The organism is Shinella sp. SUS2 (assembly GCF_001262505.1).
Lineage (GTDB): Bacteria > Pseudomonadota > Alphaproteobacteria > Rhizobiales > Rhizobiaceae > Shinella.
Genome location: NZ_KQ410728.1, coordinates 109,734 through 165,045, shown reverse-complemented (window position 1 = coordinate 165,045; position 55,312 = coordinate 109,734). Strand labels below are relative to the sequence as shown.

The 55,312-nt window shown below is 65.2% G+C and carries 53 protein-coding genes (2 of these 53 only partly in view); 29 read left to right on the top strand and 24 right to left on the bottom strand.

The window, feature by feature from the left end; genetic code table 11:
• Together purB and AKG11_RS11125 are read left to right on the top strand one after the other, a co-directional pair.
• Nucleotides 1–584 carry the 3' end of an adenylosuccinate lyase gene (gene purB / locus AKG11_RS11130; protein WP_050743926.1) on the top strand. 724 nt of this gene lie to the left of the window's left edge, so the window shows 584 of its 1,308 coding nt (coding positions 725–1,308); its start codon lies off the left edge, out of view; the stop codon is at nt 582–584.
• Between the two features lie 100 nt (nt 585–684).
• Nucleotides 685–921, top strand: coding sequence for a hypothetical protein (locus tag AKG11_RS11125; protein ID WP_023516394.1), 237 nt, complete (start codon nt 685–687; stop codon nt 919–921).
• A 96-nt stretch (nt 922–1,017) separates the two neighbouring features.
• Here the strand turns inward: AKG11_RS11125 and AKG11_RS11120 are convergent, their stop codons facing one another.
• Entirely contained in the window at nt 1,018–1,821 is an 804-nt protein-coding gene (locus AKG11_RS11120) for a DUF2189 domain-containing protein (protein ID WP_050743925.1), read from the bottom strand.
• A 169-nt stretch (nt 1,822–1,990) separates the two neighbouring features.
• On the opposite strand from AKG11_RS11120, the gene AKG11_RS11115 reads away from it, so the two are divergent.
• Both AKG11_RS11115 and AKG11_RS11110 read left to right on the top strand, forming a co-directional pair.
• On the top strand, nt 1,991–2,551 hold the full coding sequence (locus AKG11_RS11115) for an RBBP9/YdeN family alpha/beta hydrolase (protein WP_050743924.1): 561 nt from the start codon (nt 1,991–1,993) through the stop codon (nt 2,549–2,551).
• Nucleotides 2,552–2,669: 118 nt separating this feature from the next.
• Nucleotides 2,670–5,258: a sensor domain-containing protein gene (locus AKG11_RS11110; RefSeq protein ID WP_088016515.1), complete on the top strand. Its 2,589-nt coding sequence runs from the start codon at nt 2,670–2,672 to the stop codon at nt 5,256–5,258.
• 67 nt (nt 5,259–5,325) lie between these two features.
• On the opposite strand, the gene AKG11_RS11105 is transcribed toward AKG11_RS11110, so the two are convergent.
• The gene (locus AKG11_RS11105; protein WP_023516477.1) at nt 5,326–5,646 is read right to left on the bottom strand and encodes a DUF1476 domain-containing protein; all 321 of its coding nucleotides are present in this window, start codon (nt 5,644–5,646) and stop codon (nt 5,326–5,328) included.
• A 226-nt stretch (nt 5,647–5,872) separates the two neighbouring features.
• On the opposite strand from AKG11_RS11105, the gene purC reads away from it, so the two are divergent.
• The 5 genes from purC to AKG11_RS11080 all read left to right on the top strand — a co-directional run bounded on the left by purC (nt 5,873) and on the right by AKG11_RS11080 (nt 8,420).
• Nucleotides 5,873–6,637 carry a phosphoribosylaminoimidazolesuccinocarboxamide synthase gene (gene purC / locus AKG11_RS11100; RefSeq protein WP_024271230.1) on the top strand — a complete coding sequence of 255 codons (765 nt, stop codon included), beginning with the start codon at nt 5,873–5,875 and terminating at the stop codon, nt 6,635–6,637.
• 28 nt (nt 6,638–6,665) lie between these two features.
• Complete coding sequence (gene purS, locus AKG11_RS11095) at nt 6,666–6,908, top strand: phosphoribosylformylglycinamidine synthase subunit PurS (RefSeq protein WP_023517061.1); 243 nt, start codon at nt 6,666–6,668, stop codon at nt 6,906–6,908.
• Nucleotides 6,909–6,923: 15 nt separating this feature from the next.
• Complete coding sequence (locus AKG11_RS11090; protein ID WP_245290198.1) at nt 6,924–7,184, top strand: hypothetical protein; 261 nt, start codon at nt 6,924–6,926, stop codon at nt 7,182–7,184.
• Nucleotides 7,181–7,852 carry a phosphoribosylformylglycinamidine synthase subunit PurQ gene (gene purQ / locus AKG11_RS11085; protein ID WP_050743923.1) on the top strand — a complete coding sequence of 224 codons (672 nt, stop codon included), beginning with the start codon at nt 7,181–7,183 and terminating at the stop codon, nt 7,850–7,852. Before AKG11_RS11090 ends, purQ begins: the two co-directional genes overlap by 4 nt.
• Before the next feature lie 175 nt (nt 7,853–8,027).
• The gene (locus AKG11_RS11080; RefSeq protein ID WP_050743922.1) at nt 8,028–8,420 is read left to right on the top strand and encodes a hypothetical protein; all 393 of its coding nucleotides are present in this window, start codon (nt 8,028–8,030) and stop codon (nt 8,418–8,420) included.
• A gap of 13 nt (nt 8,421–8,433) precedes the next feature.
• Here AKG11_RS11080 and AKG11_RS11075 read toward each other — a convergent pair whose 3' ends face one another.
• The gene (locus tag AKG11_RS11075) at nt 8,434–8,649 is read right to left on the bottom strand and encodes a DUF1127 domain-containing protein (protein WP_023516238.1); all 216 of its coding nucleotides are present in this window, start codon (nt 8,647–8,649) and stop codon (nt 8,434–8,436) included.
• A 95-nt stretch (nt 8,650–8,744) separates the two neighbouring features.
• Here AKG11_RS11075 and AKG11_RS11070 point away from each other — a divergent pair, with 95 nt between their 5' ends.
• The 6 genes from AKG11_RS11070 (at nt 8,745) to AKG11_RS11045 (ending at nt 14,862) form a co-directional block, all read left to right on the top strand.
• Entirely contained in the window at nt 8,745–10,163 is a 1,419-nt protein-coding gene (locus AKG11_RS11070) for an aminotransferase-like domain-containing protein (RefSeq protein WP_050743921.1), read from the top strand.
• Between the two features lie 105 nt (nt 10,164–10,268).
• Nucleotides 10,269–12,506 (top strand): phosphoribosylformylglycinamidine synthase subunit PurL, encoded by a 2,238-nt coding sequence (gene purL, locus AKG11_RS11065; RefSeq protein ID WP_050743920.1) that lies wholly within the window; start codon nt 10,269–10,271, stop codon nt 12,504–12,506.
• Between the two features lie 18 nt (nt 12,507–12,524).
• The gene (locus tag AKG11_RS11060; RefSeq protein ID WP_023516235.1) at nt 12,525–12,758 is read left to right on the top strand and encodes a BolA/IbaG family iron-sulfur metabolism protein; all 234 of its coding nucleotides are present in this window, start codon (nt 12,525–12,527) and stop codon (nt 12,756–12,758) included.
• Between the two features lie 9 nt (nt 12,759–12,767).
• Nucleotides 12,768–13,028, top strand: a complete 261-nt coding sequence (locus tag AKG11_RS11055) for a hypothetical protein (RefSeq protein ID WP_023516234.1) — start codon at nt 12,768–12,770, stop codon at nt 13,026–13,028.
• A 163-nt stretch (nt 13,029–13,191) separates the two neighbouring features.
• Nucleotides 13,192–13,527 carry a Grx4 family monothiol glutaredoxin gene (grxD, locus tag AKG11_RS11050; protein WP_023516233.1) on the top strand — a complete coding sequence of 112 codons (336 nt, stop codon included), beginning with the start codon at nt 13,192–13,194 and terminating at the stop codon, nt 13,525–13,527.
• A 129-nt stretch (nt 13,528–13,656) separates the two neighbouring features.
• Entirely contained in the window at nt 13,657–14,862 is a 1,206-nt protein-coding gene (locus AKG11_RS11045) for a multidrug effflux MFS transporter (RefSeq protein WP_050743919.1), read from the top strand.
• 129 nt (nt 14,863–14,991) lie between these two features.
• Here the strand turns inward: AKG11_RS11045 and AKG11_RS11040 are convergent, their stop codons facing one another.
• The 4 genes from AKG11_RS11040 to rpsD form a co-directional block, all read right to left on the bottom strand.
• Nucleotides 14,992–15,813 (bottom strand): inositol monophosphatase family protein, encoded by an 822-nt coding sequence (locus AKG11_RS11040; RefSeq protein WP_023516781.1) that lies wholly within the window; start codon nt 15,811–15,813, stop codon nt 14,992–14,994.
• A complete protein-coding gene (gene ttcA, locus AKG11_RS11035; RefSeq protein WP_023516780.1) occupies nt 15,800–16,681 on the bottom strand; it encodes a tRNA 2-thiocytidine(32) synthetase TtcA in 882 nt (293 codons plus the stop codon). The genes AKG11_RS11040 and ttcA overlap by 14 nt, the downstream gene beginning before the upstream one ends.
• A gap of 31 nt (nt 16,682–16,712) precedes the next feature.
• Entirely contained in the window at nt 16,713–17,642 is a 930-nt protein-coding gene (locus AKG11_RS11030; protein ID WP_023516779.1) for a glutaminase, read from the bottom strand.
• 73 nt (nt 17,643–17,715) lie between these two features.
• A complete protein-coding gene (rpsD, locus tag AKG11_RS11025; protein ID WP_023516778.1) occupies nt 17,716–18,333 on the bottom strand; it encodes a 30S ribosomal protein S4 in 618 nt (205 codons plus the stop codon).
• A gap of 334 nt (nt 18,334–18,667) precedes the next feature.
• Between rpsD and AKG11_RS11020 the strand changes: the two genes are divergently transcribed.
• The gene (locus tag AKG11_RS11020; protein ID WP_050743918.1) at nt 18,668–19,660 is read left to right on the top strand and encodes a TerC family protein; all 993 of its coding nucleotides are present in this window, start codon (nt 18,668–18,670) and stop codon (nt 19,658–19,660) included.
• Nucleotides 19,661–19,663: 3 nt separating this feature from the next.
• Here AKG11_RS11020 and AKG11_RS11015 read toward each other — a convergent pair whose 3' ends face one another.
• The 4 genes from AKG11_RS11015 to AKG11_RS11000 form a co-directional block, all read right to left on the bottom strand.
• Nucleotides 19,664–21,175 carry a helicase HerA domain-containing protein gene (locus AKG11_RS11015; RefSeq protein WP_050743917.1) on the bottom strand — a complete coding sequence of 504 codons (1,512 nt, stop codon included), beginning with the start codon at nt 21,173–21,175 and terminating at the stop codon, nt 19,664–19,666.
• Between the two features lie 120 nt (nt 21,176–21,295).
• Entirely contained in the window at nt 21,296–22,057 is a 762-nt protein-coding gene (murI, locus tag AKG11_RS11010; RefSeq protein WP_050744038.1) for a glutamate racemase, read from the bottom strand.
• Nucleotides 22,058–22,130: 73 nt separating this feature from the next.
• Nucleotides 22,131–22,964, bottom strand: coding sequence for an RNA methyltransferase (locus AKG11_RS11005; protein ID WP_050743916.1), 834 nt, complete (start codon nt 22,962–22,964; stop codon nt 22,131–22,133).
• 174 nt (nt 22,965–23,138) lie between these two features.
• Complete coding sequence (locus AKG11_RS11000) at nt 23,139–23,714, bottom strand: hypothetical protein (protein WP_156334084.1); 576 nt, start codon at nt 23,712–23,714, stop codon at nt 23,139–23,141.
• A 214-nt stretch (nt 23,715–23,928) separates the two neighbouring features.
• Here AKG11_RS11000 and AKG11_RS10995 point away from each other — a divergent pair, with 214 nt between their 5' ends.
• Nucleotides 23,929–25,143 carry an NADP-dependent isocitrate dehydrogenase gene (locus tag AKG11_RS10995; protein ID WP_023514528.1) on the top strand — a complete coding sequence of 405 codons (1,215 nt, stop codon included), beginning with the start codon at nt 23,929–23,931 and terminating at the stop codon, nt 25,141–25,143.
• A gap of 111 nt (nt 25,144–25,254) precedes the next feature.
• Nucleotides 25,255–25,893, top strand: coding sequence for a glutathione S-transferase family protein (locus tag AKG11_RS10990; protein ID WP_023514527.1), 639 nt, complete (start codon nt 25,255–25,257; stop codon nt 25,891–25,893).
• Between the two features lie 159 nt (nt 25,894–26,052).
• Here the strand turns inward: AKG11_RS10990 and AKG11_RS10985 are convergent, their stop codons facing one another.
• Complete coding sequence (locus tag AKG11_RS10985; protein WP_050743914.1) at nt 26,053–26,922, bottom strand: AraC family transcriptional regulator; 870 nt, start codon at nt 26,920–26,922, stop codon at nt 26,053–26,055.
• A 180-nt stretch (nt 26,923–27,102) separates the two neighbouring features.
• Here AKG11_RS10985 and AKG11_RS10980 point away from each other — a divergent pair, with 180 nt between their 5' ends.
• Nucleotides 27,103–28,782: a SulP family inorganic anion transporter gene (locus tag AKG11_RS10980; RefSeq protein WP_050744037.1), complete on the top strand. Its 1,680-nt coding sequence runs from the start codon at nt 27,103–27,105 to the stop codon at nt 28,780–28,782.
• Between the two features lie 41 nt (nt 28,783–28,823).
• Here the strand turns inward: AKG11_RS10980 and AKG11_RS10975 are convergent, their stop codons facing one another.
• The 3 genes from AKG11_RS10975 to recA form a co-directional block, all read right to left on the bottom strand.
• The gene (locus AKG11_RS10975; RefSeq protein WP_157255835.1) at nt 28,824–30,050 is read right to left on the bottom strand and encodes a GGDEF domain-containing protein; all 1,227 of its coding nucleotides are present in this window, start codon (nt 30,048–30,050) and stop codon (nt 28,824–28,826) included.
• Nucleotides 30,051–30,162: 112 nt separating this feature from the next.
• Nucleotides 30,163–32,823 carry an alanine--tRNA ligase gene (gene alaS, locus AKG11_RS10970; RefSeq protein ID WP_050743912.1) on the bottom strand — a complete coding sequence of 887 codons (2,661 nt, stop codon included), beginning with the start codon at nt 32,821–32,823 and terminating at the stop codon, nt 30,163–30,165.
• Between the two features lie 314 nt (nt 32,824–33,137).
• Nucleotides 33,138–34,226 carry a recombinase RecA gene (gene recA / locus AKG11_RS10965; RefSeq protein ID WP_023516798.1) on the bottom strand — a complete coding sequence of 363 codons (1,089 nt, stop codon included), beginning with the start codon at nt 34,224–34,226 and terminating at the stop codon, nt 33,138–33,140.
• Between the two features lie 234 nt (nt 34,227–34,460).
• Between recA and AKG11_RS10960 the strand changes: the two genes are divergently transcribed.
• Together AKG11_RS10960 and AKG11_RS10955 are read left to right on the top strand one after the other, a co-directional pair.
• Nucleotides 34,461–35,408 (top strand): carbohydrate kinase family protein, encoded by a 948-nt coding sequence (locus tag AKG11_RS10960; protein WP_050743911.1) that lies wholly within the window; start codon nt 34,461–34,463, stop codon nt 35,406–35,408.
• Nucleotides 35,409–35,442: 34 nt separating this feature from the next.
• Nucleotides 35,443–36,369 (top strand): pseudouridine-5'-phosphate glycosidase, encoded by a 927-nt coding sequence (locus tag AKG11_RS10955; protein WP_050743910.1) that lies wholly within the window; start codon nt 35,443–35,445, stop codon nt 36,367–36,369.
• A gap of 264 nt (nt 36,370–36,633) precedes the next feature.
• On the opposite strand, the gene eno is transcribed toward AKG11_RS10955, so the two are convergent.
• The 3 genes from eno to AKG11_RS10940 form a co-directional block, all read right to left on the bottom strand.
• On the bottom strand, nt 36,634–37,908 hold the full coding sequence (gene eno / locus AKG11_RS10950; RefSeq protein ID WP_023517438.1) for a phosphopyruvate hydratase: 1,275 nt from the start codon (nt 37,906–37,908) through the stop codon (nt 36,634–36,636).
• 130 nt (nt 37,909–38,038) lie between these two features.
• Nucleotides 38,039–38,878 (bottom strand): 3-deoxy-8-phosphooctulonate synthase, encoded by an 840-nt coding sequence (kdsA, locus tag AKG11_RS10945; protein WP_050743909.1) that lies wholly within the window; start codon nt 38,876–38,878, stop codon nt 38,039–38,041.
• Nucleotide 38,879: 1 nt separating this feature from the next.
• Entirely contained in the window at nt 38,880–39,773 is an 894-nt protein-coding gene (locus AKG11_RS10940) for a VOC family protein (RefSeq protein ID WP_050743908.1), read from the bottom strand.
• A 147-nt stretch (nt 39,774–39,920) separates the two neighbouring features.
• On the opposite strand from AKG11_RS10940, the gene AKG11_RS10935 reads away from it, so the two are divergent.
• The 3 genes from AKG11_RS10935 to AKG11_RS10925 all read left to right on the top strand — a co-directional run bounded on the left by AKG11_RS10935 (nt 39,921) and on the right by AKG11_RS10925 (nt 43,405).
• Nucleotides 39,921–41,162, top strand: coding sequence for an NAD(P)/FAD-dependent oxidoreductase (locus AKG11_RS10935; RefSeq protein ID WP_050744036.1), 1,242 nt, complete (start codon nt 39,921–39,923; stop codon nt 41,160–41,162).
• Between the two features lie 99 nt (nt 41,163–41,261).
• Nucleotides 41,262–42,002 carry a metallophosphoesterase family protein gene (locus AKG11_RS10930; RefSeq protein WP_050743907.1) on the top strand — a complete coding sequence of 247 codons (741 nt, stop codon included), beginning with the start codon at nt 41,262–41,264 and terminating at the stop codon, nt 42,000–42,002.
• Nucleotides 42,002–43,405, top strand: coding sequence for a serine/threonine protein kinase (locus AKG11_RS10925; protein WP_050743906.1), 1,404 nt, complete (start codon nt 42,002–42,004; stop codon nt 43,403–43,405). Before AKG11_RS10930 ends, AKG11_RS10925 begins: the two co-directional genes overlap by 1 nt.
• Before the next feature lies 1 nt (nt 43,406).
• Here AKG11_RS10925 and AKG11_RS10920 read toward each other — a convergent pair whose 3' ends face one another.
• A complete protein-coding gene (locus tag AKG11_RS10920; protein ID WP_050743905.1) occupies nt 43,407–44,366 on the bottom strand; it encodes a GlxA family transcriptional regulator in 960 nt (319 codons plus the stop codon).
• 101 nt (nt 44,367–44,467) lie between these two features.
• Between AKG11_RS10920 and AKG11_RS10915 the strand changes: the two genes are divergently transcribed.
• The gene (locus AKG11_RS10915) at nt 44,468–45,013 is read left to right on the top strand and encodes a cysteine hydrolase family protein (protein WP_050743904.1); all 546 of its coding nucleotides are present in this window, start codon (nt 44,468–44,470) and stop codon (nt 45,011–45,013) included.
• A 279-nt stretch (nt 45,014–45,292) separates the two neighbouring features.
• Nucleotides 45,293–46,444 carry a ceramide glucosyltransferase gene (locus tag AKG11_RS10910; RefSeq protein ID WP_050743903.1) on the top strand — a complete coding sequence of 384 codons (1,152 nt, stop codon included), beginning with the start codon at nt 45,293–45,295 and terminating at the stop codon, nt 46,442–46,444.
• A gap of 7 nt (nt 46,445–46,451) precedes the next feature.
• Here AKG11_RS10910 and AKG11_RS10905 read toward each other — a convergent pair whose 3' ends face one another.
• Entirely contained in the window at nt 46,452–47,042 is a 591-nt protein-coding gene (locus AKG11_RS10905) for a TetR/AcrR family transcriptional regulator (RefSeq protein ID WP_050743902.1), read from the bottom strand.
• Between the two features lie 119 nt (nt 47,043–47,161).
• Here AKG11_RS10905 and AKG11_RS10900 point away from each other — a divergent pair, with 119 nt between their 5' ends.
• Complete coding sequence (locus AKG11_RS10900) at nt 47,162–48,385, top strand: MFS transporter (protein ID WP_050743901.1); 1,224 nt, start codon at nt 47,162–47,164, stop codon at nt 48,383–48,385.
• Nucleotides 48,386–48,494: 109 nt separating this feature from the next.
• Here AKG11_RS10900 and AKG11_RS10895 read toward each other — a convergent pair whose 3' ends face one another.
• The 4 genes from AKG11_RS10895 to AKG11_RS10880 all read right to left on the bottom strand — a co-directional run bounded on the left by AKG11_RS10895 (nt 48,495) and on the right by AKG11_RS10880 (nt 52,579).
• Complete coding sequence (locus tag AKG11_RS10895) at nt 48,495–50,123, bottom strand: CTP synthase (RefSeq protein ID WP_037407662.1); 1,629 nt, start codon at nt 50,121–50,123, stop codon at nt 48,495–48,497.
• Between the two features lie 147 nt (nt 50,124–50,270).
• Nucleotides 50,271–50,750 (bottom strand): preprotein translocase subunit SecG, encoded by a 480-nt coding sequence (secG, locus tag AKG11_RS10890; RefSeq protein ID WP_023514369.1) that lies wholly within the window; start codon nt 50,748–50,750, stop codon nt 50,271–50,273.
• Between the two features lie 120 nt (nt 50,751–50,870).
• Nucleotides 50,871–51,641, bottom strand: a complete 771-nt coding sequence (gene tpiA / locus AKG11_RS10885; RefSeq protein ID WP_023514370.1) for a triose-phosphate isomerase — start codon at nt 51,639–51,641, stop codon at nt 50,871–50,873.
• Nucleotides 51,642–51,694: 53 nt separating this feature from the next.
• A complete protein-coding gene (locus AKG11_RS10880; protein ID WP_050744035.1) occupies nt 51,695–52,579 on the bottom strand; it encodes a phospholipase in 885 nt (294 codons plus the stop codon).
• Between the two features lie 288 nt (nt 52,580–52,867).
• Here AKG11_RS10880 and parE point away from each other — a divergent pair, with 288 nt between their 5' ends.
• Both parE and AKG11_RS10870 read left to right on the top strand, forming a co-directional pair.
• Nucleotides 52,868–54,925 (top strand): DNA topoisomerase IV subunit B, encoded by a 2,058-nt coding sequence (parE, locus tag AKG11_RS10875; protein ID WP_024270690.1) that lies wholly within the window; start codon nt 52,868–52,870, stop codon nt 54,923–54,925.
• A gap of 70 nt (nt 54,926–54,995) precedes the next feature.
• Nucleotides 54,996–55,312: the 5' portion of a hypothetical protein gene (locus AKG11_RS10870; RefSeq protein ID WP_050743900.1), read on the top strand. Its footprint extends 109 nt past the window's final position; 317 of the gene's 426 nt are visible here — the first part of the coding sequence; it begins with the start codon at nt 54,996–54,998; its stop codon lies off the right edge, out of view.

Genomic DNA, 55,312 nt, shown 5'->3' with positions numbered 1-55,312 from the left:
AGATCCGCCACATGCAGCGCACGGAAGTGCTGGAGGCGGAAGAGTTCTTCTCGCCGGGCCAGAAGGGCTCGTCCGCCATGCCGCACAAGCGCAACCCGGTGCTGACGGAAAACCTGACGGGCCTTGCCCGTCTCGTGCGCATGGCCGTCACCCCCGCCATGGAGAATGTGGCGCTCTGGCACGAGCGCGACATTTCCCACTCCAGCGTCGAGCGCGGCATCGGCCCCGATACGACGATCACCTTGGACTTCGCGCTGAACCGGCTTGCCGGCGTCATCGAGAAGCTGGTGATCTACCCGGACAACATGCTGAAGAATCTCAACAAGTTCCGTGGCCTCGTTCACTCGCAGCGCGTTCTGCTTGCCCTTACGCAAGCCGGCGTTTCGCGCGAAGATTCCTATCGCCTCGTGCAGCGCAATGCGATGAAGGTCTGGGAACAGGGCAAGGATTTCCTGGAGGAGCTTCTGGCCGATGCCGAGGTGCGCGCCGCGCTCTCGGAGGAGCAGATCCGCGAAAAATTCGATCTCGGTTACCACACGAAGCACGTCGACACGATCTTCCGCCGCGTTTTCGGCACCGTGTAACCGTTTGCCGAAGTCGGCCGGCGAAGCCTCTTCGCCGGCCGGTCCCTCTGTATTAGACTTCCCTTGCGTGCAATGACGCACGCCATCCTGGGGGCTGAACATGAGGTTTCCTGCTGCCGCGCTTCTCGCCACGGCCTTGTTTGCCGGAACGGCGCAAGCACAAACACCGCAATCCGTCATCGACCTTCTGACCGCCGGCTACGACATCATCAACGTATCGCCGATCGCCGAAAGTTATGCGGTCTTTCTGGAGAAGGACGACACGGTCGTCATTTGCCAGATCGGCTTCAAGGACGGCGCGTTTTCCACCGACAAATGCTATCCGCTGACCAAATGACCGCCGGAAACAGCGATGGCGCCAATGGCGCCATCGCTCCCCTCTGACGGGCGGCCTTGCACTCTCCTCCCGGCGCGTGCCGCCCGCAAAACCGCGTCAGCGTCGCTCGTCGACGACGATCTTGCGATAGAGATGCCAGGTGGCATGGCCGAGGATCGGCATGATCACGGCGAGGCCGACGAAGACCGGGATGGAGCCGACGATCAGCAGCGCGGCAACGATCAGGCCCCAGCAGGCGATCGGCACCGGGTTCACCAATGTGGCGCGCAGCGAGGTCTCGATCGCTGCCACGGCGCCGACGTCCCGGTCGAGCAGCATGGGAAAGGCGATCACGGTCGTCGCCAGCACCACGAGCGCGAAGCAGAAACCGATGGCATTGCCGGCGAGCATCAGCAGCAACCCGTTCTCCGAGCCGAAGACCGAGGCAAGGAACAGGGCCAGCGACTGCGGCGGTTCCGGCCCGAACAGGCTGGTATAGAGCACCTGCGCAAAGACCAGCCAGGCGATGAACAGCGACATCAGCATGGCGCCGACGGCGAGGATGGATGGCAGGGCCGGCGAGTTGCGCACCTCCAGCGCATGGCGCCAGGAGGTGTCCATGCACCGCTCGCGCCGCCGGCTGATCTCATAGAGGCCGATCGCGAAGAACGGGCCGAGCAGTGCGAAACCGGCCACCAGCGGAAAGATCAGCGGCAGCATGTTGGCGCCGGAACTCCAGGTGACGAGCACAACGCCCGCGATCGGATAGATGAGGCTGAGAAAGACGTAGTGGGACGGCTTGGCGCGAAAATCGTCGAAGCCGAGGCGAAGCGCATCCATCACATCGGACATGCCGATCCGCCGGATCGCCGGGTGCGCCACCATCGCGTCGTGGCCTGCCATCACATGAAATGTCGTCATGACAATTCCTCCTTGCCGGTTCGAGACCGTCTCGGCACGCGCGTGGAGGGCAATCGTCCGCCAGCACGACGGGCCGTGATTGGCATTGAAGGGGTGGAATCATACACCCGCAGCGATGATTTGTCCCTCCCCCTTGACTTCAGCACTTCGTGAACGCACATGCCGGCGCATGAAAGCCTCAGAAGCAGAAATCCTCATCGTCCCCGGATATACCAATTCCGGACCCGAGCACTGGCAGAGCCGCTGGCAGTCCAAGCTCGGCTCGGCGCGGCGCGTCGAGCAGGCCGAATGGTCCAAGCCCGTGCGCGAGGACTGGGTGCAGCGCGTGATCGACGAGGTCGCGGCCGCCAGCAAGCCCGTCGTGCTCGTCGCCCATTCGCTGGGCGTGGCGGCGGCGATCCATGCCGCTCCGCATCTTGGCAACAAGGTCGCCGGCGCCTTTCTCGTGGCGCCGCCCGATGTCGCCAATGACAGTATCCGGCCGAAACACCTGATGACCTTCGGCCCCTATCCACGCGAGCCGCTCGTCTTCCCCTCGCTCGTCGTGGCGAGCCGGAACGATCCCTTCGGCACCTACGAGCATGCCGACGACATCGCTGCCGCCTGGGGCTCGATGCTGCTCGATGCGGGCGAGGCCGGGCATATCAACACGGAGTCCGGGCATGGCCCCTGGCCGGAAGGCACGATGGTGTTCGCCCAGTTCCTGAGCCGCCTCAGGGCGCCCGAATAATGAGCGCCCAAGTGGCGTACACCTCCGCGTGGTGTGTGCCTCCGGTACACCATTAAGAGGAATTTCATAGAAATCCGGCACGCTGATCCTGTTGAGTTCCAAGCAGGCGCCGCGTTTCATGGCCAAACCATCCGGTTCGACCTCCATTGCCGTGCATGAAACGGAGCGCGAGCCGTTTTATCGCCGGCTTTTCGCACGATCCGGATTCGGCTTTGCCGCGCTCGATTCCGAAGGACGCATCCTCGACGCAAACGGGACGTTCTTGCGAGCCTTCGGCGTCTCTTCTCCCTCCCGGCTACCGCCCTTCCCCGACTGCGTCTCGCCAAGGGACCGCGCCGTCATCACCTTTGCGATGCGCCCGAGCCTTGCCGAGCAGACACCGTGGGAGATCCGGTTGCAGCGGCCGGATGGCGCCGAATTCTGGGTCCTCGCGTCCTTCGCCGAAGCGCCTGTTCTGCCCGGCGAGCCGCTGGCGCCCGCCCTCATCGTCCAGACCACTGATATCGACGAGCGCAAGCGCAATGCGCTCGAGTTGGCGGAGCGCGAAAGCCGCTGGAACCATGCGCTCGAATCCGCCGGTCAGGGCGTCTGGGACCACGATTTCGCCCGCGGCGACCTCTTCTATTCCCGCCAATGGCGGGCGATCCGTGGCCTCCGGCCGGATGAACCCATCGATGCCTCGCTGGAGGGATGGCTCCAGTGCGTGCATCCCGACGACCGGGCGCATGTCCTGGAGGAAATCCACAAGCAGGAGACCGGCGAGACGCCGTTCAACATGTTCTCCTATCGCGAGCGCCACAAGAACGGCCATTGGGTCTGGATCGAAAGCCGCGGCGCCGTCGTCGACTACGGGGCTGACGGCAAGCCGACCCGCATCGCCGGCACGGACACGGACATAACCGAGCGCAAGGAAGCCGAAGAACGCCTCGCCCAGATGTCGCGGCGCCTGGAGCTGGCGCTCGGCGTCTCGCGCATTGGCGTCTTCGACGTCAACCTGCAGACCGGCGAGGTCCGCTGGGACGACCGCATGATCGAGATGTACGGCGTTACGGAAAAGCCGGACGCCGGCACGTGGGAACGGACGCTTCATCCGCAGGATCAGTCGAAAGCAAAGGCAAAGGTCAACGACAATCTCACCCGCAGCCAGGATTTCGCCAACGAGTTCCGCATCATCCGCGGCGACGGCGAAATCCGTCACATCCGCAGCCGTGCGGCCCCCTATGTCGACATCGCCGGCGCACCACGCCTCATCGGCGTGAACTGGGACGTCACGGACGACATGCGGCTGCAGGAGGAGCTGCAACATGCCAAGGACCTGGCAGAGGCGCGCAACGCGGAACTGGAAGCCGCCCGGGCACGCATCGAATACACCGCCCTGCACGATCACCTGACCGGTCTGCCGAACCGCCGCTATCTCGATACCACCATCGAGGCTGCCGCGCGGCAGGCACAGCAGACCGGCAGCCGCCTTGCCGTGCTGCATATCGATCTCGACCGCTTCAAGGAAATCAACGATACGCTGGGGCACCTTGCCGGCGACCAGATGCTCGTGCACGCCGCCGGCGTGCTGAATGAACTGAAAGGCCCCGATGACTTCGTCGCCCGCATCGGCGGCGACGAGTTCGTCTTCCTGTCCGCTGGCTCTGCCGGGCGCAACCTTGCCATGCTCGCCGAGGCGATCGTCGCGGCGATGCGCAAGCCCGTCACCTTCAACGGCCACATCTGCCGCTTCGGTGCCAGCGTCGGCATCGCCAGCCAGTCGGGCGCCGGCATCGACGCCAAACAGCTTCTCGTCAATGCCGACCTCGCGCTCTATCGCGCCAAGAACCGCGGACGCAGCCGGCACGAGTTCTTCACCAGCGACTTCCAGGCGCAGATCATCGTCAACAAGCAGACGGCCGACGAAATTCTCACCGGCATCGAGCAGCAGCGTTTCCTGCCCTATTACCAGCCGCAGTTCTGCGCCCGTACGCTCGACGTCGTCGGTGTCGAGACGCTGGCGCGCTGGGACCACCCGACCCGCGGCATCCTCGCACCCGACACCTTCCTGAAGATCGCCGAGGATCTCGATTGCGTGGCGATGATCGACCGGATCGTGCTGGAAAAGTCGCTTGGCGACTATGCCGACTGGCAAGCGCTCGACCTCGGCATCGAAAAGATCTCGGTCAATGTCTCCTCCAAGCGCCTGCACGACCCGGAACTCGCACGCTCGCTGCATACGCTCGCCATTCGCCCGAAGTCCCTTTCCTTCGAACTCCTGGAATCGATCTTCCTCGACGATTGCGACCGCACCGTGCTGGAAAACCTCGCCGAGATGCGCAAACTCGGCATCGACATCGAGATCGACGATTTCGGCACCGGCCACGCCTCGATCATCAGCCTGATGAAGCTCTCGCCGCGCCGGCTGAAGATCGACCGGCAGCTCGTCAAGCCGGTCAGCCGCTCCCCCGGCCAGCGCAAGCTCGTCGGCACCATCGTCGAGATCGGCCGCTCGCTGAACATCGAAGTCGTCGCCGAAGGCGTGGAGACGCCGGCCCATGTCGCCATTATGCGCGATCTCGGCTGCGACATCCTGCAGGGCTATGCGCTCGCCAGACCCATGCCGGCCGCGGCCATTCCCGATTTCGTGCGCCGCCAGGAATGGCGCAACCAGGGCGGCACCGTACGCGACCTCCAGAGCGAGGTCCGCAGGGCCGTCACCCGCTAGAATCGAAAAAAGCCGCCCGGCAGTACCGGACGGCTTTTCGAAACATGGTATCACGGCAGAGCGCCGATCAGCCAACTTCGAGCTGCGCGATGGCGACGGCCAGGAGTTCGATCATCTGGACGCGGATTTCGTCTTCGCTGCGGGCAATGCCAGCAGCATCGAAATCGGCCTTGACCTTGCGCACGACGTCCTCGTGGCCGACTTCCTCGAAATCGGCGGCAACGACTTCCTTGGCATAGGCGTCCGCCTCGCCGTCGGTCTTGCCAAGCAGGCCCGCGGCCCACAGGCCGACCAGCTTGTTGCGGCGCGCTTCGGCCCTGAAGCGCAGCTCCTCGTCCAGCGCGAACTTGGCCTCGAAGGCCTTTTCCCGATCCTGCATGTTCGTCATCGATGACTCCCGTAGATTCTTTAACCCGTTAGGCTCCCCGCCCATAAATCAAAACGACGGCAAAAGTGCAATGCGAACTTTCGTGACCGCGCCGGCTTCCCGCAAAGGCCGGAAAACGGGGGATCGACAGCGACAGCGATTGTTAAAGTGCGGCATTTCGTTTATGGGAGCGCAAACGAACGACACCTGCGCGGGCCCAAACGCGCCAACAACAGAGACAAAATCCATGAACCGTCGCCGCCGTATCTACGAGGGCAAGGCCAAGATCCTGTACGAGGGTCCCGAGCCGGGCACGCTGATCCAGTTTTTCAAGGATGATGCGACCGCCTTCAACAAGAAGAAGCACGATATTATCGACGGAAAGGGTGTGCTGAACAACCGGATTTCCGAGTACATCTTCACCCAGCTCAACAAGATGGGCATCCCGACGCACTTCATCCGCCGGCTCAACATGCGCGAGCAGCTGATCAAGGAAGTCGAGATCATCCCGCTCGAAGTGGTCGTGCGCAACGTCGCCGCCGGCTCGCTGTCCAAGCGCCTCGGCATCGAGGAAGGCACCGTGCTGCCGCGCTCGATCATCGAGTTCTATTTCAAGGCCGATGCGCTCGAAGACCCGATGGTCTCCGAGGAGCACATCACCGCTTTCGGCTGGGCAAGCCCCCAGGAACTCGACGACATCATGGCGCTCGCCATTCGCGTCAACGACTTCCTCTCCGGCCTCTTCCTCGGTGTCGGCATTCAGCTCGTCGATTTCAAGATCGAGTGCGGCCGTCTCTATGAAGGCGACATGATGCGCATCATCATCGCCGACGAGATCTCGCCCGACAGCTGCCGCCTCTGGGACATCGCCACCCAGGAGAAGATGGACAAGGACCGCTTCCGCCGCGACATGGGCGGCCTGGTCGAAGCCTATCAGGAAGTGGCCCGCCGCCTCGGCATCATCAACGAGAACGAGCCCGTGCGCGGCACCGGCCCGGTTCTGGTGAAGTAACACGCCTCCCAAGGATGGACAGACAGACATGATCAAGGCACGCGTAACGGTTACGCTCAAGAATGGTGTTTTGGACCCGCAGGGCAAGGCGATCGAAGGCGCCCTCGGCAGCCTCGGCTTCGACGGCGTCGGCCAGGTCCGCCAGGGCAAGGTCTTCGACCTGGAGCTCGCGACCGCCGACCGCGCCAAGGCCGAGGCCGACCTCAAGGCCATGTGCGACAAGCTGCTGGCCAACACGGTAATCGAGAACTATACTATCGCCCTCGCCTGACGGTTGAAGGAGACGATGGTGACGGATATCTCTCAGGGACTGATGTACGAGCTTATGAACCGTATCCAGTCCGACCTTGTCACGCTCAAGGACGGCCAGAGAGATATGCGGCAGGATATCGTAAGTCTGCGAAATCACATGCATGTCATGCAAGGGGACATCAACAACCTGCACGGCAGCATGGCACAGGTATTGACACGCCTCGACCGTATCGAAAACCGCCTCGAACTGCGTGAACTCGCCGAGGCCCAGGCAAGGTTTGAACCACACCCATGAAGTCCGCCGTCGTCCAACTTCCCGGCCTCAATCGTGACCGCGACATGATCGCGGCGCTGACCAAGATCTCCGGCCAGGCGCCGGTCACCGTCTGGCAGACGGAAACGGAACTGCCGGATGTCGACCTGATCGTCATCCCGGGGGGCTTCTCCTACGGCGACTATCTGCGCTGCGGCGCGATCGCCGCCCGCATGCCCGTCATGCAGGCGATCAAGGCCAAGGCCGAGGCCGGCGTGAAGGTGCTGGGCGTCTGCAACGGCTTCCAGATCCTGCTCGAATCCGGCCTGCTGCCCGGCGCGCTGATGCGCAATGCCTCGCTGAAATTCGTCTGCCGCGAAGTGAAGCTGGAAGTGGTGAACGCCGAGACCGACTTCACCCGCGCCTACGACAAGGGTCAGGTCATCCGCTGCCCGGTCGCCCATCACGACGGCAACTATTTCGCCGACGCCGAGACGCTCGCCGCCGTCGAAGGCAATGGCCAGGTCGTGTTCCGCTATGCGGAAGGCACCAATCCGAACGGCTCGATCAACGACATTGCCGGCGTGATGAACACGAAGGGCAACGTGCTCGGCCTGATGCCGCACCCGGAAAACCTCATCGAAGTCGCCCATGGCGGTTCCGACGGCCGCGGCCTCTTCGCCTCGGTGCTCGACGTCATCGCGGCTTGAGACGCCTCGAAAAACCTTTGGGCCGGGAGTGATTGCGATCTGCCGGCCCGCGGGTTCATGCCGAAGCCAGGGATTGGCTCGGATGACGCGTTCCCGGTGCTTCCGACCATTTCGTCAGGCTCTCTTAACGCCCTGTTGCTATCAAGGGCGCGTGTCCATCCCCGAAAGGCCTTCCATGCGCTCTCTCCTCGCCGCAAAGCTCCTCCTGCCGCTTCTCGCCGCCGCAGGTCTTGTGGCCTGCCAGGCGAAGGCACCCGCACCGAAGGTCAACGGCGCGGCCTTGCCGACCATGGAGCGTGTCGCGCTCGGCGCCAACAGCTGCTGGTTCAAGTCGGGCGACCCCGCCTTCAAGGCCTATCGCCTTGCGCCGGAGCTGAACTCCTTTTCCGGTCGCCCGCGCATCCTCGTCGTCCATCGCAATTCGCCGGAAGCGCGCCCGTTGCTCGTCGTGCAGGCGGAGGGCAATCCGGCGAAGCTCGACGCTTTCGGCCCGCTGATGGGCGAGGCTGCCGGCGCCCGCATCGCCACCGACGTCAAGCGCTGGGCCGGCGGCGGCAAGGGCTGCTGACCGCAGCCTCCCTTCAATCCCAATAGATCGACTTGCGGATTTCCCGCGTTGCTTCGGCACGGCTGACGCCGATGTCGCGAAGCTGTTCGTCCGTCATCTCGACCAGCGCGTGGCGCGTGCGCCGCGTGATGCTCCAGGCATGGCAAGCGCACCAGGCGTGATGCAGCAATGCGCGCAGGCCGGCGGGTCGATTGCACGCCTCCTCGACGAAGATTGTATCAATTGCCATAATCATTTCTCCTGAGGCTTCACAAGCCTTCACAGCAAGCGGTGCATTCAGGAAATAATTGACTCTCCGCGCGGTGCAATCTAAGAATTGGCACCATGACAAATTGGCTTCCCGACCTGCAGGCCTCCGATGGCCCGCTCTATGTGCGCATTGCCGACCAGATCGAGCAGGCGATCAGCACCGGCATGCTCGCCTCCGGCAGCAAGCTGCCGCCGCAGCGCAACCTCGCCTATGACATCGGCGTCACCATCGGCACCGTCAGCCGTGCCTATACCATGGTGCGCGAGCGCGGCCTCGTCAGTGGCGAGGTCGGGCGCGGCACCTATGTGCTGGGCTCGGCGCAGGACAACGACCCGGCCGCCGTCGATCCGGTCAGCGCGAAGCTGGTGGGCACCCGCGCGGCGAATGCACCGCCCGGCAAGCTGCGCTTCGACACGACGGCCGCCACCGATGTCGGCCAGTCGGGCGTCGTCACCGACATGCTCACAGACATCTGCCGGGAGCAGCCGAACGAGATCGCCAGCTACACCCGCAATTTTCCGGTGCAATGGCTGGAGGCCGGGAAGCGCTGGCTGAAGCGGGACGACTGGCAGCCGGCGATCGAAAGCATCGTGCCGACGCTCGGCGCCCACGCTGCCGTCATCGCCGCCGTCTCGGTCATCACCGCCCCCGGCGACCGCATCGTCTTCGAGCACGTCACCTATTCGCAGGTGAGCCGCGGCACCGCCCTCATCGGCCGCCAGACGGTGCTGGTCGAATCGGATGCCCATGGCGTGATCCCGGAGGATTTCGAGCGGGTCTGTGTGCAGCAGCACCCGAAACTCGCCTTCCTCATGACATCCGGCCAGAACCCGACGCTGAGCATCATGCCGGAGGAGCGCCGCCGCGCCATCGCCGCCATCGCCCGTCGGCACAATGTCTTCCTCATCGAGGACAATCTTTATGGCGGCACGGTCGACGCCGGCATTCCGCTTCTGGCGGAAATTGCCCCCGACCGGACCTTCCTCGTCGGCGGCCTGTCGAAGAGCGTTGCGGCCGGGGTGCGCGGCGGCTGGATCGCCTGCCCGCCGCACCTTGCCCAGCGCGTGCGCATCGCCCACAAGATGGTCAGCGGCGGCCTGCCCTACCTGCTTGCCGAACTCGGCGCCCGTCTGGTGCTTTCAGGCATGGCGGATGCCATCCGCACGAAGGTTTCCGCTGAGGTCGAGGCCCGAGAGGCGCATGCGCGAGAAATCTTCGCGGGGCTCGATTTCAATTCGCATCCGCGCGTTCCCTTCCTCTGGCTGAAGCTGCCGGACCCGTGGCTGTCGGGCACGTTCCGCCAGGCGGCATTCGCCGAGGACATCCTCATCGACGACGAGGACGAGTTCAAGGCCGGCCGCTCGGAGAGGACGTTCTACCGGGTACGCATCGGCCTCTCCTCGCCGGACAGCCGCGCGGATGTCGTTGCCGGCCTCCAGCGGCTGCGCCGGCTCATCGCCCATGGCCCGACGGGCTATGACAGTCCGGCCTGAAAACGCGCCGTTTCGGCTGTGATCGGGGTCATTTTCCTGTCGCGCTGCAAGGCAGCATAGGTTAAAGAGACCGCAATCCTGCCCTCCACGACAAGACGAGCGACGATGACCATTTCGAACACCCGCCCGATCACCCCGGAGCTGATTGCCGCCCACGGGCTGAAGCCGGATGAATACGACCGCATCCTCTCGCTGATCGGCCGCGAGCCGACCTTCACCGAACTCGGCATCTTCTCGGCCATGTGGAACGAGCACTGCTCGTACAAGTCCTCCAAGCGCTGGCTGCGCACGCTGCCGACCAAGGGGCCACGCGTCATCCAGGGGCCGGGCGAAAATGCTGGCGTGGTCGATATCGACGACGGCGACTGCGTCGTCTTCAAGATGGAGAGCCACAACCACCCGTCCTATATCGAGCCCTACCAGGGCGCGGCGACGGGCGTCGGCGGCATTCTGCGCGACGTCTTCACCATGGGCGCGCGGCCGGTCGCGGCGATGAACGCGCTGCGCTTCGGCGCGCCGGATCATCCGAAGACCCGCCACCTCGTTTCCGGCGTCGTCGCCGGCGTCGGCGGCTACGGCAATTCCTTCGGCGTGCCGACCGTCGGCGGCGAAGTGGAATTCGATCCGCGCTACAACGGCAACATCCTCGTCAATGCCTTTGCCGCCGGCCTTGCCAAGTCCAACGCGATCTTCCTTTCGGAAGCCAAGGGCGTCGGCCTGCCCGTCGTCTATCTCGGCGCCAAGACCGGCCGTGACGGCGTCGGCGGCGCGACCATGGCATCGGCCGAATTCGACGAGTCGATCGAGGAGAAGCGCCCAACCGTGCAGGTCGGCGACCCCTTCACCGAAAAGTGCCTGCTGGAGGCCTGCCTCGAACTGATGCAGACCGGCGCCGTTATCGCCATCCAGGACATGGGGGCCGCCGGCCTCACCTGCTCCGCCGTCGAAATGGGCGCCAAGGGCGACCTCGGCATCGAGTTGAACCTCGATCTCGTGCCGGTGCGCGAAGAGCAGATGACCGCCTACGAGATGATGCTGTCGGAAAGCCAGGAGCGCATGCTCATGGTTCTCGAACCCGCCAAGGAGGAGGTCGCCAAGGCGATCTTCGTCAAGTGGGGCCTCGACTTCGCCATCGTCGGCTACACGACGGACGACCTGCGCTTCCGCATCCTGCACCAGGGCGAGGAAGTCGCCAACCTGCCGATCAAGGATCTCGGCGACCAGGCCCCGGAATACGACCGCCCCTGGCGCGAGCCGGGCAAGCCCGCGCCGCTGCCGGCGAACCTCGTCGCCGAACCCGCCAACTATGGCGAGGCGGTCTTGAAGCTCGTCGGTTCGCCGAACCAGTCGAGCCGCCGCTGGGTCTACGAGCAGTACGATACGCTGATCCAGGGCAATTCGCTGCAGATCCCCGGCGGCGATGCCGGCGTCGTGCGCGTGGAAGGCCATGCCAGCAAGGCCCTCGCCTTCTCCTCCGACGTCACCCCGCGCTATGTCGAGGCCGATCCGTTCGAGGGCGGCAAGCAGGCCGTCGCGGAATGCTGGCGCAACATCACGGCGACCGGCGCCGAGCCGCTCGCCTCCACCGACAACCTGAACTTCGGCAATCCGGAAAAGCCCGAGATCATGGGCCAGTTCGTCAAGGCCATCCAGGGCATCGGCGAAGCCTGCCGGGCGCTGGACTTCCCGATCGTCTCCGGCAACGTCTCGCTCTACAACGAGACGAACGGCGTCGCGATCCTGCCGACCCCGACCATCGCCGGCGTCGGCCTCCTGCCCGACTGGTCGGTCATGGCCAAGATCGGTGGCGCGAAGGACGGCGACCAGCTCGTTCTGATCGGTATCGACGGCAGCCATCTCGGCCAGTCCGTCTATCTGCGCGACGTAGCCGGCCTCGTCGACGGCCCGGCACCTGAAGTCGATCTCCACGCCGAGCGCCGCAACGGCGATTTCGTGCGCTCGGCCATCCGCAACGGCCAGGTCACCGCCTGCCACGACATCTCCTCCGGCGGCCTCGCTGTCGCGCTTGCAGAGATGGCGATGGCCTCCGGCAAGGGCGCAACGGTCGATCTTTCCGCGGCGAACGGCCCGGCCCATGCGCTGCTCTTCGGCGAAGACCAGGCACGCTACGTGCTCGCCGTCCCGGCCGATCTCGCGGGCTTCCTGTGCGCCAATGCGGAAGGTGCCGGCGTACCGTTCCGTCGTCTCGGCACGGTCGGTGGCGATGCACTCGTGGTGGACGGCCTCCTGTCGCTGCCGATTGAGCAATTGCGCGACACCCATGAATCGTGGTTCCCTGACTTCATGGATGGCAACGGCAACGCCGCTGCTGCCGCAGAATAACAGTAAGGGGAAGCGCACATGCCTATGTCACCCGGCGATATCGAAGACATGATCAAATCCGGCATTCCCGGAGCAAAGGTGGTCATCCGCGATCTTGCTGGCGACGGCGATCACTACGCCGCCGAAGTCGTCGCGGAAGCCTTCCGCGGAAAGACCCGCGTGCAGCAGCACCAGATGGTCTACGATGCGCTGAAGGGCAATATGGGCGGCATCCTGCACGCCCTCGCCCTCCAGACCTCGATCCCGGAGTAAAATCCGCCCATGGCCGATCTCATCAAGGAACTCGTCAGCGGCGTGGTCGATGCAGCCCTCAAGGAGGTGCTGAAGAAGACCGGCGTGCGCAAGGCCTCGACCCGGCGCACGCGCCGCAAGACGACGACGCGCAAGAAGGCGTCCGGCGGGCTCCTCGGTGACATCATCGAAGCCGCGCTGAAACCGGAAAAGAAGCCGGCCAGGCGCCCGCGCAAACAGGTGAGCCGCCGTCGCACGGCGGCAAGCCGCAGCCGCCAGCGCAGCCGCTGACCGGACGACCGGGCGCGGCGAACGCGCAACACCGTAGAAATGCTAAGGGAGCCCCGCACGTTTTTTGTGGCGGGGCTTCTGGCATTTGTCACACGAGATTGTTATCTAGGGCGAATGGTTCATCGCATCGGCCCTTGAAGCCGATTTGCTAGGGAATACGGCTATGAGTGGCATCCACGATTTCATCGAAAACGAAGTGAAGACGAACGACGTCGTCCTGTTCCTGAAGGGCACGCCGGAATTCCCGCAGTGTGGGTTCTCCGGTCAGGTCGTGCAGATCCTCGACTACGTGGGCGTGGGCTACAAGGGCATCAACGTGCTTGCCGACGCCGACATCCGCCAGGGCATCAAGGACTATTCCAACTGGCCGACCATCCCGCAGCTCTATGTGAAGGGTGAGTTCATCGGCGGTTGCGACATCGTGCGCGAAATGTTCCAGTCGGGCGAGCTGCAGTCTCACCTTCAGGAACAGGGTATTTCGATCAAGGGCGCTGCCTGACGCTTTACGGTCTTTCCGAAGACCCCGAGCTTTTCAAAGGCGCCGCACCCCAGCGGCGCCTTATCTCTTTCATGGATTAATGTGATTATGTCTGGACTTTCCCCCGAAGCTTCCCAGCGCCTGAATGGCATGGGCAAGATAGAATTCATTGCGCTCATGGCGCTTCTCATGGCGCTCAACGCGCTCGCCATCGACATCATGCTGCCCGGTCTGCAGGAGATCGGCGCCAGCCTCGGCGTAGAGAATGAGAACCACCGGCAATATGTCATTTCCGCCTACCTGATCGGCTTCGCCTTCGCGCAGCTGGTCTACGGGCCGATCTCCGACCGGTTCGGCCGGCGCATTCCCATGTTCATCGGTCTGGCCATCTACATCGTCTCGTCGCTCGCCGCGATTCTCGTACCGAGCTTTGCCGCGCTTCTGGCGCTGCGCGTCATCCAGGGCATCGGTTCGGCCGCCATGCGCGTCATCACCATCTCGATCGTCCGCGACATTTTCGGCGGGCGCGCGATGGCGGAGGTCATGTCGCTGATCATGATGGTGTTCATGGTCGTTCCGGTGCTGGCGCCGGGCACCGGTCAGGTCGTCATGCTGTTCGGCGAATGGCACCTCATCTTCGTCTTCATGGCGGTCATGGCGGCCGTCATCTGGGCATGGATGTATTTCCGCCTGCCGGAAACCCTGCATCCCGAAGATGTGCGTCCCTTCACGGTGCGTTCGGTCCTCGACGGTTTCCGCATCGTTCTGACGAACCGCGTCGCACTCTGCTACACGCTCGCCAGCACCTTCATCTTCGGCGCCCTGTTCGGCTTCATCAACTCGGCGCAGCAGATCTATGTCGGCATCTACGGGCTCGGCGTCTGGTTCCCGGTCGCCTTTGCCGGCGTCGCCGCCTTCATGGCGCTGTCGTCCTTCGTCAATGCGCGGCTCGTCGGCAAGTTCGGCATGCGGCGCCTGTCGCATGGTGCGCTGGTGGGCTTCCTCGGCGTCAACACGCTGTGGCTGCTCCTGACGCTCGTCTGGACACCGCACCTGCCGTTCGCCATCTTCATCGTGCTCTTCGCACTGTCGATGTTCCAGTTCGGCTGGATCGGCTCCAACTTCAACTCGCTCGCCATGGAACCCCTCGGCCACGTCGCCGGCACGGCCTCCTCGGTGCTCGGCTTCATGGGCACCGCCGGCGGCACGATTTTGGGCGCCATCATCGGCCAGGCCTTCAACGGCACGGCCCTGCCGCTGGTCATGGGCTTCTTCGTGCTGTCGATCATCGGCCTGATCTTCGTCTTGATCGCCGAGCACGGAAAGCTGTTCCAGCCGCACAACAAGCCGGTTTGACAGGGAACACCCTGCTTCCTTCCGCCATCGTCGGGCTCGCCCCAAGGATGACAAGGGAGAAAGGACGGAGATAAAGAAAAGGCCCGGCTGCGGACGCAACCGGGCCTTTTTGCTGGAATGAAATATACCTCAGTCGACGAAGACTTCGCGGCGCAACATCTCCCAGCTGTCCTTGTCGGGCGCGACCAGCAGGCCGCCCTCGACATGGTGCGGCTTGTAGGCCGAGCCGTCGAAGCGGGCGGCATAGGCACCCGCCTCCTGGGCGATGAGCGTGCCGGCAAGGTGATCCCAGGGCATCAGCTTGTTGTACATGAGATAGTGCAGGTGGCCGCCGGCAAAGGTGCGGTACTCATGCGCGGCGCAACGATAGTTGGAAACGAAGGCGACCTTCGCGAGGTTCGACAGGATACGCGCCCGGCGCTCCCGGTCGAGGAAACTCGTCGAGGCCATGCCGGTCATCGCTTCCAGCGGCGCACCGCCGCGCGTCTTCAGCCGCACGGCCGGCCGGTGATCGCCGGTCTGCCAGGCGCCGCCGCCCTTTTCCGCCATGACGAAATCGTCGCCCATCGGGTCATAGATGATGCCGCCGACCGTTTCGCCGCCGGAGACGATCGCCGCCATGACGCCGAAGAGCGGTACGCCCGAGGCGAAATTGAAAGTGCCGTCGATCGGGTCGACGACGATCGCGACATCCGCATCCTTGAGCTTTGGCAGAAGGGCCGGGTCGGCCGCGACCGATTCCTCGCCGACAAACAGCACGCCCGGAAACTGCGCCGTCACCTCGCGCTTGATGAAGCGTTCGGCCGCCTCGTCGGCTTCCGTCACCAGGTCGTTGGCATCCGCCTTGGTGCGGATATCACCCTTGGCAAGCGCACGGAAGCGCGGGCGGATTTCCGCCTCGGCCGCCTGTGCAAGCACGAGAGCGAGGGCATTGATATCAATCGTCGTCATGGGGCCTTACCGTTTCGAGGGAGGAGAAATCGAAAAGTTTCGGGTCGAGAAGATGGGACGGATTGGTGTGGCCGAGCGCACGCAGCATGGCGTCCTTGCGGCCCGGCATGCGCGTTTCGATGTCCGCCAGCATCGCCTTCATCGCATTGCGCTGGAGCCCGTCCTGCGAGCCGCAGAGATCGCAGGGAATGATCGGGAACTGCATGGCGGCGGCGAACTTGGCGAGATCGTCCTCCGCCGCATAGGCGAGCGGACGCAGCACCATGAGGTCGCCTTCATCGTTCAAAAGCTTCGGCGGCATGGCGGCGAGCCGCCCGCCGTGGAAGAAATTCATGAAAAAGGTTTCGAGAATATCCTCGCGATGGTGACCGAGCACCAGCGCATCGCAGCCCTCCTCCCGGGCGACGCGATAGAGATTGCCGCGCCTGAGGCGCGAGCAGAGCGAACAATAGGTCGCCCCCGACGGCACCTTCTCCTTCACGATGGAATAGGTGTCGCGGTACTCGATCCGGTGTTTGACGCCGATCGAGGCAAGATAGTCCGGCAGGATATGCTTCGGAAAATTCGGCTGGCCCTGGTCGAGATTGCAGGCGATCAGCTCGACCGGCAGGAGGCCGCGCCATTGCAGGTCCATCAGCAGGGCGAGCAGGCCATAACTGTCCTTGCCGCCGGATAGGCCGACGAGCCAGCGTTTCTGGCCCTTCAGCATGGAAAAATCATCCATCGCCTGCCGCACCTGCCGGAGCAGGCGCTTTCGCAGCTTGTTGAAGGAGACGCTGGAGGGCGCATCCGCAAAGAGCGGATGGCGGCCGGTCTCCGGTGCGTCGTCGTCGGTGTCAGCAAAGGCCAGGGTCGTTGATGCCGTCATGGGCCTGCAATGCCCCGAACCGGCCGCACAATCAAGCCCCGAACACCGACCAGCCCGTGCGCGCCGCCAGCATTTCGAGCGCCAGCGAGCCGAGAAGCGAATTGCCGTTCTCGTTGAGCCCCGGCGACCAGACGGCGACCGACGCCTTTCCGGGCGCGACGGCCAGGATTCCGCCGCCGACACCGCTCTTGCCCGGCAGGCCGACGCGATAGGCGAAGTCGCCCGAGCCGTCGTAGTGGCCACAGGTCAGCATGAGTGCGTTGATACGCCGCGCCCGAAGGTGCGAGACGACCCGGTGGCCGGTCAGCGGATTGGTGCCGCTGTTGGCGAGGAACAGCCCTGCCCTGGCGAGCTGCCGGCAGCTCATTGCCAGCGCGCACTGATGGAAATAGACGCCGAGCACCAGTTCGGCCGCATGGTCGAGCTTGCCGAAGGAGCGCATGAAATTGGCAAGCGCGAAATTGCGGAAGCCCGTCGCCTGCTCCGAGCGCGCGACGTCCTGGTCGATGATGATATCGTCCTCATCCGCGAGATAACGCAGGAACCGCACGACCTCGCCGATCGCTTCCTTCGGTGTATGTCCGGCCAGCACGAGGTCGGTGATGGCGATCGCCCCGGCATTGATGAAGGGATTGCGCGGGATGCCGCCCTCATGCTCGAGCTGGACGATAGAATTGAAAGCCGAGCCGGACGGCTCGCGCCCGACACGCTTCCAGATCGCCTCACCGTGTTTGCCAAGGGCCAGCGTAAGGGTGAAGACCTTGGAAATGCTCTGGATGGAGAAGGCTTCTTCCGCATCGCCGGCAAGGTGCACCGCACCGTCTGTGGTGACCACGGCGATGCCGAATTTTTCCGGATCCACATGGGCAAGCTGCGGAATGTAGTCCGCCACCCTGCCCTCGCCGCGCCGTGGCGACAGCGCCGCGTGGATTTCCTCGACGATACCCTGCAAGTCCGTCATCCCGTCCCCCCGAAACGAAAAAGCCGCCAATCTCTTGGCGGCTTTTCCGATTTGCGCAAGGTGTCTTCAGCGATTAACGCGAGTAGAATTCGACGACCAGGTGCGGTTCCATGACGACGGCGTAGGGCACGTCGGAGAGAACCGGGATGCGAACGAAGGTCGCGGTCATCTTGTTGTGGTCGGCTTCGATGTAGTCCGGAACGTCGCGTTCAGCCAGACCAACGGATTCGAGAACCGTGACGAGCTGCTTGGACTTTTCCTTGACTTCGATGACGTCGCCCGGCTTGCAACGGTAGGAACCGATGTTGACGCGGACGCCGTTGACCTTGACGTGGCCGTGGTTGACGAACTGACGGGCAGCAAAGACCGTCGGAACGAACTTGGCGCGGTAGACGATCGCGTCGAGGCGCGATTCGAGCAGACCGATCAGGTTTTCCGGGGTGTCGCCCTTGCGGCGCTCAGCTTCGGCGAAGATCGCACGGAACTGCTTCTCGCGGATGTCGCCGTAGTAGCCCTTCAGCTTCTGCTTGGCGCGGAGCTGAACACCGAAGTCCGAAAGCTTGGACTTGCGGCGCTGGCCGTGCTGGCCCGGGCCGTATTCGCGGCGGTTGACCGGGGACTTCGGACGGCCCCAGATGTTTTCGCCCATGCGGCGGTCGATTTTGTACTTGGATGCAGCGCGCTTGCTCATCGCATTTCCTCTTGGTCTTGTTATCGCCTGCCCGTTGCCGGACCGGCTGAAGGAAACACGCCCTCCTCTGAACCTTTTCCGAGGTTCCGACAGGCTTCTCACGATCGCGACCGGAGAATCCACGGGACATGTCAAATGAAACACCGGACATTTCTGCCCGGCGTTGACGGGGTCATTAGGCAGTTTTCAAAAATTTGTCAACGCATCTTGCAGGAGGAATTCGCCTTGCCTATCTTCCCCGGCAGTAACAGCCCCGGGCCCCTCTGACTTGTGCCTTGCCGGACCTCGTGATGTCGAGGCTGTATCACCAACATATCCGGCAAGGGAAACCGTCATGGATTTTCTGTGGCTTGACTTCCAGGGCACTGCCGTCTGGATGTGGCTGTCGTTCATCGCAATCGTTCTCGCCCTCCTCGCGCTCGATCTCGGCGTTCTCCACAAGGAGAACAAGGAAATCGGCATCAAGGAGAGCCTCCTTCTTTCCACCTTCTATATCGGTCTTGGCCTCGCCTTCGGCGGCTTTGTCTGGTTCCAGTCCGGCGCACAGGCCGGCGTCGAATACCTGACGGGTTTCGTCGTCGAAAAGAGCCTTGCGATGGACAACATCTTCGTCATCGCGATGATCTTCGGCTATTTCGCCGTCCCCCGGCAGTATCAGCACCGCGTGCTGCTCTGGGGTATCCTCGGCGTGATCGTCCTGCGCGGCATCATGATCGCCGCGGGTGCCGCCGTCATCGAGAACTACGGCTGGGTGCTCTACATCTTCGCCGCCTTCCTCGTCTTCACCGGCATCAAGATGCTGTTCTCGTCGGACGAAGCCTACGATGTCGCTTCAAACCCGCTCCTGAAACTGCTGCGCCGCCGCCTGCCGGTGACCGACGCGCTGCACGGCGACCGCTTCCTCGTCCGCCAGCCCGATCCGAAGACCGGGCGCCTGCGCACCTACGTGACGCCGCTGCTGCTCGCCCTGGTGCTCGTCGAATTCGCCGACCTCGTCTTCGCGGTCGATTCGATCCCGGCGATCTTCGCCATCACGACGGATCCGTTCATCGTCTACACGTCGAACATCTTCGCGATCCTCGGCCTGCGCGCGCTGTATTTCGCCCTTTCGGCCCTGATCCACCGCTTCGCCTATCTGAAGTATGCACTGGCGACGGTGCTCATCTTCATCGGCTCGAAGATCTTCGTCGCCGACATGCTGGGCCTTGCGAAAATCCCGCCGATGGTTTCGCTCGGCGTGACGGTCACCATCCTTGCAGCCGGCATCTTCGGTTCGCTCTGGGCGACCCGCAAGGACGCTGAGAAGGCGATCGCCGAAGACGCGTAAACCTCACTCCGCGGCGGCGGGATGGGTGTCCGTCAGATCGGGCCCATTCGCGTCGCCCGGCTGGGTCTCGCAGCCAAGATCCGGGAAAGCGACGATACGGTGGCCGGCAAGATCGCTGTGCACGACCACCAGCCCCTGCTCCTCGAAGTAACCGAGAAGGCGGCGCGCGCGACGGGCGGAATGGGTTCCGTAGGCGCGCGCGATCCGCGCATCGGAGGGGCAGGCAAGCCCGCGCACGGCAGCCTGCGCCACCAGCAGGAACACACCCTGCAGATCCTCGGTGACGCTGCGGGAAAGATCGAGCGCCCGGCCCCAGATTTCGGTCGCCGCGGTCTCGGCATCGACCCCGGAGCGCGCGACCGCCATCTTGCGGCGGAAGGCCGGCAGCGAAAGCGGCGCGCCCGGCACGCGGCGGATGCGGCAACGCACGAGGAAATCCTGAAAAAGCTCTGCATCGGCCCGGAAGGCCGCCTCGGGATTGCCGAGGATTTCGGCAAGCGCCTGGTCGAGTAGGCCCTCGCGCTCCTCCGCGGAGATTTCCGGCGCCGGCGCCTTCGTTTCCGCCTGCACCGGTTCCGGCCGCGCGCGGGACAGTTCGGCGAGAATGTCCGTCGTCGGGCGCGGCGCAGGCGGTGCACGGCGAACGAGCGGACGGGAAAACTCGTCCGGATCGGGCGTGAAGATCAAATCCTCGACATCCGGCAGGGCATCCGGCAACGGCATCAGCTTGGGGCTGGTCGAGCGTGCGGAGGTCTCCACCGTACCGATCGTCACCGGCAAAGGACGGCGCGACAGCGCCGGGCCGAGCGCGACGAAGGAACCGCGCGGCAGGTCGCGGAACATTTCCGCCTGCCGACGGTCGAGGCCGAGCAGGTCGGCGGCACGCGCCATGTCGATATCGAGGAAGGTGCGGCCCATCAGGAAGTTGGAGGCCTCGGCCGCGACGTTCTTGGCAAGTTTTGCGAGGCGCTGCGTGGCGATGACGCCGGCAAGGCCGCGCTTGCGGCCGCGGCACATCAGATTGGTCATCGCGCCGAGCGAGAGTTTGCGCGCCTCTTCGGAGACTTCACCGCTGACGGCGGGCGCGAAAAGCTGCGCCTCGTCGACGACGACGAGCACCGGATACCAGAAATCCCGGTCCGCATCGAACATCGCATTGAGGAAGATTCCGGCCGCACGCATCTGCTCGTCGGCCTCCAGCCCTTCCAGCGAAAGCACGCAGGAGACCCGATGCTGGCGGATACGGTTGGCGATGCCGACAAGCTCGGCCTCCGTGCGCTGGCCATCGACCACGACATGGCCGAACCGGTCGGACAGCGTGACGAAATCGCCCTCGGGATCGATGATGACCTGCTGAACCCATTGGGCGGACTGTTCGAGCAGGCGCCGCAGGAGATGCGACTTTCCCGAGCCCGAATTTCCCTGCACCAGGAGGCGCGTCGCCAGCAGCTCCTCGATATCGAGCCTGGCCGGTGCGCCGCCCTGCACCGTCCCCATGTCGATGCCGACCTTCATCCCGTTCCTCGTCTAAAAATTCCTGATTCGCCGGCCGCCACCGGATATCAGGCATGCCCTAACACGAAACACGCAGCCGTCACGCCCGGCTTTTTGGAAGAATCCACAGGCAAAGCCGCGTCAGACGACCCGGAGCCCGAACCCCTGCATTAGCCGGCGTGTCGAAAAATCCGGTTTGCCCGAGGTGAACACGGCGATGTCCTCGCCAGGGGCGAGGGTTTCCAGCGGCGGCACGAGACGGCGCGCCTGGCGGGCGATGGCCTCGGCCGGGTCGAGCCAGTCGACCGGCCAGGGGGCGAGCTTGCGGAAGAGATTGGCCATGAACGGGTAGTGCGTGCAGGCGAGCACGACAATATCCGTCTTGTGGCCGTCCTCGTCGACGAAACAGGGCGCGATCTCGGCGCGCACGGCATCGTCGGAAAAGGTCTCGCCGCGGATATAGGCTTCCGCCATGCGGGCGAGGTTTTCCGAGCCGACGAGGCGCACGTCGCACTGGCTGGCGAAGGACTGGATGAGGTCGCGCGTGTAGGCGCGCTTCACCGTGCCGGGCGTCGCGAGCACCGAGACGAGGCCGGAACGGGTGCGCTCGGCGGCGGGTTTGATGGCAGGCACGGTGCCGACGAAGGGCATGTGCGGGAATGCGGCGCGCAGGTCCGCTCCCACCAGCGTGAAGGCCGTGTTGCAGGCGATGACGCAGATTTCCGGATCGTGCTCGGCAAGCAGTCCTTCGAAGAGATCGATGACATGCGTCTTCAGCGCCGGCTCTTCCCAGCCGCCGTAGGGAAAACCGGCATCGTCGGCCACATAGGTGAAATGCCGCTCGGGCATCAGCACGCGCGCCTCACGCAGAACGGTCAGGCCACCGATGCCGCTGTCGAACATCAGGATGGGCTTTGCCGTCTGTTCCGGAGCCTTGCCGAGTGAGGAACCGGCCGCCGACTTTTCGGGAAAGGGCCTATTCGTCGTCACGGGGCACCTTGGGCCGACGATTGCGGGTGCGGTTCGGATTGCTCGCGCCGCGAGGCGATTCGCGGGTGAAACGATCGAGGCATGAGATGATGCCGCGCATGACCTGGATCTCCGTGCCGGTGAAGGAAGGGCGCGTCAGGATGGCGCGCAGGTTCTCCACCAGCTTTGGCTTTTTTTCGGCAGGCCGGAAGTAGCCGCGCGCGTCCAGCGTCTCCTCCACATGATCGAAGAGCCCCTGCAACTCCTCCTTCTTGGCCGGGCGCTGTGGCAGCGCGTCGAAGGGCGTATCCTCGACGGAGGCAAGGCCGCTCTTCATCCATTCGTAGCTCATGAGGAGCACGGCCTGGGCGAGGTTGAGCGAGGCGAAGGCGGGATTGACCGGAAAGGTCACCAGTTCGTCGGCGAGCGCGATCTCCTCGTTGGTGAGGCCCGTGCGCTCGCGGCCGAAGAGGATGCCGGTCTTTTCGCCAGCGCGGAAGCGCGTGCGCAGGTCGTCGGCGGCAACCACGGGCGAGCGAACTTCCTTGTAGCCATAGCGGTCGCGTGCCGTCGTCGCATAGACGAATTCGAGATCGGCGACGGCCGCTTCCAGGGATGGATAGACCTCCGCCGCCTCGATGACGTGATCCGCCTTGCTGGCCGCGGAAATCGCCTTCTCGCTCGGCCAGCCGTCGCGCGGGTTGACCAGGCGCAGCTCGGCAAGGCCGAAATTCGCCATGGCGCGCGCCACCATGCCGATATTCTCGCCGAGTTGCGGATGAACGAGAATGATCGCCGGTCCTTCGGCGATCAGCGTGCGTTCGCTGTTCGTGCCTGCCATGCCCATATGTCCCTAAAGCATGTCACGCAAAAGTGTGCCGCGGTTTTGCGCTACCGACATGCGAAAATCAAAAATCCAAGGCGCCGGAAGCGAATCCGAAGGACCGCGGCGCGCGCGCTTTGGAAAGATGGGCCTCACTGGCACAATACGCCGGAAATGAAAAGCGCCAGCCGCCTATTCCGGGGATTCGGCGGCGCTGCCGCTACCACCGTTGGCGCCAGCCTCGGCGATCTCCAGCATTTCCTTCTTCAGGGAGGCGCCATCCTCGAAGCTGGGACGCTCGATATCGTCGATGACCGTCCTTCCGTCCTCCTCGATCACCTTGAAGACCAGCTTTTCCGGCTGCCAGTCGCTGGCCCGCTCGCCGAAACAATGGCTGTTGTCGAAGGTCACGGTCACGTCTTCAGCGCCGTTTGCCGGCTGCCCCTCGGCGGTCGCCACGTCCTTCAGCGCGCAGCCGTCCTGTCCGCCGATGATCGGATCGTAGTCGAAGGGCGAGCCGCCGTCGTCATAGGCCGGGAACTTCGCCGCCTCCTTGTATTTCGCGACGAAATCCTTGCTGTAGAGACGCTTCAGGAAATCCTCGGAGAAGTAGTCGGTATAGGGCGGCGGCGTATCGGTGTCCGTGCCCATGTCCTGCCAGTTGGCCGTGGCGGCCGCCATGACCTCCGCGACGGGCGCCTTGAAATCGGCAGCCTCGACGGAAACGGGAAGCAGAAGGGCGAGCGCCACGAAACCGAAACGCGACATCATATTCTCCATTGGATGACGGCGGACCGGAGCGGCCGCCCGAGAGCCTTCCTGAAACGGAATTTTGGCGAAACTTATTCTCAACCCCGGCGAAAATAAACCGTCTCGGTAATTGGTTGTCTTTGCCTTCCCGGCCGCGAGTGCTATAGGGCCAAGCGTTCCTTTCAAGTCCACGATCCGGGGCGCTAGGCCCCGACAAAACACGAGGCTCTCCATGGCAAAGATCAAGGTCGCCAACCCCGTCGTCGAACTCGACGGCGATGAGATGACGCGCATCATCTGGCAGTTCATCAAGGAAAAGCTGATCCATCCTTACCTGGATATCGACCTCCACTATTACGACCTCGGCATGGAAAACCGCGACGCCACCGACGACCAGGTGACGATCGACGCGGCGAACGCCATCAAGAAGCATGGCGTCGGCGTCAAGTGCGCCACCATCACGCCGGATGAAGCCCGCGTCGAAGAATTCAAGCTGAAGAAGATGTGGAAGTCGCCGAACGGCACGATCCGCAACATCCTCGGCGGCGTCATCTTCCGCGAGCCGATCATCTGCAAGAACGTGCCGCGTCTCGTTCCGGGCTGGACCAAGCCGATCATCGTCGGCCGCCACGCCTTCGGCGACCAGTACCGCGCCACCGACTTCAAGTTCCCCGGCAAGGGCAAGCTGACGATGAAGTTCGTCGGCGAGGACGGCAAGGAAATCGAATACGACGTGTTCGACGCCCCGTCCGCCGGCGTCGCAATGGGCATGTACAACCTCGACGATTCGATCACCGAATTCGCCCGCGCGTCGTTCAACTACGGCCTGCAGCGCAAGGTGCCGGTCTATCTCTCGACCAAGAACACCATTCTCAAGGTCTATGACGGCCGCTTCAAGGACATCTTCCAGCAGGTCTTCGACGCCGAATTCGCCGACAAGTTCAAGGAAGCCAAGATCTGGTACGAGCACCGCCTGATCGACGACATGGTCGCCTCGGCGCTCAAGTGGTCCGGCGGCTATGTCTGGGCCTGCAAGAACTATGACGGCGACGTGCAGTCCGACATCGTCGCCCAGGGTTTCGGTTCGCTCGGCCTGATGACGTCGGTTCTGATGACGCCGGACGGCAAGACCGTCGAAGCCGAAGCCGCCCACGGCACGGTGACGCGCCACTACCGCCAGCACCAGAAGGGCGAAGAAACCTCGACCAACTCGATCGCCTCGATCTTCGCCTGGACGCGTGGCCTTGCCCACCGCGCCAAGCTGGACGGCAATGCGGAGCTGGCCAAGTTCTCCGAAACGCTGGAACGCGTCTGCGTCGAAACCGTCGAATCGGGCTTCATGACCAAGGACCTCGCGCTCCTCATCGGTCCCGACCAGCCGTGGCTCTCCACCACCGGCTTCCTCGACAAGATCGACGAGAACCTCAAGAAGGCCATGGCGGCCTGAGCCTGAAACGAGACTTCGCAAAGCCCGGCCCAGCGCCGGGCTTTTCTTTTGCATGCCCTTGCGCACCCCGGCCCGCGCCCTATTCTCCCCTCGCCATAGGAGGAGAATACCATGGCCGAAGAGCTTGTTTTCTATAGCAACCCGATGTCGCGCGGGCGCATCGCCCGCTGGATGCTGGAGGAGGTCGGCGCGCCCTACCGCAGCGAATGGCTGACCTTCGAAGGCTCGATGAAGGCGCCGGAATACCTTGCGGTCAATCCCATGGGCAAGGTGCCCGCCATCCGCCATGGCAAGACCGTGGTGACGGAAGCCGCCGCCATCTGCGCCTACATGGCCGACGCCTTTCCCGAAGCCGGCCTTGCCCCGCCGGCAAACCTGCGCGGGGACTATTATCGCTGGATGTTCTTCGCGGCGGGTCCGGTTGAAATGGCGGTCTCGCTCAAGGCCTTCGGACTCAGCGTGCCGAAGGAACGCGAACGCAGCATCGGCTGCGGCAGCTATCAATCGGTGCTGGACGCCCTCTCCTTCGCCGTCACCCGCACGCCCTATATTGCCGGCGACGCCTTCACCGCCGCCGACGTCTATGTCGGCTCGCATATCAGCTGGGGCTTGCAGTTCGGCTCGCTGGAAACACGGCAGGAATATCAGGCCTACTGGGACCGTTTGAAGGATCGCCCGGCCTATCTGAAGGCCAAGGCGATCGATGACGAGGAGATGCATCGGCAGCTCGAAGCGATGAAGAAGAGCTAGGGCTGGCTGTCTTTGCCGCTTCTCTTTCTTTCGTGGTGGTCGGGTTCGGCCCGACCACCCGAACGCCCAGCACCCAGTAATGGGGATCCTCGGGCCGAGCCTGAAAGCGACAGGTCGGAACAATCACCTGCTGCAACTCTCCGCGCCGTGCTGCCGGCCTCAGGCCACCGCCGCCGCCCGCTGGAGCGGCAGGCAGATTTCCGTCAGGAGCTCGTTCGGCGGAACCTCGCGCGGATTGTTGAGATAGGTCTCGAACATCACCTCGTCGCGGATCGAGCGCCCCGAGGCGGGAAGCCATGTGGCGTAGAGCCAGCGATAGGCCGCGCCCATATTCGCATAGGGCCCCTGGTGGCGCAGCACAGCGTAGTCGCCTTCTGCGAGCGTGCGGCGCACGAGCGGCGCCTCGACGGGAGCCTCCGTGCCCGCCGTCACGCAGGCGAAGGAGCGCAGCTTCGCCTCCGGCACAAGATCGGGATCATCAAGGAAGATGCCGATCATGCGCATGTCCGGCCGGAAGATGTTGCGGGAAAAGAGCGCGCCGTAAAGCGCCTCGAAGGCCTTTCCGATGCCCATATAGGAGCCGGAATGGGGAACCGCGAGCAGCGTCTGCTCGGGCATGGTGCGAATGGTCACGTCGAACATGCGGGAAGACTCCTTGCCGTTTTGGGGTTCATAGGCGCGATGGGAACCCTCCTTGCGGTAGCGTGCCGGCGGCAGGCCGTAGACTGCCGCAAAGGTACGGTTGAAGGACTGGAGGTTGGGGTACCCCCATCGCGCGGCGATGTCCCGGACGGAGCGGTCGCTGCGCACCAGATCGCCCGCCGCACGGTGCAGACGCAACCGTCGGAAGGTACCCGCCAGCGTCTCGTTGTGTACGGCGCGGTAGACGCGGTGCCAGTGATAGGCGGAAAGGCAGGCGATCTCCGACAGCCGGTCGAGGTCGAGATCCTCTTCCAGATGCTCGTAGATATAGGCGGAAACCCTGAGCAGGCGCTTTTCATAGGCTGTCCAGATCTCGTTTTCACTCATGCCGTTTTCCTCTCGCCGGAACGCATTCAATCAAGCATGGCGCGATTTCACAAATCCTGCGCTTCTTCTTGCTCTGCAAATTTCGCATAGCCTTGCCTTGTGTCATTGCAAAAACGGGCGACTCGGCGTGAGATGACCGCGCCGGCCCCTTTCTCCATCCTCCGGCCTTTCGAGGCACCCATGACCGATACCCTGATGCCGAAGCTCGCCAGCGTTTTCGCGGAGGGCTACGGCCCCGCGCGTTTCAAGGCCGATGCGCTGTCCGGCCTCACGGTGGCGATCGTCGCGCTGCCACTGTCCATGGCGATCGCCATCGCCTCGGGCGTCACGCCGGATCGCGGTCTCTACACCGCCATCATCGGCGGTTTCCTGGTTTCCGCCCTCGGCGGCAGCCGGTTTCAGGTGGGCGGGCCGGCCGGCGCCTTCATCGTGCTGGTCTCGGCGACGGTCGCCCGCCACGGCGTCGAGGGCCTGCTGCTCGCCACCCTGCTTTCCGGCATCCTGCTTTCGCTTGCCGGCTATCTCAGGCTCGGCAAATACATCAAGTTCATCCCCTATCCCGTGACGGTCGGCTTCACGGCCGGCATCGCCGTCATCATCTTCGCCAGCCAGATCGGCGAGCTGTTCGGCCTGAAGCTGGACGGGCGCGAGCCGGGGCCGATCCTCGACAAGCTCGAAGCACTATGGATCGCCCGGCCGAGCTTCAACCCGGCCGCCTTCGGCGTCGCCGGGCTTACCGTCGCCGTCATCCTCCTCCTGCGCCGCTTCCGCCCGAGCTGGCCGAACCTCCTCATCGCCGTCACCGTCGCCTCGTTCGCCACCGCGCTCCTCTCGCTGCCGGCAGATACGATCGGCAGCCGGTTCAACGGCATTCCGCGTGGCCTGCCCTTGCCGGCGCTACCGTCCTTCTCGCCGGAGCTCGTCATCGCCGTGCTGCCGGATGCCGTCGCCTTCGCCCTGCTCGGCGCCATCGAATCGCTGCTCTCGGCCGTCGTCGCCGATGGCATGACGGGGCGCAGGCACCGCTCCAGCATGGAACTGGTCGCCCAGGGGTTTGCCAATGTCGGCTCGGCGCTGTTCGGCGGCATCTGCGTGACGGGCACCATCGCCCGCACCGCAACGAATGTGCGCTCCGGTGCCACCAGCCCGGTCTCGGGCATGCTGCACGCGCTCTTCCTGCTGCTCTTCATGCTCGTCGCCGCGCCGCTCGCCAGCTACATCCCGCTCGCCGCGCTTGCCGGCGTGCTCGCGGTCGTCGCGTTCAACATGGTGGAGCGCCCGGCCATCGCCGCCCTCTTCCGCTCCTCGCGCGGCGATGCGGCAGTGCTCGTCGTCACCTTCCTGCTCGTCGTCTTCCGTGACCTGACGGAGGGCATCGTCGTCGGCTTCCTCATCGGCGCGGTGCTGTTCATCGATCGCATGGGCAAGGCCGTCGCCATCCGTGAGGAGACCGTGCCGCGCGTCGTGCGCGCCATCGAGAATGCCGGGGAGGACAGCGGCCTGCCCGAACGGCCGGTCGTCGCCAACGATCCGGACACCGTGATCTACCGCATCAGCGGCGTCTTCTTCTTCGGCGCAGCCGCCAGCGTCGGCTCGGTGCTCGACCGCATCGCCGACCAGCGGCGCAACTTCGTGCTCGACTGCGCCGACGTGCCGCTGCTCGATTCGACCGCCGCCAGCGTCATCGAAGGCCTGGTGCGCAAGGCAGAGCGGGCCGGCGTGCGCGTCTTCATCACCGGGCTGAAGCCCGACATGCGCCGCCTGCTGGAAGCCCACGAGCTGCACGCCCCGCGCGTCACCTTCACCGCGACGCTGGAAAGCGCGCTGGAGGAGATCGCGACCTTTCCGCCATCGCGCTGAAACTATCCGGGCGGGCGCGTAAAGAGGATCTCTGAAAGGCCTCAGCCGGTGCGGGCAACATCCGCCGTGACAGGCGTCTTCATGCGCTCGGCGAGACCGGGAAGGCCCAGCGAGGGCGCCGCACGCTTCACCTGGTTGCGGCCCGCCTCCTTGGCCGCATAGAGCGCGCCGTCGGCCGCCGAATGCAGGCGGTCGAAATCCGCCCCGAAGGTCGCGACATCGGCAAGGCCGATGCTGACCGACACGGCGATCTCATGCTCTTCCGTGGGGATCGGCAACGCGGCCACCGTGTGCCGCAGCCCCTCGGCGAAGGGCTCGGCACAGGCCATGTCGCGCCCGGGCGCAAAGAGCGCGAACTCCTCGCCGCCGAAGCGGCAGAACAGCATGCCCGTTTCGAGACGCGCGGCGACCAGCGCGGAAAACCGCTTCAGCACGAGATCGCCCGCGACATGGCCGTAGGTGTCGTTGATCGCCTTGAACCGATCAAGGTCGAAAATCATCAGCGTGCCCTGCGGCCGGTCGGCAAGCCGCTTCTGCATGTCGTCCAGGAAGGAGCCGCGATTGGCGATGCCGGTCAGCGCATCGGTGCGCGAGGCCTGGCGGTAGAGCGCCTCGCCGCGCTCCTTGATCAGCACCAGCATGGCGACGGCGGCCAGGATCGTGTGGGCGAAGAGTTCCAGCGAGAAGAGTGCAAACCAGGCGGAATAGGCGGTGCCATGGCCGAAGGCCGCGGGCAGCATGATCGCCATGGGGATGCGCAGACCGTAGATGACGCCGTGGCTGACGAAGAAGGCGGCAGCAAGCGTGCGGGTCGGCAGCGGCTCGGCGCGGCGCCCGCGCCAGATATCGGCGCCGATCCACAGCGAATAGGCCGCGATGATGACCGAGGTGACGATGATGCGGTTGTTCACGTCCGCCGTCACCTGCGGCACGAAGAGATAGGCAAGAGCCCAGAAGAGCGGGCCGGAAAGGATGACCGCAAGATGCGCGCGGCGGCGGTCGAAGACGCGAAAACCGGCCCACATGAAGGCATAGCCGAAGGCGGCGAGCAGATTGCCGAGACCGACGGTGAGGAGCGGCGGGCCCACGGCACGAAGGGCGAAGAGCAGCGTGCAAAGCGAGCCGACCCACATGGACAGGCACCAGTAGCCGGCTGCCCTGTGCCGCCGGTCCGTCAGCCAGAGCTGCAGCATGAAAATCCCGACGATGGTGGTCGACAGGAACGTACAGATCATCAAGGTTGAAATACTGATGACGTCTTCAATCAAAACACCCACTCCGCACGCGCAGGATGCTAGGGACAAACCTTGAAGACTTCGCAAACAAAAGCGGCGGGCCGAAGCCCGCCGCCATGATCCATTTGCATTCCGGTCCTGCCGGTCAGCCGGCGATCGCGCCGGCGACCGCCTCGATCGCGTCGCCCGCCTTGGCACCATCCGGGCCACCGGCCTGCGCCATGTCCGCACGCCCGCCGCCACCCTTGCCGCCAAGCGCTTCGGAGGCGCGGCGCACGAGGTCGACAGCGCTGAACCGGCCGGTAAGGTCTTCGGTGACGGCGACAACGGCGCTCGCCTTGCCGTCGGCCGAAACGCCGACGAAGGTGACGATGCCGGAGCCGAGGCTCTTCTTGCCGTCGTCGGCAAGGCTCTTCAGGTCCTTCGGCTCGACGCCGGTGACCACCTTGCCGAGATATTTCACGCCCGCGACCTCGCGCACGCCGTCATCGCCGCCGGCGGTGCCGCCCGACAGCGCCAGCTTCTTCTTCGCCTCGGTCAGTTCGCGCTCCAGCTTGCGGCGCTCCTCGACCAGCGCCTCGACGCGGGCGAGCACTTCACCCGGCTGCGCCTTCAGCGTGGTGGCGAGCGATTTGACGCGCTCGTCCTGTTCGGCAAGGTAGGCCCGGGCCGCCTCGCCCGTCAGTGCCTCGAGACGGCGCACGCCCGAGCCGACCGCGCTTTCCGAAAGGATGCGCACGAGGCCGATCTCGCCCGTCGCCGACACATGCGTGCCGCCGCAAAGTTCGACCGAGTAGGGCCGGTTCGCCTTGGCGCCGTGCAGGCCGGTGCCCATGGAAACGACACGCACCTCGTCGCCGTACTTTTCGCCGAAGAGCGCCATAGCGCCTTCCGCGATCGCGTCGTCCACCGTCATCAGGCGGGTGGTGACCGGCGCGTTCTGCACGATGATCTCGTTCGCCATGTCCTCGATGACGCGCAGCTCCTCCGCCGACATGGGCTTGGGATGGGAGACGTCGAAGCGCAGGCGCTCGGGCGCGACCAGCGAGCCCTTCTGGGCGACATGGGTGCCGAGCACCTCGCGCAGCGCCTCGTGCAGCAGGTGGGTGGCGGAGTGGTTGGCGCGCAGGCGCGAGCGGCGGGCGTGATCCACCGTCAGGGCGACAGCGTCGCCGACGGCAAGCTTGCCGCTCTCGACGACGGCACTGTGGACGAAGACGCCCTCGCCCTTCTTCTGCGTATCGGTCACCGCAAGGCGCGCATGGTCGCTGACGATCACGCCCGTATCGCCCATCTGGCCGCCCGATTCGCCGTAGAACGGCGTCTGGTTGACGACGATCTGGACGCTGTCGCCGGCAGTGGCGCCGTCGATCATCTTGCCGTCCCGGACGATCGCCTGGACGACGCCCTCGGCCGTCTCCGTGTCATATCCGAGGAATTCGCTCGCGCCGTGCTTTTCCTTCAGCTCGAACCAAACGGCTTCCGTCGCCTTGTCGCCGGAGCCGGACCAGTTCGCGCGCGCTTCCGCCTTCTGGCGCTGCATCGCATCGTTGAAGCCGGAAAGGTCGACATGGATGTCCCGGGCGCGCAGCGCGTCCTGGGTCAGGTCGAGCGGGAAGCCATAGGTATCGTACAGCTTGAACGCGGTCTCGCCATCCAGCATGTCGCCCGTCTTGAGCGTCACGGTGGCATCCGAGAGCAGCGACAGGCCGCGCTCCAGCGTCTTGCGGAAACGGGTTTCCTCGAGCTTCAGCGTCTCGGAGATCAGCGCCTCGGCCCGCACGAGTTCGGGATAGGCGCGGCCCATTTCGCCGACGAGCGCGGGAAGCAGCGACCACATCAAAGGTTCGCGGGCGCCGAGCAGCTGCATGTGGCGCATGGCGCGGCGCATGATGCGGCGCAGGACGTAGCCGCGGCCCTCGTTCGACGGCAGGACGCCGTCGGCGATCAGGAAGGCGGAGGAGCGCAGGTGATCGGCGATGACCCGGCAGCTCGCTGCCGCTTCGCCCTCGGCCTTCGTGCCGACGGCCTCCTCGACGGCCGAGATCAGCGTGCGGAAAAGATCGGTCTCGAAAACGCTCTGCACGCCCTGCAGGATGCAGGCCATGCGCTCGAGGCCCATGCCGGTGTCGATCGACGGGCGCGGCAGCAGACTGCGCTCGCCGGGCGCCGTCTGGTCGAACTGCATGAAGACGAGGTTCCAGAATTCGAGGAACCGGTCGCCATCCTCTTCGGGCGAGCCGGGCGGGCCGCCCCAGACATGCTCGCCCTGGTCGATAAAGATTTCCGAACAGGGGCCGCAGGGACCGGTGTCGCCCATCTGCCAGAAGTTGTCCGAGGTCGGGATACGGATGATCCGGTCGTCGGAAAGGCCGGCGATCTTCTTCCAGAGGATGGCCGCTTCCTCGTCCTCGGAATAGACGGTCACGAGCAGCCGGTTCTTCGGCAGATCGAACCCCTTCGTCACCAGCGTCCAGGCAAGCTCGATGGCGCGCTCCTTGAAATAGTCGCCGAACGAGAAGTTGCCGAGCATCTCGAAGAAGGTCAGGTGCCGCGCGGTATAGCCGACATTGTCGAGGTCGTTGTGCTTGCCGCCGGCACGCACGACCTTCTGGGCTGTCGTCGCGGTGGAATAGGGACGTGATTCCAGGCCGGTGAAGACGTTCTTGAACTGCACCATGCCGGCATTGGTGAACATCAGCGTCGGGTCGTTGCGCGGCACGAGCGGGCTGGACGACACGATCTCGTGGCCGTTCTTTCGGAAATAGTCGAGGAAAGTCGACCGGATCTCATTCACGCCGCTCATATCGCGTCCTTCATCTCTGCCCTTTTGCGCCGGAAAACCGGCGCATCACCCACCCAATTCACTGCAACGATGGCGAAACCGCCTCGCCGGCCGGAGTGCCCGCCCGGAAGACCCGTCAAGGTCGCCCATCCGCGAATTCCGTCGAAACCGCCCGCGCCTGCCGCTTAGAGGAGGCGGAAGGTCGAAAACCTTGGCGCGCGCGAGAACTGAAGGCTTTTATCGCCCGCCTCGGCCCCTGTCCAGACACCAAAAAACCGGCCTTTCGCGAAGAAGAGGCCGGTCTTCGATGTTTTTGCGAAACCGTTGCGCGGCGATTACATGCCGGCCGCGTCGTCCGCGTCGTTCGGATCCGGTCCGCCGTTCTCCAGGAAGCGATCGGCGATCAGGCCGGCATTCTGGCGCAGCGCCGTCTCGATCTCGCGGGCGAGATCCGGATTGTCGCGCAGGAACGTCTTGGCGTTCTCGCGGCCCTGGCCGAGACGCTGGCTGTTGTAGGAGAACCAGGCGCCGGACTTTTCCACGATGCCCGCCTTGACGCCGAGGTCGATGAGCTCGCCGGTCTTGGAAACGCCCTCGCCATACATGATGTCGAACTCGACCTGCTTGAAGGGCGGCGCCATCTTGTTCTTGACGACCTTGACGCGCGTCTGGTTGCCGATCACCTCGTCGCGCTCCTTGACGGCGCCGATGCGGCGGATGTCGAGGCGGACGGAGGCATAGAACTTCAGCGCATTGCCGCCCGTCGTCACTTCCGGCGAACCGTAGACGACACCGATCTTCATGCGGATCTGGTTGATGAAGATCACCATCGTGTTCGACTTGGAGATCGAGGCGGTGAGCTTGCGCAGCGCCTGGCTCATCAGGCGCGCCTGGAGACCCGGCAGGCTCTCGCCCATCTCGCCCTCGATTTCGGCGCGCGGCGTGAGCGCGGCGACCGAATCGACGACCAGCACGTCGACGGCGCCGGAACGCACCAGCGTGTCGGTGATCTCGAGCGCCTGCTCGCCGGTGTCGGGCTGCGAGATGAGAAGGTTTTCAAGGTCGACGCCGAGCTTGCGGGCATAGACCGGGTCGAGCGCGTGTTCGGCGTCGACGAAGGCGCAGATGCCGCCCTTCTTCTGGGATTCGGCGATGGTCTGCAGCGCAAGCGTCGTCTTGCCCGAGCTTTCCGGGCCGTAGATCTCGATGATACGACCCTTGGGCAGGCCGCCGATCCCGAGCGCGACGTCGAGGCTGAGCGAGCCCGTCGACACCGTCTCGATCTCGATGACGCTGTCCTTGCCACCGAGCTTCATGATGGAGCCCTTGCCGAAGGAGCGCTCGATCTGGGAGAGTGCCGCTTCGAGTGCCTTGCTTTTATCCACTGCTTTATCCTCTACGAGCCGCAAAGTGTTCTGTGCCATTTCGTCCACCTTTAGGTTATTGAAGCAAGACAGGCAACGAAGCCGTCGATGAAAGCTATGTACACATTTTGTTCTCTTTTTGCAAGATCCATTCATCCATTTGAATGATTTCGTGAAACGAGCGTTTGTTCTCTTTTCGTTTAGGGCTGTTGAAAGCCGTGGCGGAACAAGGATGTACCCGCGCAGGGTCTGCACGGTTGCAGGCGAATCGTGCCGCGGGAATGAAGGAAGACGATGACGGGAAAGACGATACTGGTGATGGGCGGCGCCCATGTGGACAGGCGCGGGCGCATTGCCGGCGAGACGGCGCCGGGGGCGAGCAATCCCGGCGCCTGGTTCGTGGAAGCGGGTGGCGGCGCGTTCAATGCGGCGCGCAACCTCGCCCGGCTCGGCCGGACGGTGCGGCTCGTCTCGCCGCGCGGCGGCGATGCGGACGGCGACATCGTCGCGGCGGCAGCGGAGGCGGCGGGGGTCGAGGACACGCCCTTCACCTTCCTCGACCGGGCGACACCAAGTTATACGGCGATCATCGAGCGGGACGGCAATCTCGTCATCGCCCTGGCGGACATGGAACTCTACCGCCTCTTCTCGCCGCGCCGCCTGCAGCAGCGGGCGATGCGCGATGCGGTCGCTGCGGCGGGGCTGATCCTCACCGATGCCAACCTGCCGGCCGAAACGCTGGCGGCCATGACGACGGCGGCGCGCGCCGCAGGTGTGCCGATCGCCGGAATCGCCATTTCACCGGCCAAGGTCCCGCGGTTCGCCGCTAGCCTTCCCGCCCTCGCCTTCCTGTTCATGAACGAGGCGGAGGCGCGCACACTGACGGGCGCAGCACCGGACAATCCGGCCGACTGGCCGAAGGCGCTGCGCGCAGCCGGCCTTTCCGCCGGTGTCGTGACGCGCGGCGGCCGCGGCGTCATCGCCTTCGATGCCAAGCGCGCCGCATGCGTTGCGCCGCCGGAAGCCCCCGCGCTCGGCGACGTCACCGGCGCGGGCGATTCGCTCGCCTCCGGCTTCCTCGACGCCTGGATCAGCGGCCACGAGATCGGCGAGGCGCTGCGCCACGGGGTTGCCGCCGCGGCGATCACCGTGCGCTCGCCGCTCGCCGTCGCCGAAGAAATGTCGCAGGCGGCGCTTCAGGCCGCACTTTCCCTTGTGCCGGAGGCCGAAGGAATGGCATGAGACTTTTTTGCCGAAATTCCTGCAAGGACCTCGCATGACCAGACCCGTTTCCACCCTCCTGCCGATGCAGTATTCGGACGAAGTCGCCGCCGCCAAGAGCCGCGGCGCGCCGATCGTCGCGCTCGAATCGACGATCATCACCCACGGCATGCCCTATCCGGGCAACCTGAACATGGCCCGCAGCGTCGAGCGCATCATCCGCGAAGAAGGCGCCGTGCCGGCGACGATCGCCGTCATCGACGGCATCCTGCATATCGGCCTCGACGATGCGACGCTGGAAACGCTGGCGCAGACCGAGGGCGCGATGAAGCTGTCGCGCGCCGACCTCGCCTTCGCGATCGCCGAGCGCCGCACGGGCGCGACGACCGTTGCGGCGACGATGATCGGCGCCGCCCGCGCCGGCATCAAGGTCTTTGCGACCGGCGGCATCGGCGGCGTGCATCGCAAGGCGGAAGAAACCTTCGACATCTCCGCCGACCTAGACGAACTGTCGCGCACCGGCGTCATCGTCGTCTGCGCGGGCGCCAAGGCGATCCTCGACATTCCGAAGACCCTTGAAGTGCTGGAGACGCGCGGCGTGCCCGTCGTCACCTACGACAGCCCCACCTTCCCGGCCTTCTGGTCGCGCGATTCGGGGCTCAAAAGCCCGCTGACGCTGAACAGCCCGGCCGCCATCGCCAATTTCCAGAAGGTGCGCGACCAGCTCGGCGTCGACGGCGGCATGCTGATCGCCAATCCGGTGCCGGAGGCCGACGAGATCGCCCGCGAGGAGATGGAGATCTACATCGCCCGCGCGCTCGACAATGCCGAACGCGACGAGATCGCCGGCAAGGCCGTGACGCCCTACCTGCTCGACAGCCTGTTCCGCCTGACGGACGGCCGCAGCCTCAAGACCAATATTGCGCTCGTCGAGAACAATGCGCGCCTCGCGGCGGAAATCGCCGTGGCGCTGGCGGACTAAGCCGCCCTGCGGGGCAGCCGCACGGCCTGCCCTGCTCCTTCCGGTCAGCCGGACACCTCCCCCAACGACAAGGCCCCCGCGTCTGGAATGAAAGCGGCGCCGCATTCTCCTTCTCCCCGCATGGAAATGGGGAATGCGGCAATGTCGAATTCCAGATGCGATTGCTTGCCGTCGGAGAGGGGCGGGCAGCCCCGCCCCTCATAGAAACGAAAACGGCGGCAGCGCGTCTTCTCGCGCTGCCGCCGAAAGATGCGTCGTGCCTGATTAGCCCCGCAGGATGCCGCGGCCGGCGTATTTCGCCTGGGCGCCGAGCTGCTCCTCGATGCGGATCAGCTGGTTGTACTTGGCGGTGCGGTCGGAGCGGGCGAGCGAGCCGGTCTTGATCTGGCCGCAGTTGGTGGCGACGGCGAGGTCGGCGATCGTCGAATCCTCGGTCTCGCCCGAGCGGTGCGACATGACGGCGGTGTAGCTCGCCTTGTGCGCGGTCTCCACGGCGTCGAGCGTCTCGGAAAGCGAGCCGATCTGGTTGACCTTGACGAGGATCGAATTGCCGACGCCCATCTTGATGCCGTCGCGAAGGCGTGCCGAGTTGGTCACGAACAGGTCGTCGCCGACGAGCTGCACCTTTTTGCCGATCTTGTCGGTCAGCGCCTTCCAGCCGTCCCAGTCGTCTTCCGCCATGCCGTCCTCGATCGAGAAGATCGGGTATTTGCCGGCAAGCTCGGCGAGGTAGTCGGCCATGGCGCCCGGCTCCAGCGTGCGGCCTTCGCCTTCCAGCACGTACTTGCCGTCCTTGAAGAATTCCGTCGAGGCGCAGTCGAGTGCGATGAACATGTCCTCGCCCGGGCGGTAGCCGGCCTTCTCGATCGACTTCATGATGAAGTCGAGGGCGGCGGGCGCGGAGGCAAGGCCCGGCGCAAAGCCGCCTTCGTCACCGACATTGGTGTTGTGGCCGTCGGCGGCGAGCTGCTTCTTCAGCGTGTGGAACACTTCCGAACCCATGCGCACGGCATCGCGGATGTTGTCGGCACCGACCGGAACGATCATGAATTCCTGGAAGTCGATCGGGTTGTCGGCATGGGCGCCGCCGTTGATGATGTTCATCATCGGCACCGGCAGGATGCGGGCGTTCGGGCCGCCGACATAGCGGTAGAGCGGCAGGTTGGCGGCTTCCGCGGCGGCCTTGGCGACGGCGAGCGAGACGCCGAGGATGGCGTTGGCGCCGAGGCGCGCCTTGTTCGGCGTGCCGTCCAGTTCGATCATCGTCTGGTCGATCTCGATCTGGTCTTCGGCATCGAGGCCGCCGATCGCTTCGAAAATCTCGCCGTTGACGGCGGCGACGGCGTTTTCGACGCCCTTGCCGAGGTAACGCTTGCCGCCGTCGCGCAGCTCGACGGCTTCATGCGCGCCCGTGGAGGCGCCCGACGGAACGGCCGCACGGCCGAAGCTGCCATCTTCGAGATGCACGTCCACTTCAACGGTGGGATTGCCGCGGCTGTCGAGAATCTCGCGGCCGATGATGTCGATGATTGCAGTCATGGATATCGTCCTGTTCCGGGGTTTATAAATCGATTAAAATCCACTTTTAATCGACGATGCAGAAATTACAATGGTGTCGGGCGCCGTCGGGAAAACGGATGCCATGTCTCCATGTCATCCGTTTGAAACGTCAGGCCTTGGCGATGTCGTCGAAGGCGACGAGCTTTTCCAGAAGGCGCGGCATGTCCTTCAGATGCACCATGTTCGGGCCGTCGGAGGGGGCGTTGTCCGGGTCCTCATGGGTCTCGACGAAGAGACCGGCAACGCCGACGGCAATCGCCGCGCGCGACAGCGTCTCGACGAATTCACGCTGGCCGCCGGAGGAACCGCCCTGCCCGCCCGGCTGCTGCACCGAATGCGTGGCGTCGAAGACGACCGGCGCGCCGAGCGAAGCCATGATCGGCAGCGAGCGCATGTCGGAGACGAGCGTGTTGTAGCCGAAGGAGGCGCCGCGCTCGCACAGCATGACGTTGGGGTTGCCGCTCTCGGTGAACTTCGCCAGCACGTTCTTCATGTCCCAGGGCGCTAGGAACTGGCCCTTCTTGACGTTGATCGTACGGCCGGTCTTGGCGGCGGCGACGAGCAGGTCCGTCTGGCGCGACAGGAAGGCCGGGATCTGCAGGATATCGACCGTCTCGGCGACGATGGCGCACTGCTCTTCCGTGTGGATGTCGGTAAGAACGGGGAAGCCGAAATCCTTCTTGAGGTCGCCGAAGATTTCCAGCGCCTTTTCAAGGCCGATACCGCGCTTGCCGGAGAGCGAGGTGCGGTTCGCCTTGTCGAAGGAGGACTTGTAGACCAGGCCGATGCCAAGCTTTTCGGTCATCGCGACCAGTGCCTCGGCCATCATGTAGGCGTGGTCGCGGCTCTCCATCTGGCAGGGGCCTGCGATCAGCGAGAAGCGCTTGTCCTGGGCGAAGGTGACCTTCTTGGCGTCTTCGCCGACGACGACGGTGGAATTGGTGTTCATCTCATTCTCCGAAGACAAAGAGGACGCCCTGCCCCGGTGCCGGCGGCACGAGGAGACGGTTGTCCCGTTTCTGGAAGGCGATGCCGCGCTCCGTCAGGAGACGCTCGCATTCCGCTGTATTTTCAACCTTGAAGACGACTGCGCGCCCTTTCAGGCCGCGATCTGTGCCGGCAACCGGCGCGATCCCGTAAAATCCCGCAAGGCCGGCATCGTTGAGCACGGTGATGCGCCCGCGCGGCGTATCGACGGACATGCCGAACGACAGGGCCTCGACCTCGCGCTCGTCGGCCGCCTCCTGCACCAGATACTGAAAATCCGTCGGATTCTGCTCCGACAGGACGACCTCGGACAGGGCGGTGACGCCGTTCTCGTGGGCCTCCAGCGCCTTGCGGTCGGCCGGCAGCGGCAGGATGCGCTGCGAGGCGAAGAAGAAGAAATCGGGGCTGCGCAGGTCGGCGGCGAAGGCAAGGCGGAAGCTGCCGGTGGCGCTGGTCCCGTCGGGCAGCAGCATGTCGCGGGAAAATTCCAGCACCTCGCCGCCGGAAAGGCCGGCCTGGGTGTAGCGCTGGTCGTCCTCCCAGGCATCGCCGCTCGCCATGGCAATGCCGGAAAAGCCCTCAAGGCCGCGGCGGAAGCGGAAGGCCTGGTCGCGCGCGACGAAGACGTTGCCACCACGCGCCGCTTCCTCGCATTCCTCGCGGTTGGCGATGCCGAGCGGCTCCAGATAGGCGCCGTCGGCAAGGAAGACGCAACAGTTTTCCGTGCCGAAAGGGTGGCGGGCGTCCCTGGCGACGGTGAAGCCGAGCGCGGTCAGGCGCTCGCGGGCCACCCCGAGGTCGGACACCGGCAGCACCAGATGGTCGATCGGGCGGGGCGTTCTCGAACTCACGGTCATGGCGAAAAATCCGGCGTGTTTCAGGCGCCCCGTGCTTTGCCCGCTTTCGGCGCGCAATGCAAGCGCCAGCACGGCCCGCCGCGCCTTGCGGGAACTTTTCCGTCGTCCGGCCATTGCGGATGCGCCCCTCGGCACAGGAGCCCGCCCATTCCAAGATCCCGCGACATCACCCGCCAGCGCGACCTGCATGAAGCCCGCCCTCTCTGGGCCGGTTCGCCGCGCCTTGCGCTGCGCACGCGGCAAAGGCCGTCACGCGCCGACTACGACGTCGTCATCGTCGGCGCCGGGATTTCCGGAGCGCTGATGGCCCATGCACTGGCGGATGGCCGGCGCGCCATCCTCGTCATCGACCGGCGTCCCCCCGTGCAGGGCAGCACGCTCGCCAGCACCGCGATGATCCAGCACGAGATCGACCTCCCGCTCTCCAGGCTCTCGGACATGATCGGCGTACCGAAGGCCCGGCGCGCCTGGCAGCGCTCCGCCCGTTCTGTCGAAAGCCTGTCTGAAATCGTCGCCGATCTCGGCCTCTCCTGCGGTTTCGCGCGCAAGCAAACCCTGTTCCTCGCCGGCAAGGCTTATGGCCGCCAGGCCCTGCAGGAAGAGGCCGAGGCGCGCCGCGCGGCCGGCATTGCGGCCGACTATCTCGACGCCACCACCCTTGCCGAACGCTTTTCGATTGCGCGCACCGGCGCCATCCTCAGCAACGTCTCCGCTGCGGCGAACCCGGCGCAGCTGGCCGCCGGCATCCTGCGTGCAGCGATGACGCGCGGCGTCGAACTCGTCAGCCCGCTCCAAATCACCGATCTGCGCAGCACGGCGGACGCAGCCTTTCTGGCGACGGCCGAGGGGCGGATCGTCTCTGCCCGCCATGCCGTCTTCTGCTCCGGCTACGAATTTCTGAAGGCCGTCGCCGACGAGAACCACGCCATCGTCTCCACCTGGGCGCTCGCCACGCCGCCGGGCACCACGCTGCCGGACTGGCTGAAGACCTGCATCGTCTGGGAGGGCGCCAACCCCTATCTCTACCTCCGCCGCACGCGCAACGGACGGCTGATCGTCGGCGGCGAGGACGAGGGCAGCGCCGAGGCCTATGCTTCAACAAAGAAGCTCCGACAGAAGGCAAAAACCATCCGCCGCAAGGCGGAAAGCCTGCTCGGCCTCGCCCTGCCGGAGCCCGACCACGTCTGGGCGGCCCCCTTTGGCACCACCCGCACCGGCCTGCCGCTGATCGGCCGTGTGCCGGGCTTGAAAAATGTCTTCGCCGTCATGGGCTTTGGCGGCAACGGCATCACGTTCAGCCAGATCGCCGCCGAGATCGTCTCGTCCGCGATCGCCGGCCATGCCGATGCGGATGCCGACCTCTTCGCCTTCCCAGGCCGCCGGACTTGACGAAGCGCCAGTCCGGCCGGCCGATATTCCCCTTCCGTTGAATGGCTGGAGACGGAAAGGCGGGTTATGCTCGCCGGACATCGATGAAACCGGACTGCCATGCTGCTTGCCATCCTCTCCGATATCCACGCCAACCGCGAAGCCTTCGAAACCGTGCTCGCCGCCGTCGAGGGCGCGGGGGCCGACCGGCTCGTGCTGCTCGGCGACATCGTCGGCTACGGCGCGGATCCGGAATGGTGCGCGGAACAGGCGATGATGCTTGCCGCAAGCGGCGCCATCGTGCTGCGCGGCAACCATGACGAGGCCGTCGGCAATCCCGCCGTCTCGATGAATCCGACCGCCACCCTCGCCCTCGAATGGACGCGCCGCCAGCTCGGTAGCGAGACCCGCGCCTTCCTTGCCGCCCTGCCCTTCGAGGCGCGCGAGGGCGACTGTCTCTTCGTACATGCCGATGCCAGCGCGCCGTCCGACTGGAACTATGTGCTCGATGCCAGCGATGCCGGCCAGCACCTTTCCGCCTGTGCCGCGCGTGTCAGCTTCTGCGGCCATGTGCACAAGCCGGCGCTCTATTCCACGGCGCCGGGTGGCAAGGTCACGCATTTTCGCCCCGTCGCCGCCACGCCCGTGCCGTTGCTGATGCAACGCCGCTGGCTCGCGGTGATGGGTTCTGTCGGCCAGCCGCGCGACGGCGATGCCGCGGCCGCCTACGCGCTCTACGACACGCAAAGTGCCGAGCTTCGCTTCCAGCGCGCCGCCTATGACGTGGAACGGGCGGCGGAGAAGATCCGGGCGGCCGGGTTGCCGGCCTCGCTCGCCGACCGGCTCTTGCGGGGGCGCTGATGGTCAAGGCGCGGCTGAAACCCGGCGATGTCATCGACGGTTTCCTGATCGAGGACATCGCGCACAATGGCGGCATGGCGCGCATCTGGCAGGTGTCGCGGCCCGATATCGACTTCCCGATCCTCATGAAGGTGCCTGTCATCGGCGAAGGCGACGACCCGGCGGCCATTGTCGGCTTCGAGATGGAGCAGATGATCCTGCCGCGCCTGTCCGGCCCGCATGTGCCACGCTTCGTCGCCAATGGCGATTTTTCGACACTGCCCTACATCGTCATGGAGCGCCTGCCCGGCGCCTCGCTCTATCCGCTGCTGGAGCGCCTGCCGCTGCCGCCGGAGGAGGTTGCCGCGCTCGGCGCGAAGATCGCCGTCGCGCTCGATTCGCTGCACCGCCAGCACGTCGTGCATCTCGACCTGAAACCTTCCAACGTCATGTTCCGCGAAACCGGCGAGGCGGTGCTGATCGACTACGGCCTTGCCCGCCACATCCACCTGCCCGACCTGATGGACGAGCAGTTCCGCCTGCCCTACGGCACCGCGCCCTATATGGCGCCCGAACAGGTACTCGGCACACGCAGCGATTTTCGCAGCGACCTCTTCGCGCTCGGCGTCCTTCTCTACTTCTTTGCGACCGGCGAGCGTCCCTTCGGCGATCCGCAGCGCCTGAAGGGCCTGAAGCGCCGCCTCTGGCGCGACCCCCTGCCGCCGCGCGCCCGCAATGCCGCCATCCCGCCGGCCTTGCAGGAGGTCATCCTGCGTTGCCTGGAGGTCAACCCCGCCTGGCGCTATCCGAGCGCCGCCCAGCTCGCGCTCGACCTGCAGGACCTGTCCGCCGTCAAGCTGACGGCCCGGGCTGAGAAGATGACGCGCGACCCGTTCGGGATGGTGTTGCGCCGCCGCTTCAATCCGGTGCCCATAGAGACCGTCAGGCCACAGACCGCCGAGGCGCAGCTCGCCAATGCGCCGATCGTCGCAGTGGCGATCGACCTTGCCGCCGGCACGCCTGATCTTGCCGACGCCATGCACAGGACCGTCGCCCGCATCATCGAGAACACGCCGGACGCCCGCATTGCCTGCATCAACGTCCTGAAGATCAACCGAATCGCCATCGACACGTCCCTCGACGAGGAGGGCCGCAACAAGCACGTGATGCGTCTCGTCGCATTGCGCACCTGGTCGACGGGCCTTGCCGTTCCCGGCGGCGGCATCACCTTCCACGTGCTGGAGGCCGTCTCGCCGGCCGACGCCATCCTCGATTATGCCCGCGAAAACCACGTCGATCACATCGTGATGGGCGCGCGCGCCGAATCGGCCATGCGCTCCATGCTCGGCAGCGTCTCCGGCGAAGTCGCCGCCCACGCCCCCTGCACCGTCACCGTCGTGCGCAACCGTGCCCGTCCCCGATAGGTCAGGAGCGGAACCGCTTGCGGTACTCACCCGGCGTCAGCCCGACGATGCGGGCGAAGACTTTCCGGAAGGCGCCGGGATCGTTGTAGCCGACGTCGAGCGCCACGCGGTCGACGGAGCGCGTGGTGAATTGCAGGTGCTCCTGCGCCTTCGCCACTCTCAGGCGCTGGCAATAATCCGTCGTCGTCAGCCCTGTCGCTCTTCGGAAGCGCCGCAGGAAGGTGCGCTCCTCCAGCCCGGCCTGCGCGGCGAGCAGGTCGAGGCCGATCTCGCGCGCCTCGCTCGCCTGCAGGAAATGCTGCACCTTCAGGATCGCCCCGTCACCATGCAGCAGGCGCGGCGAGAAGGTGCTGTAGTAGCGCTGCTCGCGGCCCGGCGGATCGATGACGAACTGCCGGGCGATCTCCAGCATGACCGTCGGCCCGAGGAACCGGTCGATGAGTTTCAGCCCGAGATCGACCCAGGCCATCACGCCGCCGGCCGTGACGATGTCGCCGTCGTCGGCGAGCAGCCGGTCGGTATCGACGGTGACGTCGGGAAACCGCCGTTCGAACGTCTCGGCAATCACCCAGTTGGTGGTGATCGTCCGGCCGGCGAGAAGCCCCGTCTCGCCCAGAAGGAAGGCGCCCGCGCAGATCGAGGCGAGCTGGATGCCGCCTGCATGGCATTCGCGCAGCCAGGCGGCAAAGGGCGCCGCCTCCTCGCGCCGGATCGGATCGCCGAGCGCCGGGGGAAGCACGAGGACACAGGGGCGCGACCCGTCGCCGCTCCCTGCCTGCGCGTCCACCCGCACCGGTTTGCCGTCTTCCAGCCGCCAATGGCTGACGGTGAGCACAGGCCCTGCCCGCCCCTTCTTGCGGCCGAGCTCCATCGCCGACTGGAAGAGGTCGGTCATGCCGAGCACGGCGGCCATCTGCACGCCGGGATAGAGAACCAGTCCGATCTCGGCGTCACGCACCATGTCACTTTCACCCCGGATTATGTCGGTCCCGCCAATGGCGAGAGATGGCAGGCCGGGGGCAGAATGTCCACATCATCCATCGCCTGCAAAAAGGAACCGCCATGAGCAAACGCGCCATCATCATCGTCGACCTCCAGAAGGACTATCTTTCCTCCGGCAGCTTCGCGCTGACGGGCATCGATGCCGCCGCCGCCAATGCCGCGCGCGTCGTCGAGGCGGGGCGCGGCAAGGGTGACCGGATCATCCATGTCCACCACATCGCGAAGGACGCCGCCTCGCCGCTCTTCGCCCCGGGCACGGACGGCATCCAGCCGATCCCGGCCGTCGCGCCGCGGCAGGACGACACGGTCATCGTCAAGAACTATCCGAACTCCTTCCGGGAGACGGCGCTGCACCAGACCCTGCGGGACGGCGGCATCGAGGATGTGGTGGTCGTCGGCGCGATGAGCGACGTCTGCATCGACGCGACGGCGCGCGCCGCCGCCGATCTCGGCTACAACCTCACCGTCGTGCACGACGCCTGCGCCACGCGCGACAAGGCCTTCGGTGATTCGGTCGTCCCGGCTCCCCAGGTGCATGCCACCATCATGTCGGCGCTGGAGTTCGGCTACGGCAAGGTCACCACGACCGCCGATTTCCTGTCGTAACCCCCGGCAACCGCCGTCCTCGTCCCGGGCAAGAAGGTTATCGCACAGGGAAGGAAGCCGTTGCCACATCTCCCTTCTCCCCACGGGGGAGAAGGGAAGAATGACAATGCCGCATACGGTCCGGCCCAGGCCGGGGCGGTCTGTGGAGCGGCGGGCACGGCGCCGCTGGAGCCATCGCACCGCCCGTCATTCCCCTGTCATGTGACGATGGTGTCTCTTCGCGCGTGAATGCACCCCGGCGGCCGCATCCTGATCCGGCGCCCAGCGGAGTACGCGTGAATGGATACGGCTCAGGCCCTGGCCCTTGCCTCGGGCGCCCTCGTCGCCACCAACCTCTTCAGCATCCTCATCGCCGGCAAACGGCTGAAACCGACTGGCGCACTGCCGCCCGAGATCGACGAAAAACCGCCCGTCTCCATCGTCGTTCCCGTGCGTGGGATCGAGAACTTCTCCACGGAGACGCTGGACCGCGCCTTCCGCCTCACCTGGCCGGACTACGAGCTGCTGTTCTGCGTCGCCCATGGCAGCGATCCCGTCGTGCCGCTGATAGAGGCCGCCGCCGCGGCCCATCCGCATGTCGCCGCGCGCGTCCTCGTCGGCGACGATCGCGTCAGCGCCAATCCAAAACTCAACAACTGCGTCAAGGGCTGGCAGGCGGCGCGGCACGACTGGGTGGTGCTCGCCGATTCGAACGTCCTGATGCCGCCCGACTACATCCAGCACCTGATGGGCGGCTGGCGCAGCGATTCGGGCCTCGTCTGCTCGACGCCGCTCGGCTCGCGGCCGGAAGGGTTCTGGGCCGAGGTGGAATGCATGTTCCTCAACACCCAGCAGGCGCGCTGGCAATATGCCGGCGAGGCGCTCGGCCTCGGCTTTGCGCAGGGCAAGAGCATGCTGTGGTACAAGCCGATGCTCGATGCCAATGGCGGCATCCAGGCGCTGAACGCCGAGATCGCCGAGGACGCCGCCTCGACCAAGCTCGTCAGCCGGCTTGGCCTCAAGGTGCACCTCGTCTCCTCGCCCTTCGAGCAGCCGCTGGGGCGGCGCAGCGGACAGGAGGTCTGGTCGCGCCAGTGCCGCTGGTCGCGCCTGCGCCGGGTCACCTTCCCCGCCTTCTTCAGCCCGGAAATCCTGCTCGGCGCCGTCCCGCCGCTGCTTCTCGCGCTTGCCGCGGTGCTCGTCGGCGGCGCGCCGCTGCTGCCCGCCATGTCGCTCGTGCTCGCCGGTCTCTATCTGCCGGAGGCTGCCCTTGCGCGTTCCAAGGGCTGGCGGCTGTCGCGCTGGTCCGTGCCGGCGATGATGGTGCGCGACGTCATGATGCCGGCCATCTGGGTGCGCGCCTGGATCGGCGGCGCCATCGACTGGCGCGGCAACACGATGACGATCGGCACGACGGCCTGCGAGCTGAAGGAAGCGCCGGCGGGGCCGTGAGCGACCCTCAGTCCTTGATCCGCAGCCCCTCGAGCAGCGTCCGGAACCCCTTGACCGCGCGCTTCGAGGTTTCTTCCGGATCGTCCGACTTGGCGATCCACAGCGCGGCATGGCTGCTCGCCCCGTTGATCAGCCGGGCGGCGGCCTCCGTGTCTATGTCCGCCATCACCCCGTCGGCCTTCAGTCGCTCGATGCTGCGGCTGAGGGCGGCGATGCAGCCGTTGTTGGTCGGCCATTGCGAGATGTCGCCGAGCACCGCCGGTCCGTCGCGGAACATGATGCGCTGGATTTCCGGCTCCAGCGCCATCTCGATATAGGCGACGCATTCCTCGACGAAGCCCTGCCAGCGGTTCGGCGCCTCGGCCGAGATCCGGTTGAGCCGGACCGACATTTCCGCATCGACCTGCTGGACCACCGCCTGCAGAAGTCCCTTCTTGTCACCGAAATGGTGGTAGAGTGCGCCGCGTGTCAGACCCGCCCCCGCGGTGAAGTCGTCCATCGACGCAGCGGCGTAGCCCACCGTGCCGAACGCCTGGCGGCCGGCGGCGATCAGCTTTGCCCTTGTTTCGGCGATCATTTCCTCACGCGGCTTGCGCATGGCGTCTCCTCATTCACATACGCCGCGTATTTTATTTGACATACGCGTCGTATGCAACTATCTCTTCAACATACGCCGCGTATGTAAATATCGGAACCGCCCATTCCCAGGAGCAGGCCATGTCCAACCCCTACAAAGAAATTTTCAGCGTGCCGGGAACCAAGACGTTCTCCGCCGCCGGCTTCCTCGCCCGCCTTCCCATCGCCATGGCGCCGATCGGCATCGTCGCCATGCTCTCGCAGACCCATGGCGAATACTGGCTTGCGGGCGCCGTCTCCGCCACCTTCGCGCTCACCAACGCGCTCATCGCGCCGCAGGTCTCCCGCCTCGTCGACCGCTTCGGCCAGGCCGCGGTGCTGACGCCCGCGACCATCGTCTCCGTCCTCGCCTTTCTCGCGCTGATAGCCGCCACGCATCAGGGCTGGCCGGTCTGGACGCTCTTTGCCTCCGCCTTCCTCGCCGCCACCATGCCCAGCATGCCGGCCATGCTGCGCGCCCGCTGGACCGAGATCTTTCGTGACAGGCCCGAGCTCAACACCGCCTTCGCCTTCGAATCGGCGGCCGACGAGCTGGTCTACATCGCCGGCGCGTCGCTCTCCGTCGGCCTTGCCGTCGCCCTCTTCCCCGAGGCCGGCATGCTGATCAGCACCGCCTTCCTCGCCGTCGGCACGCTCGCCTTCGTCCTGCAGCGCGCCACCGAGCCCGCCATACGCCATGTCGCCGGCAGCCCCCCGCAAAAATCGGCGATCCGCCTGCGCGCCGTCCAGGTCATCACGCTCGCCCTCGTCTTCGTCGGCTCGACCTTCGCGACCGCCGAGGTCAGCGCCGTCGCCATCACCAAGGAACTCGGCCAGCCGAATGCCGCCAGCCTCGTCATCGGCGTCTATGCCATCGGTTCCTTCGTCGTCGGCCTCGTGCTTGGTGCCCTGAACCCGAAGATGGCGCTGCAGAAGCAGCTGATGATCGCCGTCGCCGTGCTGGCGCTCACAGCCTTGCCGCTGCCCTTCGCCGATACGGTGCCGCTGCTCGCCTTGGCTGTCTTCGTCAGCGGTGTCGCCATCTCGCCCACCTTCATCACCGCCTTCGGCCTCATCGAGCGTCGCGTGCCGGCCGCCATGCTGACGGAGGGCATCACCTGGGTCACGACCGGCATCGGCATCGGCATGGCGCTGGGCGCGTTCGTCGCCGGCTGGGCGGTGGACAATTTCGGTGCCCAGAACGGCTTCTGGGTCTCCGTCGCCGCCAGCATCAGTGCGGCAATCACCGTCGGGATCGGCCAGCGGATCCTCGCCGGCGAGGATCCCGACGACGGGATCGACGCCCTCGTCCAGGCGGCCGAATGACAAAAAGCCCGGCAGAAATGCCGGGCTTTTTTCATAGCGTTGGAAGCCTGCCTCTCCCGTCGTCACCCTCGGACTTGAGCCGACCGGGAAGGAGAGGCTTGCATGCTGCCTAGACGAGGCGGCTCTGCTCCAGGGCCGCCTCCACGAAGCTTGCGAAGAGCGGGTGCGGATCGAGCGGCCGGCTCTTCAGCTCCGGATGGTACTGCACACCGATGAACCACGGATGGTCGGGATACTCCACCGTCTCCGGCAGCACGCCATCCGGCGACATGCCGGAGAAGACAAGGCCGCAGCCTTCGAGCCGGTCCTTGTAGTCGACATTCACCTCGTAGCGGTGGCGGTGGCGCTCGGAAATCTCCGTCGAACCGTAGATATCGGCGATCTTCGTGCCACCCTTCAGCGCCGCGCGATAGGCGCCGAGGCGCATCGTGCCGCCGAGATCGCCGGAAGCCGACCGCTTCTCCAGCTCGTTGCCCTTCACCCATTCCGTCATCAGGCCGACGACGGGTTCAGCCGTCTTGCCGAATTCCGTGGACGAGGCCTTTTCGAGACCGGCGAGATTGCGCGCCGCTTCCACGACCGCCATCTGCATGCCGAAGCAGATGCCGAAATAGGGCACCTTGCGCTCGCGGGCAAAACGCGCCGCATTGATCTTGCCTTCCGATCCGCGCTCGCCGAAACCGCCGGGAACGAGGATGCCGTGCACCTTCTCGAGATACGGCGCCGGATCCTCCTTCTCGAAGACCTCCGACTCGATCCATTCGAGCTTCACCTTGACGTGGTTGGCGATGCCGCCGTGATACAGCGCCTCGATCAGCGACTTATAGGCGTCCTTGAGGCCGGTATACTTGCCGACGATGGCGATCGTCACCTCGCCCTCGGGCGTCTTGATGCGATCGGAGACGTTCTGCCAGGCTTCAAGCCGCGGCTTGGGCGCCGGCTCGATGCCGAAGGCGGCAAGCACTTCGTCGTCCAGGCCTTCCTTGTGGTAGGCAAGCGGCACGTCGTAAATCGACGCGACGTCGAGCGCCTGGATGACGGCAGTCGCACGAACGTTGCAGAACAGCGAAAGCTTCTTGCGCTCGGCTTCCGGAATTTCGCGGTCGGCGCGCACCAGAAGGATATCCGGATGGATGCCCATCGCCTGCAATTCCTTGACGGAGTGCTGTGTCGGCTTGGTCTTGAGCTCGCCGGCTGCCGGAATATAGGGCATCAGCGTCAGGTGGACATAGACGGCCGTGCCGCGCGGCAGGTCGTTGCCGAGCTGGCGGATCGCCTCCATGAAGGGCATGGCCTCGATGTCGCCCACCGTGCCGCCGATCTCGCAAATGACGAAGTCGTAGTCGTCATTGCCTTCGGTGACGAAGTTCTTGATCTCGTTGGTCACGTGCGGAATGACCTGCACGGTCGCGCCGAGATAATCGCCGCGGCGTTCCTTGTCGATGATGTTCTTGTAGATGCGACCGGTGGTGATGTTGTCGGTCTTGGTGGCCGAGCGACCGGTAAAGCGCTCGTAGTGGCCGAGGTCGAGGTCGGTTTCCGCGCCGTCGTCGGTAACGAACACCTCGCCGTGCTGGGTCGGGCTCATCGTGCCCGGGTCAACGTTGAGATAGGGGTCGAGCTTGCGCAGGCGAACGCGGTAACCGCGGGCCTGCAGGAGAGCTCCGAGTGCAGCGGCGGCAATGCCTTTTCCGAGGGAGGAAACCACGCCGCCTGTGATGAATACATATCGCGCCATGGGAGTCACCGGATACCTTTTCAAAATCGATTCCGCCACCGAAAAATCACCTTGGGTGTGATTTCGGAAGGCGCAATCGGCGTTTTACACAAGAAGAAGGCCGGTTGGATTTCGCCAACCGGCCGGTTTGTTTTCAGTCCTTGCGGCTTACTGGCCGCTCGGGACGCCGGAGTTCTGCTCCGTGCCCGTTGCAGCGCCCGTGCCGGTGCCCGTCGTGGACGTGTTGCCGGTGCCGGTTGCTGCGCCGCCTTCGGTCGGAACGGCATCGGTGCCGGTCGTCGCGGGCGTCTGGTTGGTCGTGTTGTTGTTCTGGGTGCCCTCGCCCTGCGATGCGCCGCCGAGCGCGTCGAGAACGCCGCCCGTCCCCGTGGTGCCGGGGATACGGTCGAGAATGTCCGTCGGCTGCGTCTCGTAGCGGGCAAGGATGCCCATGCCGAGCGCCAGGACGAAGAACAGCGTGGCAAGGATCGCCGTGGTGCGCGTCAGGGCATTGGCCGTGCCGCGCGCCGACATGAAGCCGGAGCCGCCACCGATGCCGAGGCCGCCGCCTTCAGACCGCTGAATCAGCACGACGCCGATCAGCGCGACGACGACCATGAGATAGATGACGAGCAAGATGGTCTGCATGTTTTCGGTATCCCGGCCAGATGGCCCAAATGTCAGGTTTGCGGCTCAATATACCAAGCCGCGCACCATTCCAAGCCCTAGGTGTCGATCCGTCTGCCCTTTTCGGGCCGACGGAAGGGATCAGGCGGTCAGCGCTTCGTATGCGCGGTAGATGGCGAGGAAATCGTCGGATTTCAAGCTCGCCCCGCCGATCAGCGCGCCGTCGACATTGGCGACGCCCATCAGTTCCTGCGCATTGCCCGGCTTCACCGAGCCGCCATAGAGGATGCGCATCTTGGTGCCCTCGCCGGCAAAACGGCCGGCCAGCTCCGCGCGCATGAAGGCGTGCGCTTCCTCGACGTCACCGGCCGTCGGCGTCAGGCCGGTGCCGATCGCCCAGACGGGCTCATAGGCGATCACGGTGTTTTCTGCCGTTGCGCCATCCGGCACGGAGGCTGCAAGCTGCGTCTTCAGCACGTCGAGCGTCTTGCCCGCCTTGCGCTCGTCGCCGGTCTCGCCGATGCAGATGATCGCGACGAGGTCGTTCGCATAGGCGATCTCCGCCTTGGCACGCACCAAAGCGTCGCTTTCCTTGTGGTCGGTGCGGCGCTCGGAATGGCCGACGATGACATGGGTGCCGAAGCAGTCGGCGATCATTTCCGCCGAGACGTCGCCGGTATGGGCGCCGGAGGCCTTTTCGTGGCAGTCCTGCGCGCCGATCATCAGCGGACTGTCGTCGCAGAGCGCCGTCGCGACATAGAGCAGCGTCGCCGGCGGGCAGATCAGCGTCTCGACCTTGTCGGAAAGCGGCCCCTTCACGCCTTCGGCCATCGCCTTGATCTGGTCGAGCGATGCGCGCGTGCCGTTCATCTTCCAGTTCCCGGCAACGAGCGGGGTTACATCCGGTGTCATGAGACCTCCCTTTCCTTGAAATTCGCGTGGTTTGCGGCGTAGCAAATCGGCGCCTATTGCGCAAACAACCAGTTGAGCGTCTCGCGCCAGTCGGTCATGCGCACGGGCGTGCCATGCCCGCCGGTCTGGAACAGCACGAAGCGCGCCGGCACACCGGCCTTGCGCAGCCGGCGGAACACCGCGATCTGGTCGTTTGCGGCATAGACGCTGTCGCTGTCGCCATGGGTGAAGAACACCGGCAGCTTCGCCTTGAAGGCCGGCGTCTTGCCGTAGTCGCCGTCCGCCGCCCCGCCCATCAGCACCATGCCGGCAAGGCTTTTCACCGCCGCCGGATCGCGCGCCACGCGGGCGCAGATGAAGCTGCCCATCGAGGCGCAGGCGAGGATGACCGGGGCATCCGGCGAAAGCGCCTTGGCCGTCAGGATGAGGCCGGAGATGCGCGCGGCGCCCTTGTCGTCGAAGGAGGGAACGCTCGGGGCGTAATAGACCCCGCCATTCTGCAGGGCGAGGTTCTTCAGCCGGTTGAAATTGCCGCCGAAATTCCAGTCGTTGTTGCCGAGCCGCCGGTCGCCGCCGCGGCCATGGATGAAGATGACCGTGAAGGCCGCGCCCTCCCCCTTGCCGGTCATCGCGACGTCGATCGGCCCGGCCGGCGTGTCGATCGTCACATTCTTCTGCCCCTTCTTCACCGCGGTCGAGACATAGGCCGCCTTCACCCGGCGCTCCGGCACCTGGTCACGGCCGTTGATGTCGCGCAGTTCCTGGTAGTCGACGACCGTGAGCGCCCCATCGTCGCTCGTCTCCACAACGGTGCCGTAGCCGAACAGGTCGTCTTTCCAGGGCTTCAGGCTCAGCGCCGCCGCCTCGCCGGCCACCGAACAGGCAAGGGCCGCGGCCAAAAACAGCCGGGAAAGGCAATGAACTGTGGACTGACGCATGAACTGTGGCTCCCTGGAGGCTGCGATACTTGCCATCCGCCCGCCCGCAACGCAATCCTCCGCCAGCGGTTGGCGCGGCTTGGCGCATCCTTGAGGCCGGTCAGACCATCCGGCATCGCACGAATGCGGCCGAAGGCGGACGGGGCGGCACGCCGTCCCGGCATCGCGAAAGCCCACGGAATCTGGCAGAGTCGCAAGTGATTCGCTAAACGACATTTTTTGCGCCAGACCCCGGTCCGTCACGGACCGGCGGGGAAGCTGGCAAACGGAACAAAATCTGAACGGCCCATGCAAGACGACAGCAACGACCTCTTCGCCAACATGCCCTCCCAGCCCGCCACGCCGCCGGTCGAAAAGCCCGCTGCGGCGGCCGCCCCTGCCCGCGAGGCGCGCCCTGCCCCGCCGAGCGAAGGCACCGGCGGCTACGACGCCTCGGCGATCCGCGTGCTGGAAGGTCTCGAACCGGTCCGCATGCGCCCCGGCATGTATATCGGCGGCACGGACGAGAAGGCGCTGCACCATCTCTTCGCCGAAGTCATCGACAACTCGATGGACGAGGCCGTCGCCGGCCACGCCAATTTCATCGAGGTCAATCTCGATGCCGAAGGCTACCTGTCCGTCACCGACAACGGCCGCGGCATCCCGGTCGAGAACCATCCCCAGATGCCGGGCAAGTCCACGCTGGAGGTCATCCTCACGGTCCTGCATGCCGGCGGCAAGTTCGACGGCAAGGCCTACGAGACCTCGGGTGGCCTGCACGGCGTCGGCGTTTCGGTCGTCAACGCCCTCTCCGACCATCTCGAGGTCGAGGTGGCCCGCAACAAGAAGCTCTACCGCCAGCGCTTTTCGCGCGGCAAGCCGGTCGGCGGCCTGGAGGAGCTCGGCGACGTGCACAACCGCCGCGGCACCAAGGTGCGCTTCCATCCGGACCCGGAAATTTTTGGCGCGCACGCCCATTTCGATCCGGCCCGCGTCTTCCGCATGGCCCGGTCCAAGGCCTATCTCTTCGGCGGCGTCGAGATCCGCTGGAGCTGCGACCCGTCGCTGCTGCCCGAGGGTTCGGAAACGCCGGAAAAGGCGGTCTTCCACTTCCCCGGAGGCCTCAAGGATTATCTCCAGGCGACGCTCGGCAAGGACTACACCGTCACCCGCGAGATCTTTGCGGGCAAGAGCGAGAAATCGGGCGGCCACGGCTCGCTGGAATGGGCCGTCACCTGGTACGGCGGCGATTCGCTGATCCACTCCTACTGCAACACGATTCCGACGGCCGACGGCGGCACGCACGAGGCGGGCCTGCGCATCGCGCTCACCAAGGGCCTGAAGAATTATGCCGAGCTGACGCAGAACAAGCGTGCCGCCGCCATCACCACCGACGACGTGATGATCTCGGCCGTCGGCATGCTCTCCGTCTTCATCCGCGAGCCGGAATTCGTCGGCCAGACGAAGGACAAGCTTGCCAGCGTCGAAGCCCAGCGCATCGTCGAGAACGCGCTGCGCGACCCCTTCGACCACTATCTCGCCGACAATCCGGGCGAAGCCGCAAAGCTGCTCGACTGGGTGATCGAGCGTGCCGAAGAGCGCCTGCGCCGCCGCAAGGAAAAGGAAGTCAGCCGCAAGACCGCCGTGCGCAAGCTGCGCCTGCCGGGAAAGCTGGCCGACTGCTCGCAGAATTCCGCCGAAGGCGCCGAACTCTTCATCGTCGAAGGCGATTCGGCCGGCGGCTCGGCCAAGCAGGCGCGCAACCGCGCCAATCAGGCGATCCTCCCGCTCCGCGGCAAGATCCTCAACGTCGCCAGCGCCGGCCGCGAAAAACTCGGCGCCAACCAGCAGATCTCCGACCTCGTGCAGGCGCTCGGCTGCGGCACGCGTTCGAAATACCGCGAGGACGACCTGCGTTATGAGCGCGTCATCGTGATGACCGACGCCGACGTCGACGGTGCGCACATCGCCTCGCTGCTCATCACCTTCTTCTATCAGGAAATGCCCGACCTCATCCGTGGCGGCCATCTCTATCTCGCCGTGCCGCCGCTTTACCGCCTCAGCCAGGGCGGCAAGACGCTCTATGCCCGCGACGACCCGCATCGCGAAGAACTGATGCGCACCGTGTTCAACGGCCGCGGCAAGGTGGAGATCGGCCGCTTCAAGGGCCTCGGCGAGATGCTGCCGGCGCAGCTCAAGGAAACCACGATGGATCCGTCGAAGCGCACGCTTTTGAAAGTGGCGATCGACGACGTCGATTTCGAGGGCACCCGCACCGCCGTGGACGACCTGATGGGCACCAAGCCGGAGGCTCGCTTCCGCTTCATCCAGGAACGGGCCGTCTTCGCCGACAATCTCGACATCTGAGGTTGCGGCGCCATATTTTCGCGGCAATGCGTTCCTCTAACCGTCAGGAACAAACCCGGAAAGGACGGCCATGAAAGCTGCGCTCATCGTCATGACGATCATGGGCTGCGACGACAGCGCGACCCAGTGCCACTATATCGACACGGTCGGCAAGAGCTGGCAGACCGTGGCGCTGTGCGATGCGCAGGCCGAAACCTTTATCAACCGCCACCAGGACAAGAACTATCCGGTCATCGTGGCGGTTTGCGAAAGTTCCGGCGACCGGATCACCGCCGATGCCGCCGAACCGTCCCCCGACGAGATGCCGGCCGCGACCACGGCCGAGGTTCCCTTGCCCGCCCAGACCGCCGAGGCCAAGCAGGGCCTTGCCACCCGCGCCCTGAACTT

Excerpts from the sequence above, each read along its gene's own strand:
- AKG11_RS11125 (WP_023516394.1), top strand. The coding sequence starts at position 685 with ATGAGGTTTCCTGCTGCCGCGCTTCTCGCCACGGCCTTGTTTGCCGGA.
- AKG11_RS11120 (WP_050743925.1), bottom strand. The coding sequence starts at position 1,821 with ATGACGACATTTCATGTGATGGCAGGCCACGACGCGATGGTGGCGCAC.
- AKG11_RS11115 (WP_050743924.1), top strand. The coding sequence starts at position 1,991 with ATGAAAGCCTCAGAAGCAGAAATCCTCATCGTCCCCGGATATACCAAT.
- AKG11_RS11110 (WP_088016515.1), top strand. The coding sequence starts at position 2,670 with ATGGCCAAACCATCCGGTTCGACCTCCATTGCCGTGCATGAAACGGAG.
- AKG11_RS11105 (WP_023516477.1), bottom strand. The coding sequence starts at position 5,646 with ATGACGAACATGCAGGATCGGGAAAAGGCCTTCGAGGCCAAGTTCGCG.
- purC (WP_024271230.1), top strand. The coding sequence starts at position 5,873 with ATGAACCGTCGCCGCCGTATCTACGAGGGCAAGGCCAAGATCCTGTAC.
- purS (WP_023517061.1), top strand. The coding sequence starts at position 6,666 with ATGATCAAGGCACGCGTAACGGTTACGCTCAAGAATGGTGTTTTGGAC.
- AKG11_RS11090 (WP_245290198.1), top strand. The coding sequence starts at position 6,924 with ATGGTGACGGATATCTCTCAGGGACTGATGTACGAGCTTATGAACCGT.
- purQ (WP_050743923.1), top strand. The coding sequence starts at position 7,181 with ATGAAGTCCGCCGTCGTCCAACTTCCCGGCCTCAATCGTGACCGCGAC.
- AKG11_RS11080 (WP_050743922.1), top strand. The coding sequence starts at position 8,028 with ATGCGCTCTCTCCTCGCCGCAAAGCTCCTCCTGCCGCTTCTCGCCGCC.
- AKG11_RS11075 (WP_023516238.1), bottom strand. The coding sequence starts at position 8,649 with ATGGCAATTGATACAATCTTCGTCGAGGAGGCGTGCAATCGACCCGCC.
- AKG11_RS11070 (WP_050743921.1), top strand. The coding sequence starts at position 8,745 with ATGACAAATTGGCTTCCCGACCTGCAGGCCTCCGATGGCCCGCTCTAT.
- purL (WP_050743920.1), top strand. The coding sequence starts at position 10,269 with ATGACCATTTCGAACACCCGCCCGATCACCCCGGAGCTGATTGCCGCC.
- AKG11_RS11060 (WP_023516235.1), top strand. The coding sequence starts at position 12,525 with ATGCCTATGTCACCCGGCGATATCGAAGACATGATCAAATCCGGCATT.
- AKG11_RS11055 (WP_023516234.1), top strand. The coding sequence starts at position 12,768 with ATGGCCGATCTCATCAAGGAACTCGTCAGCGGCGTGGTCGATGCAGCC.
- grxD (WP_023516233.1), top strand. The coding sequence starts at position 13,192 with ATGAGTGGCATCCACGATTTCATCGAAAACGAAGTGAAGACGAACGAC.
- AKG11_RS11045 (WP_050743919.1), top strand. The coding sequence starts at position 13,657 with ATGGGCAAGATAGAATTCATTGCGCTCATGGCGCTTCTCATGGCGCTC.
- AKG11_RS11040 (WP_023516781.1), bottom strand. The coding sequence starts at position 15,813 with ATGACGACGATTGATATCAATGCCCTCGCTCTCGTGCTTGCACAGGCG.
- ttcA (WP_023516780.1), bottom strand. The coding sequence starts at position 16,681 with ATGACGGCATCAACGACCCTGGCCTTTGCTGACACCGACGACGACGCA.
- AKG11_RS11030 (WP_023516779.1), bottom strand. The coding sequence starts at position 17,642 with ATGACGGACTTGCAGGGTATCGTCGAGGAAATCCACGCGGCGCTGTCG.
- rpsD (WP_023516778.1), bottom strand. The coding sequence starts at position 18,333 with ATGAGCAAGCGCGCTGCATCCAAGTACAAAATCGACCGCCGCATGGGC.
- AKG11_RS11020 (WP_050743918.1), top strand. The coding sequence starts at position 18,668 with ATGGATTTTCTGTGGCTTGACTTCCAGGGCACTGCCGTCTGGATGTGG.
- AKG11_RS11015 (WP_050743917.1), bottom strand. The coding sequence starts at position 21,175 with ATGAAGGTCGGCATCGACATGGGGACGGTGCAGGGCGGCGCACCGGCC.
- murI (WP_050744038.1), bottom strand. The coding sequence starts at position 22,057 with ATGTTCGACAGCGGCATCGGTGGCCTGACCGTTCTGCGTGAGGCGCGC.
- AKG11_RS11005 (WP_050743916.1), bottom strand. The coding sequence starts at position 22,964 with ATGGCAGGCACGAACAGCGAACGCACGCTGATCGCCGAAGGACCGGCG.
- AKG11_RS11000 (WP_156334084.1), bottom strand. The coding sequence starts at position 23,714 with ATGTCGCGTTTCGGTTTCGTGGCGCTCGCCCTTCTGCTTCCCGTTTCC.
- AKG11_RS10995 (WP_023514528.1), top strand. The coding sequence starts at position 23,929 with ATGGCAAAGATCAAGGTCGCCAACCCCGTCGTCGAACTCGACGGCGAT.
- AKG11_RS10990 (WP_023514527.1), top strand. The coding sequence starts at position 25,255 with ATGGCCGAAGAGCTTGTTTTCTATAGCAACCCGATGTCGCGCGGGCGC.
- AKG11_RS10985 (WP_050743914.1), bottom strand. The coding sequence starts at position 26,922 with ATGAGTGAAAACGAGATCTGGACAGCCTATGAAAAGCGCCTGCTCAGG.
- AKG11_RS10980 (WP_050744037.1), top strand. The coding sequence starts at position 27,103 with ATGACCGATACCCTGATGCCGAAGCTCGCCAGCGTTTTCGCGGAGGGC.
- alaS (WP_050743912.1), bottom strand. The coding sequence starts at position 32,823 with ATGAGCGGCGTGAATGAGATCCGGTCGACTTTCCTCGACTATTTCCGA.
- recA (WP_023516798.1), bottom strand. The coding sequence starts at position 34,226 with ATGGCACAGAACACTTTGCGGCTCGTAGAGGATAAAGCAGTGGATAAA.
- AKG11_RS10960 (WP_050743911.1), top strand. The coding sequence starts at position 34,461 with ATGACGGGAAAGACGATACTGGTGATGGGCGGCGCCCATGTGGACAGG.
- AKG11_RS10955 (WP_050743910.1), top strand. The coding sequence starts at position 35,443 with ATGACCAGACCCGTTTCCACCCTCCTGCCGATGCAGTATTCGGACGAA.
- eno (WP_023517438.1), bottom strand. The coding sequence starts at position 37,908 with ATGACTGCAATCATCGACATCATCGGCCGCGAGATTCTCGACAGCCGC.
- kdsA (WP_050743909.1), bottom strand. The coding sequence starts at position 38,878 with ATGAACACCAATTCCACCGTCGTCGTCGGCGAAGACGCCAAGAAGGTC.
- AKG11_RS10940 (WP_050743908.1), bottom strand. The coding sequence starts at position 39,773 with ATGACCGTGAGTTCGAGAACGCCCCGCCCGATCGACCATCTGGTGCTG.
- AKG11_RS10930 (WP_050743907.1), top strand. The coding sequence starts at position 41,262 with ATGCTGCTTGCCATCCTCTCCGATATCCACGCCAACCGCGAAGCCTTC.
- AKG11_RS10925 (WP_050743906.1), top strand. The coding sequence starts at position 42,002 with ATGGTCAAGGCGCGGCTGAAACCCGGCGATGTCATCGACGGTTTCCTG.
- AKG11_RS10920 (WP_050743905.1), bottom strand. The coding sequence starts at position 44,366 with ATGGTGCGTGACGCCGAGATCGGACTGGTTCTCTATCCCGGCGTGCAG.
- AKG11_RS10915 (WP_050743904.1), top strand. The coding sequence starts at position 44,468 with ATGAGCAAACGCGCCATCATCATCGTCGACCTCCAGAAGGACTATCTT.
- AKG11_RS10910 (WP_050743903.1), top strand. The coding sequence starts at position 45,293 with ATGGATACGGCTCAGGCCCTGGCCCTTGCCTCGGGCGCCCTCGTCGCC.
- AKG11_RS10905 (WP_050743902.1), bottom strand. The coding sequence starts at position 47,042 with ATGCGCAAGCCGCGTGAGGAAATGATCGCCGAAACAAGGGCAAAGCTG.
- AKG11_RS10900 (WP_050743901.1), top strand. The coding sequence starts at position 47,162 with ATGTCCAACCCCTACAAAGAAATTTTCAGCGTGCCGGGAACCAAGACG.
- AKG11_RS10895 (WP_037407662.1), bottom strand. The coding sequence starts at position 50,123 with ATGGCGCGATATGTATTCATCACAGGCGGCGTGGTTTCCTCCCTCGGA.
- secG (WP_023514369.1), bottom strand. The coding sequence starts at position 50,750 with ATGCAGACCATCTTGCTCGTCATCTATCTCATGGTCGTCGTCGCGCTG.
- tpiA (WP_023514370.1), bottom strand. The coding sequence starts at position 51,641 with ATGACACCGGATGTAACCCCGCTCGTTGCCGGGAACTGGAAGATGAAC.
- AKG11_RS10880 (WP_050744035.1), bottom strand. The coding sequence starts at position 52,579 with ATGCGTCAGTCCACAGTTCATTGCCTTTCCCGGCTGTTTTTGGCCGCG.
- parE (WP_024270690.1), top strand. The coding sequence starts at position 52,868 with ATGCAAGACGACAGCAACGACCTCTTCGCCAACATGCCCTCCCAGCCC.